The organism is Mesorhizobium sp. M0052 (assembly GCF_040323255.1).
Taxonomy (GTDB): Bacteria; Pseudomonadota; Alphaproteobacteria; order Rhizobiales; family Rhizobiaceae; genus Mesorhizobium.
Genome location: NZ_JAMYUS010000031.1, coordinates 1 through 56,549 on the forward strand (window position 1 = coordinate 1; position 56,549 = coordinate 56,549).

Here is a 56,549-nt window from a genome sequence, read left to right on the forward strand (position 1 = left end):
CAGGGAATCGGTGACGTTGAACATCACCAGCCTGCCATGACCGCCCTCTCTCAGCGAATTTGCAGAACTCTCAGCACACTACCCGTGCAGATGCGGCTTCATCGTGCTGTCGGGGCAGCTGTCGCCGATCTTGGTCCATGAGGTGTTGTTGAGCACCAGGTCGCAGCGGGCCATATGGCTCTTGTCTGAAACCGTCAGGCAGGTGACCTGGCCGACCTGGTAGGACTTGCCATTGGCCAGGCACTGCTGGTCGGCAAGTGCCGCTGCAGGGGAGGCCATGGCAAATGCCAGGCCGATTGGACAAAGGAGGAATCGTAGTGCCATGGAACCCCAGCCGCCATGCTGATCTCTGACTGAATGGCGCGATTGTGGCGACATCAGGGTTTCGGCTGATATCAAGCCGGCAGCAGCGCCAGATCGATCGCCACCGGCACGTGGTCGGAAGGCTTTTCCCAGGCGCGCACATGCTTTTCGATCGAGGCCGAGGAAAAGCGGTTGGCCGCTTCGGGTGACAACAGCAGATGGTCGATGCGGATGCCGTTGTTCTTCTGCCAGGCGCCGGCCTGGTAATCCCAGAAGGTGTAGACGTCGGCGGCATCGGTGACGGCGCGCACCGCCTCGGTAAAGCCGAGATTCTTCAGTCGCCGGAAGGCCTGCCGGGTCTGCGGCTGGAACAGCGCATCGCCAAGCCAGTTCTCGGGGAAGCGCGCATCGACCGGCTCGGGGATGACATTGTAGTCGCCGGCCAGCACCAGCGCCTCCTCCAGAAGCAGCCGCTGCTCGGCCCAGCGATGCAGCCGCTCCATCCAGGCCAGCTTGTAAGGAAATTTCTTCTCGTCATCGATGGGATTGCCGTTGGGCAGATAGAGCGAGGCGACGCGCAGCGCGCCCTGGTCGGTCGAGAACACGCCCTCGATGAAGCGCGCCTGCTCGTCGGCGTCATCACCGGGCAGGCCTCTGATAACCTCGTCGAACGGAAGTTTCGACAGTAGGGCGACGCCGTTAAAGCCCTTCTGGCCATGGGTTTCCACGTTGTAGCCAAGCGCCTCGATCTCGGCGCGCGGGAACTGCTCGTCGACCGACTTGATCTCCTGCAGGCAGACGATGTCGGGCTGGCTTTCGCTCAGCCAGTGGGTGAGGTTGCCGATGCGGGCGCGAATGCCGTTTATGTTCCAGGTAACGATTTTCATGGGCGGCCTCAGGGATGTTCGGGCGAAAGACGTTCGACAAGCCCGATCGTATTGCCTGCCGGGTCCTTTAGAAAGGCCATCCACTCGCTTTCCCCCGCCGTTCCGAACGTGCCTTCGATGTCGTTGTGGACGAGCGCCGGCGGTGCGGTGAAGGGAACGCCGGACGCTTTCGCCTCGGCGTGGAAGGCTTCGAGCCCGGCAATATCGAGATAGACGGTGCCGGCCGGAACGCCATCGGTGAACAGCAACCTGATATCACCGGCCATGATGAAGGCGATGCCCGGCGGATCGTAGCGGGCGTGAACGTTGAGGCCGAGCACATCGCGCCAGAAGGCCAGCGTCACGTCGAGATCGCGCCCGGCCGACAGTGCGACCTGACGGACCGCGCCGACGCCGGACATCTGCCTAGATGGAGAAACTGGTGCCGCAGCCGCAGGAGGCGACTGCATTGGGGTTGCGGATCTGGAACGATTGGCCCATCAGATCGTCGACGAAGTCGATCACCGAGCCGCCCATATAGACCAGCGACAAATCGTCGATCAGCACGGTGGCGCCGTCCTTTTCGATGGCGACGTCGTCGTCGTTGCGCGTATTGACCAGGTCGAACTTGTAGGAAAAGCCGGAGCAGCCGCCGCCCTCTACGGAGACGCGCAGCGCCGTCTTGCCGGCCTCGCCAGAGACGATTTTCGCGATCCGCTTGGCGGCGGACTCGGTCATCTCGACTTTCATGGCAGTCTTGGCATCAGCGCCCATGGGCGTCACCTTGCTTTCAGTTTCACATGATAGGTATGAAGCGGGAAGGGGCAAGTCAACTGCGGCGGCATCAGCCATGACAAATGAGCTTGGCGACATTGGGTTCGGCTATCGGCCGCGCGCGGCCTATGCCAGCGACCCAGCCAGGTCGCGCGGGCGGCTCTATGACGAGGTCGAGAGCCCGACTCGCACGCCATTCCAGCGCGACCGCGACCGTATCATTCATTCGACTGCCTTCCGCCGCCTGAAGCACAAGACGCAGGTGTTCGTCGCCCATGAAGGAGATCACTACCGCACCCGGCTGACGCATTCGATCGAGGTGGCGCAGATTGCGCGGGCTCTGGCGCGAGCGCTGCGCGGCGACGAGGATCTGGCCGAGGCGGTCGCCTTGGTGCACGATTTCGGTCACACGCCGTTCGGCCATACCGGCGAGGACGCGCTGAACGAGCGGATGGCCCAATGGGGCGGCTTCGACCACAATGCGCAGTCGCTGCGCGTGGTGACGCGGCTGGAGCGGCGCTATGCCGAGTTCGACGGGCTGAACCTGACCTGGGAAACGCTGGAAGGCCTGGTGAAGCACAATGGCCCGCTGACCGACGCCAAGGGAAAAGGGCTCAAAGGCCCGGTGCCGCAGGCGATCCGCGACTATTCCGAGTTGCACGACCTCGAACTCGACCATTTCGCCGGCATCGAGGCGCAATGTGCTGCGATCGCCGACGATATCGCCTACAACACCCATGACATCGACGACGGCCTGCGCTCCGGCTTCCTGACCTTGGACATGCTGGAAACGGTGGCGCTGCCGGGATCGATCCTGGCAAGCGTGCGCGCGCGCTATCCGGGCCTGGACGATGTGCGCACCGGCCATGAGCTGATGCGCCGGCAGATCACGATGATGGTCGAGGACGTCATTGTTTCCACCACCGCCAATCTGGAGCGCATCAAGCCTGACAGCGCCGAAGCGGTGCGGGCGGCGGGCGAGACGATGGTGACCTTTTCCGCAGACATGGCGGCAACCGAGAAGGATTTGAAGACCTTTCTTTACAAGCATCTCTACCGGCATGACGAGGTGATGCGCGTTCGCATTGAGGCCGAGCAGATCGTGCGCGACCTGTTCGATGTCTATTTCGCCGATCCGCGCGCCATGCCGGACGGCTGGCGGGAGGGGCTCGACCGGGCGGAGGACCGCATCAAGGCGCGCAGCGTCGCCGATTTCCTGGCGGGGATGACGGATACCTACGCCTTGAAGGAACACCGCCGTCTGTTTGACCATACGCCCGATTTAAGCTAGGGCGGGCGCGATTTGCCGGCCAATGAGCCGGTTCCCCTGCACAGTCCGCCAGAGCAAGACCCATGAACATCTTCGCCGATTTCAGCGCGCGAATCACAAAAGCCGTCGAAGCGCTTGATTTGAAAGACAGTAATGGCGTTTCGCCCGACCTGTCGCGCATCGCCGTCGAGCCGCCGCGCGACGCCAGCCATGGCGATCTCGCCACCAATGCGGCGATGGTACTGGCCAAGCCGACAGGGCACAACCCGCGGGCGCTGGCCGAGCGGCTGGTGGAAGTGCTGCGCAGCGACGCCGATGTTGCCGAAGCCGACGTCGCCGGTCCCGGCTTCGTCAATCTCCGGCTCAAGGACGCTTTCTGGCAGGCACATCTGACCGCGGTGCTCGGCGAGGGGCAAAACTACGGCCGCTCGACCATTGGTGGCGGCAAGAAGACCAATGTCGAATATGTCTCGGCCAATCCGACCGGGCCGATGCATGTCGGCCATTGCCGGGGCGCGGTTGTCGGCGACACGCTCGCCAATCTGATGGCCTTCGCCGGCTATGACGTCACCAAGGAATACATCATCAACGACGCCGGCGCGCAGATCGACGTGCTCGGGCGTTCGGCCTTCCTGCGCTACCGCGAAGCGCTGGGCGACGACATTGGCGAGATACCGGCCGGTCTCTATCCCGGCGACTATCTTGTGCCGGTCGGTCAGGCGCTGGCTGCCGAATTTGGCCGCAAGCTCTTGCAGATGCCCGACGATCAGTCGCTGGCAATCGTCAAGGACCGCACGATCGACGCCATGATGGTGATGATCCGCGAGGATCTGGCGTTGCTCAATGTGCATCACGACGTTTTCTTCTCCGAGCGCACGCTGCATGCCGACAATGCCAAAAAAATCCGCTCGGCGATCAACGATCTGACGCTGAAGGGCCATATCTACAAGGGCAAGCTGCCGCCGCCCAAGGGCGAGAAGCCGGACGACTGGGAAGACCGCGAGCAGACGCTGTTCCGCTCGACGGCGGTCGGCGACGACATGGACAGGGCGCTGGTCAAGTCCGACGGCTCGTTCACCTATTTCGCCGCCGACGTCGCCTATCTCAAGGACAAGGTCGACCGCGGTTTCGTCGGCCTGATCTATGTGCTGGGCGCCGACCATGGCGGCTACGTCAAGCGGCTGGAAGCGCTGGCGCGGGCGATTGCAGGCGATGATCTGAAGCTGCAACTCACGGTGCTCCTGTGCAATCTGGTGAAGCTGTTTCGCGATGGCGAACCGGTTCGGATGTCGAAGCGGTCGGGCGACTTCGTGACCTTGCGCGAAGCGGTGGAGGAGGTGGGCCGCGATGCGATCCGCTTCATGATGCTCTACCGCAAGAGCGACGCGCCGCTCGACTTCGATTTCGCCAAGGTCACCGAACAGTCCAAGGACAATCCCGTGTTCTACGTGCAGTACGCTTCGGCGCGCTGTCATTCGGTGTTCCGGCAGGCGAGCGAGCAACTGGGCGAGGCCAATTTCGACCGCAACAGCCTGGCCGCGGCCTCGGCGTCGCTCACCGATGAGGGCGAGATCGGCCTGATCCGGAAGCTGGCTGAATATCCCCGGCTGGTCGAATCCGCGGCCCTTGCGCTGGAGCCGCACCGGCTGGCATTCTACCTCTACGATCTGGCTTCCAGCTTCCATGGACACTGGAATCGGGGCACCGAGAATGCCGACTTACGTTTTGTTAAGGTTAACGACCGACAATTGACTCATGCCAGACTAGGGCTGGTGCAGGCTGTTTCGGATGTTTTGACCTCCGGCCTGACGCTGATTGGGGCTGATGCGCCCACTGAGATGCGTTAGGTTTAACTAAAACACCTGTCACCATTTGCCCACATTGCGCTGGTAAGGGCCAACCCTACGCGACGTCCATGGCGTCCGAATGAGTGCGAGTTCGGGAACAATAATGGCAGACAGAACCCAGCTGAGAGTAGCCGACAACAACGACATCGCCGAAGATGATCCGTTCGCTGAACTGACCAGGATCATGGGTTTCGATCCGCGCCAGCCGGTCAAGCCGCAGGCGCCAGCCGTCGAGACGGCTGCGGACGAGGGCGATTTCGACATCGACCTCGAGAAGGAGTTGATGGGCGAATTCGGCGATGAAATCGGTTCCATGGAGGCCAGCCAGCCAGCTCCCGAGGTTCACCAGCCTGCCGCTGAGCCCTACGAACCTGCTGCCGAGATTCGCGAGCCGGCTTTCGAAACCACCGATGCCGCGATGGACGATGCGCTGGCTGCTTCGCTGGAATATGATTTCGTCTTCGACGATGCCGCCGATCTGGATTTCGGCGCTGCCCCGCAGGCTGCGGCTGCTCCCGTTGAACCCTCGGTTGCCGAACCTTGGTTTGCCGAGCCCGCATTCGACGAAGCTGCATTCGATGACGATTTCGACAATGCCGTGGCCAGTTCACTGGAAAACGTATCGCCGCTCGAAGACGACCTGCCGATGGATGACGAGCTTGCCGCTTCGCTCGAGCAGGGGTTGCTGCTCGATGACGATGCGACCGTCGCCCATGCCGCAGATGTCGCGCAGGTTGCTGCTGCGCCTGCCGACGATCTCGCGTTCGACGATGATTTCGACAATGCCGTCTCGATGTCGCTGGAAGACGAGCTGACGCTGGACGGTCCTGCGCCGGCGCAGGACCAGTATGCCGCGCCAGTAGCCGAGGCGCCGATCCATACCTTCGACGCCGTCGGCTCCGCCGACCACGCTGTTGCCGACGAGGATTTTGCGGGTCATTTCGATGACGCGATGGCCGATGTCGACATGGACTTTGCGGCCCAGGATTTTGCAGCCCAGGATTTTGCGGCCGAGCATTTCGAGCCTCAGGCTTTCGAGGCTCAGCCTGTTGAGGCCGAGGATCCGGAAGAGCGCGATCTGGATGTCAGCGATCTGCAGGCCAGCGCGCCGGTTGAGATGGATGCGCCGGAAGTGGACGAGACGCCGGCCTGGACCGTGGAGGCCAGCCCCTCTCATGAGACTGCGCACGAAGCATTCGACGATTTCGATCTGAGCATCGATGATGCGCTTGCCGATCACGAGCCGGTGGCCGAGACCGCACCCGCTCCGGTTCAGCCAACTCCGGTCGCACCAGCCTATGTGGCGCCTACCAATATGGCGACCCCGGCCGCTCCGGTCGCTGACGAACGGACGTTGGAAGATGAACTCAACGCGCTGCTTGGCGCCATGACCACACCACGCCCGGCGCCAGTCGCCCCGATTCCGGTGGTCACCGAGCCCACCAGGGCTGCCGCCATCGAGCCCACCAGGACTTATGAGCCGGTTGCCCCGGTGCAGCGGTCCGTCGCGACGCCGGTCGCTCCGGTCGATAATCTCGACTGGGACCTAGACGAACACGCGCCTGCTCCTCAGGAGGCCCAGGCGGACGATGCCGATTTCGACGATCTGCTTGCCGGCGAACTTGAAGGCCATGTGCCCGAGATCGAGTTCGATGATCACGCCTTCGACGCGGCGCTGGCCAAGGGCATCGATCTCGGTCATGACGATACGGCAGCACCGGTCGCTGGCGACTGGCGCTCGACGCCGCCGGAGCCGGCGCGTTCGTGGAGCCGCGTGACTCCCACCCCGGCCCAGCCTTCCTTTGCAGCGCAGCCGAAACCTTCTTTTGCAGCGCAGCCGCAAGCTGCTTTTGCAGAAAAGCCGTCCATGCCGCCGGCGGCAGCGCCAAGCTATCGCGACCAGCCGGTTGCCGCTGCTGCCTATGTGGCGCCGACGCCATCGCGCCAGGCGCCGCCTCAGGCCTATGACGAGATGCCGGATGTCGAGACGGTCGATGTGCCGGAGCGTGTGGTGGCGATTGCCGACGACCTCGACATTCCAGAACTCAGCTTCGAGCAAGACGAGCCGGCCGCCTATGACGACATCGACGCCGAATTCGCCGGCATGCTCAACGACATGAACGCGGTGGAAGTGGCGCCGCCCACTGCCGCACGCAGTGCCGGCTATGATGACGATTCCTACAGTTCCAGCTTCAGTTCGGGCCACGAGCTCGACCAGCGCGCCTATGCGGCGCGGCCAGCCGAAGTGCTTGCAGCCACGCAAGCTCACCACGCCGATGCCGCCGGCGGCTTCGACATGGACGATCTGCCCGGCAGCCAGCCGGTTTCGCAGGCCGACGATTTCGCGGTCGACGAACTCGACTACGATCCGGATCTGGACGAGGCAATGGCGGTGCCGGGCCTCGCCGAGCAGGAAGCCGCACGGCCGCGCAGGAGCGGGCTGCTGGTCGCGGGGGTCGTTGCTGCGGTTGCGATTGCCGGCGGCCTTGGCGCCTTCGCCTTGTCGTTCGGCGGCAAGGGCGGCAGCGATGCGCCGGTCATTGTCAAAGCCGACAACAGGCCGATCAAGGTCAAGCCCGAAAATCCGGGCGGCGCCGTGGTGCCGAACCAGGACAACAAGGTTTATGATGCGGTCGCCAAGGGCACCAAGCCGGCCGAGCCGGTTCAGGAGAAGCTGGTCACCAACACCGAAGAGCCGGTCGATGTGAAGGCGCAGGAGCCTGAAAGCCGCGTCGTCGATCTGTCGCCCGACGATACTGCCCCAGGCCCCGACGCTGCCGGCAACCCCGAAGCTGCCGTCAACCCCGACGCTGCCGGCAACCCCGACGCGGCTGTCGCGCCGGCGCCAAAATCCGAGGACCGCATTGCGCAGGTGCTGCAGGAAGCCGAGAAGAACCCCGATACGGTCGCCGTTGCCCCGCGCAAGGTGCGGACCATGGTGGTCAAGCCCGACGGCTCGTTGGTGGCACGCGAGGACTCGACGCCGGCCGCGCCGCAGGTTGCGGCGACTGAGCCGCTTGACCCGGCGCCGCAGCACGTCGCCCCTTCGGCCGATGCCGAGCAGACCGGCACCGTGGCGCCTGCCGATCAGGCAAATAGCGACCAGGCAAGTGCCGAGACCGCCAAGCCGGTCAAGCCGGTGAAGCCGGCGGCTGCGCCGAAGGCTGAGACCGAGTCCGCCAACACGCCGCAGACGGTTGCCGTGGCGCCGCAGCGCCCGTCCGACCAGCCGGTCGACGTGGTCGGCGAGGTCAAGCCCGACCAGGTTGCCTCCATCCCGGCGACGGCTTCGACATCGGGCGGTTCGTGGTCGATGCAGATCGCTTCGCAGCCGACGGTCGAAAGCGCCCAGGCCAACTACGCCGACCTGCAGCGCCGCTATGGAAATGTGCTCGCCGGTCGCACCGCCAACATCGTCAAGGCGGAGATCGCCGGCAAGGGCACCTTCTACCGTGTCCGGGTGCCTGCGCAATCGCGCAACGATGCGATCAATCTGTGCACCAGCTACAAGGCTGCCGGCGGCAACTGCTTCGTGTCGCGGTAAGGCCGGATCCAATTATCAGAGCCGGTGCGTTCCCAAGGGTCGCGCCGGCTTTTTCATGTGGATGGGCGAGAGGTTGAGGCGCTTGCCGTCCGGGGAGATTCCCTTTGGCGGCGCGAAGCCCTAAACTGGTGGGATGACCGAATCAAAATCCATGATCCTCGGCTGTGCCGGGAAATCGCTGACCCGCGAAGAAATCCGTTTCTATCGCAATGAATGCCCGTGGGGCTTCATCCTGTTTGCCCGCAACATCGGCGAGACCGAGCAAATCCGCGATCTGGTCGCCGAAATGCGTGACTGTATCGGGCGCCCCGATGCACTGGTGTTCATCGACCAGGAGGGTGGCCGGGTGCAGCGCCTGCGGCCGCCGCTGGCGCCCAACTATCCCGCCGGCGGCGCGCTCGGCGCATTGTGGCGCAAGGACCATGATGCCGGCACCCGCGCTGCCTGGCTGATGGCGCGGCTGCACGCGTTCGACCTGTTGCGCTTCGGTATCTCGGCCGATTGCCTGCCGGTGCTGGACGTGCCGATCGAGGGCGCCAGCGACGTCATCGGCGCGCGCGCCTATGGCAAGGAGCCGCGCCCGGTCATCGAACTCGGCCGGGCGGCAGCGGAAGGGCTGATGTCGGGCGGCGTGCTGCCGGTCATGAAGCACATTCCGGGCCATGGGCGCGCCTTTGCCGACACGCATTTCGAACTGCCTGTGGTCGATGCCTCGCTGAGCGACCTGCAGCGGCATGATTTCGCCCCTTTCCGCGAGCTTAGCCATCTGCCGATGGCGATGACGGCGCATGTCGTCTACAGCGCCATCGATCCGAAGAACCCAGCGACCACCTCAGGCAAGGTCATCGACGAGATCATCCGCCGCGAGATCGGCTTCGACGGGCTGTTGATGAGCGACGACACCTCGATGAAGGCACTTTCTGGGGATTTCCCGACAAAGGCGGCCTCGATCCTTGCGGCGGGCTGCGATCTGGTCCTTCACTGCAATGGCGTTTTTGAGGAGATGGCAGGCATCGCATCGCGAACCACGGGACTTGAAGGGACGTCGCTGGAGCGCGCCAAGCGGGCGCTGACCTATATAAGGGATCGCGACCGGGCCGACGAAACCGAGATACGCGCCGAGTTTGCCACCTATTTCGATGCGGTGGCCTAGAGACGGATGATTTCAGGTCTGTTCGACCTGAAATCTGAATCCGTCTCTAAATTAGATAGAGAGAGCATGATGTCGTCCGAAAACCGCTTCACACTTTTCGGCATCATGCTCTAACCAGAGGTAAAGGAACAAGTGGCGGAAACATTGGACAGCAAGGCTGCGAAGGCCGCACCGATGGACCGTCTGTGGGCCGAGAACGACGATTCACGGGTCACCGGCGACCCGTCGCTTGTCGTCGACGTCGCCGGGTTCGAAGGTCCGCTCGATCTCTTGCTGCATCTCGCCCGCAACCAAAAGGTCGATCTGTCGCGGATTTCCATCTTGGCGCTGGTCGAGCAGTATCTGACCTTCGTCGAGACGGCGAGGGCGCTAAGGCTTGAGCTTGCCGCCGACTACCTGGTGATGGCGGCGTGGCTGGCCTTCCTCAAGTCGAAGCTCCTCATCCCCAAGCAGCCCGGCGAAGAAGGCGAAAGCGGCGAGGAACTGGCCGCGGTGCTGCAGTTCCGGCTGAAGCGTCTGGAGGCCATGCGCGACGCCTCGGCAAGGCTGGTCAACCGCAACCGGCTCGGCCGCGACGTGTTTGCACGCGGCATGCCTGAGATGGTCATCGTCGAGAAGCGTAACGCCTATTCGGCCTCGCTCTACGATTTGCTCACCGCCTATGCGCAGCAGCGCCAGAAACAGGCGATCACCAATGTGACAATTGCCCGGCGTGGCGTGTGGTCGCTCAAGGATGCGCGCGATATCCTGACCCGGCTGATCGGCTCGCTGCGCGACTGGACGGCGCTGGACAGCTATCTGATCAATTACCTGACCAGCCCGGACGAACGGCGTACCGCGATTGCCAGCTCGTTTGCGGCGTCGCTGGAACTGGTGCGCGAAGGCAGCATCGAGATGCGACAGGACCAGGTGTTCGCGCCGCTCTATCTGCGCGGCCGCGCGCAACCAATCAAGGCAGTCGAGGTGGCATCATGAGCGAACGCGCCAACGCTTCGGTCATTCCGTTCAAGGTCGAAGAAGAGACCGAGGAGGGCATTATCGCCCAGGACCCGACTGATACCCTGCTTCTGAATCCTGGCGAACGGCTGCATATGGTCGAAGCCATACGCATGGCCGAGGCGATCGTGTTCGCCAGCGCCGAGCCGGTCAGCGAAAAGCAGCTCGCAGCCAGATTGCCCGATGGCATCAGCATTGCCGCTGCCATGGCTGAGCTGCAGCAGATCTATGCGCGGCGCGGCGTCAATCTGGTTCGGGTCGGCGATGCCTGGGCGTTCCGTACCGCCGGCGATCTCGCCTTCCTGATGAGCCGCGACACGGTGCAGCAGCGCAAGCTGTCGCGCGCCGCGCTCGAAGTGCTGGCGATCATCGCCTACCACCAGCCGGTGACGCGCGCCGAGATCGAGGACATCAGAGGCGTCGAGACCTCGAAGGGCACGCTGGATACGCTGCTCGAAACGGAATGGGTGCGCATGCGCGGCCGCCGCCGTACGCCCGGCCGTCCCGTCACCTACGGCACGACAGACACTTTCCTCGACCATTTCGCACTGGAGGAGATCCGCGATCTTCCCGGGATGGACGAACTGAAGGGGGCAGGGCTGCTCTCCGGCCGCATGCCGTCGAATTTCGCCATCCCGTTGCCGCCGGCCGATCCGGACGCGCTGACCGAGGACGAGGATGCGTTGACCGACATCGATCTCGAGGAACTCGGCCTGCTGACGCCGCGCGTCACGGAAGATTGACCGCAAGCCGCTGTCAAAAAGCTGCATTGCTGCGGTAGATGCGCCGATTGGTAGCGGGCAGCTTTGCCGAAAATGCGTGACATAAGCCGCGCCTTCATAAACTTTGTCGCTGTTGTGTTTGAATCCCAACGCGAAAACGCATAGATCATCGCCAGGGAAAACATTCGAGAGAGAGTTACAATGGGTTCATTTTCGATTTGGCACTGGATGATCGTGCTGGTGATCGTGCTGCTGGTGTTCGGCCGCGGCAAGATACCCGAGCTGATGGGCGACATGGCCAAGGGCATCAAGAGCTTCAAGAAGGGCATGGCCGACGACGATACCGCCGAAGACAAGCGCACCGTCGAGCACCGCCCGGATGAGACCGTTTCGGCAGTGAAGGAAAAGGCCAGCAAGAGCTGAGCCGAAGGTTGTTGCTTTTGTGCAAGTCGTTGTCCCAAAACCGCTTCGCACTTTTGGGCGACAAGCACTAGTCGGAACTGATTGCCATGTTTGAAGTCGGCTGGACCGAAATGCTGGTGATCGCGATCGTCATGATCGTGGTCGTCGGACCCAAGGATTTGCCCAATATGCTGCGCACCTTCGGCCGCACGACGGCGAAGCTGCGTGCCATGGCCTCCGACTTCCAGAAGCAGTTCAACGAGGCGTTGAAGGAAGCCGAGCTCGACGACGTCAAGAAGTCTGTCGATACGCTGCGCGGCCTCAATCCGGCGGCCGAGATTCGCAAGCAGCTCAATCCGTTCGAACAGGCGGCAGCCGAGGTTCGCTCCGGCGTCGATGCGGTGATGAAGCCAAAGCCCGCCGTCGACCCCTCAACGCCCGCGGCAGAAACACCACAGCCGGCTGAGCCGCTCAAGAACGGCGCGACGGTGATGCCGGGTCTCAACGGACCGGAAACAGCGCCGGCGGCGCCGATCCTTCCGGCGATGACCGATCAGGCGGTGGTGACACCGGCTGCAGCAACAGCAGCGCCACGAAACGCGCGCGCCAAGAAGGCCGCGGCATCAAAGGCCCCGGCAACCAAAACAGCGGCAGCCAAGGCAGCACCGGCAAAGCCGGCGCCTGCGGCGAAGGTTGCGGCCAAGCCGTCAGCGGCGCCCGCCAAGGCTGCACCTGGAAAAGCCGCCACCAAGCCCGCTGCTGCACCGAAGGCAGTCACAAAGGCTGAGCCGAAGCCTGCGCCGGCCAAGAATCCCGCGCCCAAGAAGACGGCGGGGGCCGCCAAGTGAGCATTACGGACAGCGAAAAGGACGAGATCGAGAAGTCGTCGGCTCCGCTGATGGAGCATCTGATCGAACTGCGCCGGCGGCTGATCTGGTCGATCGGCGGTTTCTTCGTCGCCTTCCTCGTCTGCTTCTTCTTTGCCAAGAAGCTGTTCAATCTTTTGGTCGTTCCGTTCAAGTGGGCCACGCAGTGGGCCGGGCTCGATCCGCACAAGGTCGAGCTGATCTATACGGCGCCGCAGGAATTCTTCTTCACCCAGGTCAAGCTCGCCATGTTCGGCGGCATGGTCATCGCCTTTCCGCTGATCGCCACGCAGATCTACAAATTCATCGCGCCAGGCCTCTACAAGAACGAACGCAACGCCTTCCTGCCGTTCCTTATCGCATCGCCGATCCTGTTCCTGATGGGAGCGTCGCTGGTCTATTTCTTCTTCACGCCGATGGTGATGTGGTTCTTCCTCGCCATGCAGCAGGCCGGCACCGACGACCAGGTGCAGATTTCGCTGCTGCCGAAAGTGTCGGAATATCTCAGCCTGATCATGACGCTGATCTTCTCCTTCGGCCTGGTGTTCCAGCTGCCGGTGGTGACCAGCCTGATGACGCGGGTCGGCATGCTGTCGTCAAAGGCGCTGGCCGAGAAGCGCAAATGGGCGATCGTCATCGCCTTCGTCGTCGCGGCGGTGCTGACGCCGCCCGATCCGATGAGCCAGATCGGTTTGGCGATCCCGACCATCCTGCTCTACGAGGTGTCGATCTGGGCGGCCCGGTTGATCGAGCGCGACCAGGTCAAGCAGAAGCTGGCGCGCGAGAAGCAGGAAGCCGCCGAAGCCGTGGCCGAAAAGGCGGCGGACGCGTCCTCAAAGCAGGCTCCTTCATAGGCCGTCGCGTTCGGGTATCCGCGTTAGCGGAAAAACGCGACAGCCGCCATCTTGCATCGATGAAGGATGCGGTTTACGCCCTCAGGCCTTAGCTCGAGGACGACCAACCATGCTTGATATCAAATGGATTCGCGACAACCCGAAGGCCCTTGTCGAAGCGCTGGCCAAGCGCTCGTGGTCGGCTGACGAGGCGCAGTCCACGGTCGATGAGCTGATCAAGAAGGACGAAGCGCGGCGCGAGCACGTCACCGAGCTGCAGACCAAGCAGGAACGCCGCAACGCCGCCTCGAAGGAGATCGGCAACGCCATGCGTTCGGGCGACACGGCACTTGCCGAAAAGCTCAAGGCCGAAGTCGGCGATATCAAGACCTTCATCCAGAATGGCGAGGCGCGCGAGCGCGAGCTCGACAAGACGCTGAACGATGCGCTGGCGGTGCTGCCGAATGTGCCGCTCGACGACGTGCCGGTCGGCAAGGACGAGCACGACAATGTCGTCAAGCATATCGTCGGCGAGGTGCCGACCCGGCCGAACTGGGTGAAGGAGCATTTCGAGATCGGCGAAGCGCTCGGCATGATGGATTTCGAGCGGGCGGCAAAGCTGTCGGGATCACGCTTCACCGTGCTGAAGAGCGGGCTGGCGCGGATGGAGCGCGCCATCGGCCAGTTCATGCTCGATCTGCACACGACCGAGCATGGCTATGAAGAAGTCATCCCGCCACTGATGGTGCGCGACGAAGTGCTTTTCGGGACCAACCAGCTGCCGAAATTCGAGGACGACCTGTTCTTCGTGCAGCATGGCGATGGCCGGCTCGGGTTGATTCCAACCGCCGAGGTCCCGCTCACCAACCTGGTGCGCGAAGAAATCACGGCCCATGAAAAGCTGCCGCTGCGCTATACGGCGCTGACGCCGTGCTTCCGCTCGGAAGCGGGCTCCGCCGGCCGCGACACGCGCGGCATGTTGCGCCAGCACCAGTTCTACAAGGTCGAGCTGGTCTCGGTCACCGACCAGGAGTCTTCGCTCGCCGAGCACGAGCGGATGACGCAGTGCGCCGAAGAGGTGCTGAAGCGACTGGAGCTGCCGTTCCGCACCATGGTCCTGTGCACGGGCGACATGGGGTTTGGCGCGCGCAAGACCTACGACATCGAGGTCTGGCTGCCTGGACAGAACGCCTATCGCGAGATCTCGTCCTGTTCAGTGTGCGGCGACTTCCAGGCCAGGCGCATGGATGCCCGCTACAAGGACAGGGACGGCAACGGCAACCGCTTTGTGCACACGCTGAACGGTTCGGGCACCGCTGTCGGCCGTGCGCTGATTGCCGTCATCGAAAACTACCAGAATGAGGATGGCAGCGTAACCATTCCTGAAGTGCTGCGGCCTTATATGGGCGGTCTGGCGAAGATCGAATCGAAGTAATGCGCATCCTTCTGACCAATGATGACGGCATTCATGCCGAGGGCCTGGCGTCGCTCGAACGCATCGCCCGCACGCTGTCGGACGATGTCTGGGTCGTGGCGCCGGAGCAGGACCAGTCCGGCTACGCGCACTCGCTGTCGATCTCGGAGCCGCTCCGGCTGCGCAAGATCGGCGAGAAACACTACGCTGTGCGCGGCACGCCGACCGACTGCGTCATCATGGGCGTCAAGAAGATCCTGCCTGGCGCGCCGGACCTGATCCTGTCCGGTGTCAATTCCGGCGCCAACATCGCTGACGACGTCACCTATTCCGGCACCGTCGCCGGCGCCATGGAAGGCGCGCTGCTCGGCATCCGCTCGATCGCACTCAGCCAGGGTTATTCCTATGTCGGCGAGGACCGCGTCGTTCCCTATGAGACCACCGAGGCGCTGGCGCCGGCGTTGCTGAAAAAGCTCGTCGCCATGCCGCTGCCGGACGGCGTGCTGCTCAACGTCAACTTTCCCAACTGCCTCCCTGACGAGGTTGCCGGCACCGTCGTGACGTCGCAGGGCAAGCTGGTGCACAGCCTTTGGGTCGACGAGCGCCGCGACGGGCGCGGCCTGCCTTATTACTGGCTGCGCTTCGGCCGCGAGCCGGTCGAGGGCAAGCAGGGCACCGATCTCCATGCTCTGCGCAACCGGCTCGTGTCTGTGACGCCGCTGCAGCTTGACCTCACCGCGCATGAAATCCGTGACCAACTGACCAAGGCGCTGTCTGAATAAGGTGTTCGCATGAAGAAGGTTCTGGCATGAACTTGCCGCTCGACGATCGCGAGGGTTTTGCCGCTTTCCTGCTGCGCATGCGCGGCCAAGGCGCGGTGCCGAAGGCGCTGATCGCAGCCTTCGAGGCGACGCCGCGGCGCGGCTTCCTCAACGGCCAGTTCCATTCCATCGCCTGGTCGGACGGCATGCTGCCGATCGAATGCGGCGAGGCGATCGAGGGCGCCGATCTGCAGGCGGCGGTGATTGCGGCCCTGGCAATAGAGCCCGGCAACCGGGTGCTGGAGATCGGCACCGGCTCGGGCTACACGGCAGCGGTGATGTCGCGGCTCGCGGCGCGCATCGTCAGCGTCGACCGCTACAAAACGCTGGCCGAGCAGGCCAGGCAACGCTTCGAGGCGCTCGGCATCGGCAATGTCATCGTGCGCCAGGCCGACGGTTCCAACGGGCTTGCCAATGAAGCGCCGTTCGACCGCATCGTAGCCTGGGCGGCTTTCGACAGCCTGCCGCGCTTCCTGCTCGACCAATTGTCGAGCGGCGGCATCGTCATTGCCCCGATCGGGCCGGAGGAGGGCGAGCAGGTGCTGGCCAAGCTGACCAAGGTCGGCAGCCGCTTCGAGCGCGAGGATATCGGCACCGTGCGCCTGCAGCCGATCCTGCGCAGCGTCGCGGCGGTTATTTAGGTGCACTGATATTCATGTGAGGCCGGCCTGCAAATGGCAGGTTCCTGCGCTTCCGGTGCTCACATGTTTGAGTACGCTCCGCTCCGGCCTTCGCCGGCCGAAGCCGTCATAAATGCCTCCGCTCTATGAAGGCTACGGCCGGCGTAGGCCGGTTCTCAGAACCTGTCATTTTCGACTCGGCCTGACCTGAATCTCAACGCACCTTCGGCGCGTTCGAAAATGTTTTAAGAAAATTTGCGTCTGATTCTATGGGGTTAACCCGCCAGTAACATTAACGCGCTTTAATCATGACCAGTGTGTACCGGGTCTGTGCGGGTTAGTGCGATGCAATTCAGTGTTTTGAAGGCAAACGGGCGTACTCTGTCGCGGGGCTGCGCTGTCCTCATGCTAGCCGGAGTGGCGGCGGGGTGTAGCTCCCAAGTCTCGCGGTTCAATGGTGTCGACGACGTCTTCACCTCCTCGACCAACAATCAGCGCGCCATCATCGACAAGCAGAGCACCGCTCAGCCCTATCCGGGCGATGTGGCGGCCGAGCCGATCGCTGCGGCACCTGTCGATGGCAGCCATAACCAGTCGGTCAGCCGCTCCAGCCTGGAGCCAGTCACCGTCCAGCAGCTGCCGCCGCCGAGCGCGCCCAAAGCTGCTCCGATGCGCACCGCTTCCGCGCCGGCGCTTGCACCGGCACCGCATGTCGACAGAACGACTACCGGCACCGTCCAGCCGGCGAGGCCGTTCAAGAATGCCGGTGACTCCGATCCGAAACCAGTTGCGGCTGGTACACCGCATGCGACCGAGATCGTGGTCAGCGACGGCGAGACCATTTCCGGCATCGCTCATCGCTATCATGTGCCGGCCGACGTGATCGTGAAGGTCAACGGCTTGAGCGCCACCAAGGGGCTGAAGACCGGCCAGAAACTGGTCATCCCGGCCTATGCCTATTCAAGCAAGGGGACGGAGCCGAAACTTGCCGACGGCAAGCCGGCAAACAGCCCCAAGGCGCCGGCGCCGGAGAAGGTCGCCGTACTGCCGCAGCAGCCGAAACTCAAGGACGGCAAGTCCGCCGCGCAGGTTGACGCTTCGGCAGCGAACAAGCCGAAGACCGACAAGCCGGCGCAGACGGCCTCGGCCGCGCCAAAGGCCGCGGGCACCTACACGGTCCAGTCGGGCGACACCATGTCCTCCATCGCCAGGAAGACCGGCGTTGGCGTCGTGGCGCTGAAGCAGGCGAACGGCATGCAGGACGGCCTGCTCAAGATCGGCCAGACGCTGAAGGTTCCGGCAGGTGGCACCGCAACGGTCGCCAGCGCCAAGCCGGCCAAAGTTGATCCGGTGACGACCGCGACCACCCAACCGGCGGCAAAGCCGACGGAGACACTCGCCACCTACACGCCGCCGAAGAAGGACGCCAAGGTTATCCAGCAGGCCGAGGACGACGATGCTGTTGCGCCCGATGCCACCGGCATCGGCAAGATGCGTTGGCCGGTGCGTGGCCGCGTCATCTCCAATTTTGGTGGCGGCAAGGATGGCGTCGACATCGCCGTGCCTGAGGGGACGCCGGTCAAGGCGGCCGAGAACGGCGTGGTCATCTATGCCGGCGACGGCCTCAAGGAATTCGGCAATACGGTGCTGGTGCGCCACGAAAACGGGCTGGTCACCGTCTATGGCCACGCCAGTTCGATCGAGGTGCAGCGCGGCCAGAAGGTCAAGCGCGGCCAGGAGATCGCGCTGTCGGGCATGAGCGGCACCACCGACTCGCCGAAACTGCACTTCGAAGTGCGCAAGAACTCGGCCCCGGTCGATCCCTCAGGTTATCTCGAATAGTCGGGAATAGAACAATAAACGTTTTGCAGGCCGTCTGACCTCCAGTCCGGCCCGCCGGCTCAGCCCGCTCCGCAAGGGGCGGGCTTTTTCAGTGACCTGACGCAAATCAATCAGTCGTTCAGCGGCTTGCCGAGCCGGCCGGCCAGATCCTGGGTGAACTGCCAGGCGACGCGGCCCGAGCGGCTGCCGCGTGTCGTTGCCCATTCCAGGGCGTCGGCGCGCAACGTCTCCGGGTCGATCTTCAGTCCATGATGGCTGGCATAGCCGTTGACCATATCGAGATATTCGTCCTGCGAACATTTGTGGAAGCCGAGCCACAGGCCGAAACGGTCCGACAGCGAAACCTTTTCCTCGACCGCCTCGGACGGGTTGATGGCGGTCGAGCGCTCATTGTCGATCATGTCGCGCGGCAACAGGTGCCGGCGGTTCGACGTGGCGTAGAAGATGACATTGGCCGGGCGGCCCTCGACGCCGCCTTCAAGGGCTGCCTTCAGCGACTTGTAGGAGGTGTCGTCATGGTCGAAGGAGAGGTCGTCGCAAAACAGGATGAAGCGAAACGGCGCCGCCTTCAGCAGGCCCATCAGCCTGGGCAGCGTGTCGATATCCTCGCGATGGATCTCGATCAGCTTGAGCGGCAGGTCGGATTTGGCCTGGGCGTTGATCTGCGCATGCACGGCCTTGACCAGCGAGGATTTGCCCATGCCGCGCGCACCCCACAACAACACATTGTTGGCGGCATGGCCGGCGGCGAAGCGTTCCGTGTTTTCGACCAGAATGTCGCGCACGCGGTCGACGCCGCGGATCAGGCCGATGTCGACGCGGTTGACCTTGCGCACCGGCTCGAGATAGCCGGGGTCGGCCTGCCAGACGAAGCAATCGGCAACCGCAAGATCGGTTTGCGGCACCGGCGGCGGGGCGAGGCGGGTGACCGCCTCGATCAGGCGGTCGAGCTTTTGGTTCAGGGCCTCGATGGTGCTGTCGGTCATGTCTCGTCTTTTATGTTTCCGCACGAACGTGCGTAGGGGCCGAAATCGTCTTGATCCGGGCGAGATAGAAACTGGTTCCAAGCTTTTGTTTGGGCATGATCTTTTGCGAAAACCACGCCCGTATTCCGGGAGCATGCTCTAACACGGGTCAACCGGCCGGAAAAGCAGCTGAAAGCCCGGCCGCGCAGTTGCATTGGTAACTTTACCCACTATATTCCGGCCAAATTTGGCGAGGCCGCCCTACGGCCTTCTTCGTAACCAGGAGTTCTTGATGTTCGTCACACCGGCATACGCCCAAGCTACCGGAACTCCGCTTGGTCCGTTCGGGGATATCGGCATGATACTCCCGTTCGTTCTGATCTTCGTGATCATGTATTTCCTCATCATCCGGCCGCAGCGCGCCCAGTTGAAGAAGCGCCAGGAGATGATCTCGGCCGTGCGCCGTGGCGACACGGTCATCACCGGCGGCGGCTTCGTCGGCAAGGTGACCAAGGTGATCGACGACAATGAGCTTGAGATCGACCTTGGCGGCGGCACCAAGGTGACGGCGCTGCGCTCGACGATCGCCGATGTTCGGGTCAAGGGCGAGCCGGTGGCCAACCAGAACGCCAAGAAGTAAGCCAGTTTCCCAAGCGGAGCGATCCGCGGGCAGAGCTCTGACAAAGACGGCGTATGGTCCATTTTTCGCGCCTGAAAATGATCCTGATCTGGCTTGCTATGGCCACAATGCTCGTCGACGCGCCCAGTCTTCACGCTGCCGGCGCGGACGTGCTGCTTCGATTGGACGCGACCGATGTGATCGATCGCCGGTTGGAGGCGACGCGTGACGAAATCAGGACGCTGCTGCGCGATGCAAGGATCGGCTATACTGGTCTTGCTAAGTCGGGTCGGGCCGTTCAGGTGCATATCACCGACGCCGCTCAGGTCGGCGCGGCCAAGATGGCATTGGAGGCGGTGACTGATCCTGTCCTTGGCAGCGCTGGTCCGGTCCAGGAAGTGATCCTGGATGATACCGGAGCAGCGTTGCTCAAGTTCACGGTAACAGACACAGGTATCAAGTATCGGATGTCGATCGCGCTTGCGCAGTCGATCGTGGTCATTAAGAATCGCCTGCGTGATCTTGGTGTAGCCGACCCAGTAGTGCGGCCAGAGGGCGAAGACGGTATGCTGGTCCGGACCTCGGGCGTTGCGGATTTGCAAAGGCTGAGGAGAATTCTCACCCGAACCGGAATGCTGACTTTTCAGTGGGTTGATGAGTCGATGCCGGTCGCTGATGCGATCAATGGCCGGACGCCCGCTGGCTCGGTGGTGGTTTATTCGAAGGACGATCCACCGGTTCCCTATCTGGTTGAGAGCCGAACGATCGTTTCCAGTGACGACATTGTCAATGCTCAGGCGACTTCCAACTCCGTCACAAATGAGCCGGCGGTTTCGTTCACCTTCGATTCCAGGGCAACGGCACGCGTTGCGCAGGCGACCTCGCAGAATGTCGGCAAGCTATTTGCGATGATCCTCGACAACCAAGTGCTTTCGGTGCCAGTCGTCCGCGAGCCAATTCTTAACGGCCGCGGCCAGATATCGGGCAACCTTACAAAGGAGAACGCCGATGATCTGGCCTTGCTTTTGCGTTCCGGACCGATGCCTGCACAGTTGAAAATAGTCGAGTAGCGCACGATAGCGCCCGGCGGTGATCAGAATTAGAATGGAACCGACAGAGGCGATTGACGCCGAAACCGCTGCCGGCGGCAGCGCCAAATTGACCTCAGCGCGCTCGACAATCGGCGAAGTGCGGGTTAAGGGCGAGCCGGTGGCAAATAAGAACGCCAAGAAATAACCGAATTGTCGGCGGAACGATCCGCCAGTACGCCCTGACGGACAACGCCATATGCTGTATTTTTCGCGCCTGAAGATGATCCTGATCTGGATCGCCGTGGCCGTCACATTCATCCTTGCCGCGCCAAATCTCTTCCCGGCCAGCACATTGGCGCAATTGCCGAACTGGGTGCCGAAGCGGCAGATGACGCTTGGTCTCGATCTGCAGGGCGGTTCGCACATCCTCTTGCAGATGGACCAGAACGACCTGGTCAAGGCGCAGCTGGAAACGACGCGCGACGAGATCCGCACGCTGCTGCGCGATGCCAAGGTGGGCTATACCGGCCTTGGCGGCACCGGCAGGACCGTACAAGTGCGCATCACCGATCCAACCCAGATCGATGCCGCCAAGGCGGCGCTTAAGCCGCTGACCGATCCGGTCGCCGCCGGCCTGTTCACCGGTGGCTCCATCCAGGAGATGTCCCTGGATGATTCCGAAGCCGGGCTGCTCAAATTCACCGTCACCGACGCCGGCATCAAATACCGCACCTCGGCCGCATTGGCGCAGTCGATCGAAGTCGTCGAGCGTCGCGTCAACGAACTCGGCACCACCGAGCCGATCGTGCAGCGGCAGGGCGACGACCGTGTACTCGTCCAGGTGCCGGGCCTGCAGGATCCGCAAAGGCTGAAGGAGATCATCGGCCAGACCGCCAAGATGACCTTCCAGATGGTCGATACCTCGATGTCGGTGCAGGATGCGCTGAACGGCCGCCCGCCGGCAGGCTCCTCGGTGCTTTATTCGCAGGACGATCCGCCGGTTCCGTATCTGGTGGAAAATCGCGTCATCGTGTCCGGTGAAGATCTTGCCAAGGCGACGGCAACCTATGATTCCCGAAACAACGAGCCGGTGGTTTCGTTCGTCTTCAACTCGCGCGGTGCGACACGATTCGGCCAGGCGACGCAGCAGAATGTCGGCAAGCCGTTCGCCATCATCCTCGACAATCAGGTGATTTCGGCGCCGGTGATCCGCGAACCGATCCTCGGCGGCAGCGGCCAGATCTCAGGCAATTTCACCGCCGAAAGCGCCAACGATCTCGCCGTGCTGCTGCGCGCCGGCGCGCTGCCGGCAAAGCTGACCGTGATCGAAGAACGCACCGTCGGCCCAGGCCTCGGCCAGGATTCGATCCATGCCGGCAAGGTCGCCGGCATCATCGGCTCCATTCTCGTCGTCGCCTTCATGTTCGTCGCCTACGGACTTCTCGGCTTCCTCGCCAACATTGCGCTCGCCGTGCACGTGGCGATGATCGTCGGGGTCTTGTCGCTGCTTGGCGCGACACTGACCTTGCCCGGCATTGCCGGTATCGTGCTGACCATCGGCATGGCGGTCGATTCCAACGTGCTGATCTATGAGCGTATCCGAGAGGAGCGACGGGCCGGCCGTTCGGTCATCCAGTCGATCGACACAGGCTTCACCAAGGCGTTGGCGACCATCGTGGATTCCAACGTGACGTCGCTGATTGCCACGGTCGTGCTGTTCTATCTCGGCACCGGACCGGTCAAGGGCTTCGCCATCACCTATGCCATCGGCATTTTGACCACGGTGTTCACCGCCTTCACCTTCACCCGTCTGCTGGTGTCGATCTGGCTGCGCCGTGCGCGTCCGAAGGAATTGCCGCGTGCGCCGGTGACCTTCGTTCCGGCCGGCACGAAAATCCCGTTCATGGGCATCCGCCGCTGGACGTTCGCACTGTCCAGCCTGCTGTCGATCGCGTCGGTTATCGGATTCCTGACCATCGACATCAACTACGGCATCGACTTCAAGGGCGGCTCGATCATCGAGGTGCAGTCCAAGCAAGGCGACGCCGATATTGGCGATATCAGAAGCCGGCTGTCGGAGCTCAATATCGGTGAAGTGCAGGTCCAGCAATTCGGCGCGCCGAATGACGTGCTGATCCGCGTTGGCACCCAGGATGGCGGTGAGAACGCCGAGCAGACCGTCATCGACAAGGTGCGCGGCGAGCTGCAGGACAATTACGATTTCCGCCGCGTCGAGGTGGTGGGTCCCACCGTTTCGGGCGAACTGGCCAAGCAAGGCACGATTGCGATGATCATCGCGCTGATCGGCATCCTGGTCTATGTCTGGTTCCGCTTCGAATGGCAGTTCGCGGTCGGCGCAATCGTGGCGACGGTGCACGATGTGGTGATGACGCTGGGCTTCTTCGTCATCACCGGGCTCGAGTTCAACCAGTCTTCGCTGGCGGCGATCCTGACCATTATCGGCTATTCGCTCAACGACACGATCGTCGTCTATGACCGTGTTCGAGAAGATTTGCGAAAATACAAACGAATGCCGCTCCCACAATTGTTGAACAACGCCATCAACGAGACGCTGTCGAGAACGACGCTAACTTCGGTGACGACCATCCTGGCGCTGCTGGCGCTCGTGTTGTTCGGCGGCGAGGTGATCCGCTCGTTCACCATGGCGATGCTGTTCGGCGTCGTCTTCGGCACCTATTCGTCGATCTTCATCGCAGCGCCCTTGCTGATCCTGTTCAGGCTCAGGCCGCAGGGAGCGAGCGCCGATGAGGAGAAGCCGGTTGGTGGCGGCAAGGCCATGGCGACCTGACGGCTGCGCTGGTGGCAAAAGGCATCGTCATCCGCGAGGCGCATTTCCCCGGACGGGCGCCGATCGAAGCCTACGGCAATGGCGGCTTCCGTTTCGCCGACATGTCGCATCGCGGCTCGCTTCTGTGCCTGCCCTCCGGCATCCATGGCTGGGAGCCGGCCGATCCGCTGGCCCTGACGGCGGCGGATTTCGACCTGCTGCTGGCCGAAGCCGACAAGGTCGAGATCCTGCTGGTCGGCACAGGCAAGGATTTGCGGCCCTTGCCGGCAGCACTTCGGGCGGCGCTGAAGGCGGCTGGCATTGGCTCCGACCCGATGTCGACGGGGGCAGCGGTGCGGACCTACAATGTGCTGCTTGCCGAAGACCGCGCCGTGGCTGCGGCGCTCATCGCCGTCGACTGACGTGACCGATACAGCTGACATCGTCATGGAGGCGGTGCGCGCCGGCGACCATGACCGCTATGTCAGCGCACTCTATGCACCGGCCGACAAGCGCGCGGCGCTGTTTTCGCTTTACGCCTTCAATGCCGAGATCGCGTCTGTCCGCGACCGCATCCACGAGGCATTGCCGGGCGAAGTGAGGCTGCAATGGTGGCGCGATGTCATCGCTGCTGAAGCCGCAGCCACAGGCAACCCGCTCGCCGATGCGCTGAAGGCGACGATTTCTGCCCATGGCCTGCCCAAAACTGCCTTCGACAACTTGCTCGAGGCCCGCATCTTCGACCTCTATGACGATCCGATGCCGTCGCGCACCGATCTCGAGGGCTATTGCGGCGAGACGGCGGCCGCGCTGATCCAGCTGGCGGCGATGGTGCTCGATCCCAATCAGGCGCCGCGCTTTGCCGAACTGGCGGGCAGGGCCGGCTGCGCCCAGGCGATGACCGGCCTGTTGCTGCTGTTGCCGCTGCATCGCCGACGCGGGCAATGCTTCGTGCCGGCGGATATCCTTGCAGCGGCCGGCTCGTCGCCGGAGGAGTTCGTAAGCGGCGACGGCGGCCCCGGCGCTCAGCGCGCGGTGGCTGCGATGATTGCATTGGCGCAGGAGCATCTCCGCGCTTTCGAGCAAGGGGCGTCCGCACTTCCGGAAACGCTGCGTCCGGCGTTCCTGCCGCTGGCGCTGACCAACGCCTATCTCGGCAAGATGGCGAGTGGTCGTCGCTCGCCGCTTGGCGGCGCAGCCCGGCTTTCGGCTCTGCGCCGGCATTGGCTGTTGCTCAGGCGCGCAACGGGGGGATGGCCAGCGAGTTGACGTAAACGTCAATCGCGTTAGGGCCCTGAGACTTGGCTATTCAGCAGCTTCCGCTGTTTGCGCCGGCAGCCCTAGCCACTCCCGACAATCTGCCCGCGCGCGTGAGGTGATCGCGTGGCGCTTGGCCACCGTCTTGTCCTTGCCGCGCAGGCGTTTGCCTTCGGTCTTCGGTGCTTCCACCGGCGGGAACAGGCCGAAATTGACGTTCATCGGCTGGAACGAGCGTTTGCCCGGCTCGTCGTCGGAGACGATGTGGCCGCCGGTGATGTGGTTGAGCAGCGCGCCGAAGGCGGTGGTGAGCGGTGGCAGCGACGGGGTGTGGCCGAGCCGCTCGGCGGCGGCGAAGCGGCCGGCGAGCAGGCCGATCGCCGCGCTCTCGACATAGCCCTCGCAGCCGGTGATCTGGCCGGCAAAGCGCAGGCCCGGCCGCGACTTCAGCTGCAGCGAGGCGTCGAGCAAGGTCGGCGAATTGATGTAGGTGTTGCGGTGCAGGCCGCCGAGACGGGCGAACTCGGCGTTTTCCAGACCCGGAATGGTGCGGAACACGCGCACCTGCTCGGCATGCTTCAGCTTGGTCTGGAAACCGACCATGTTGTAGAGCGTGCCCAGCGCATTGTCCTGACGCAGCTGCACCACGGCATAGGCTTTTACCGTCGGATTGTGGGCATTGGTCAGCCCCATCGGCTTCATCGGCCCGTAGCGCAGCGTCTCGACGCCGCGCTCGGCCATGATCTCGATCGGCAAGCAGCCGTCGAAATAGGGCGTGCCTTCCCACTGCTTGAATTCGGTCTTCTGGCCGTCGACCAGCGCCTGTACGAAGGCGAGATACTGGTCCTTGTCCATCGGGCAGTTGATGTAGTCCTTGCCGGTGCCGCCGGGCCCAACCTTGTCGTAGCGCGACTGGAACCAGCAAATGTCCATGTCGATCGTGTCGAAATGGATGATCGGGGCAATCGCGTCGAAGAAGGCCAGCGCATCGGCGCCGGTTGCCTCGACGATCGACTGGGCGAGCGACGGCGCGGTCAGCGGTCCCGTGGCGATGATCGCCTGGTCCCACTCCGCCGGCGGCAGGCCCGGCACTTCCTCGCGCTCGATGGTGATCAGCGGGTGCGCTTCAAGCTTTTTCGTCACCGCGTCGGAGAAACCGTCGCGATCCACGGCCAGCGCGCCGCCTGCCGGCACCTGGTTGGCGTCGCCGGCACTCATGATCAGCGAGCCGGCCAGCCGCATTTCGGCATGCAGCAGGCCGACGGCGTTGTTCTCGGCATCGTCGGAGCGGAAGGAATTGGAACAGACAAGTTCGGCAAGCCCATCGGTCTTGTGCGCATCGGTGCCGCGCACCGGGCGCATCTCATGCAAAATGACGGGAACACCGGCTTGTGCTGCCTGCCAGGCGGCTTCGGAGCCGGCGAGGCCGCCGCCGACGATGTGGATAGGATTTTTGCTCATGAGCGCCGGAATAATCGCTTGGCGCGCCGTTTGCAATTGGCCGGTGCGAGCGTGGGTCATTGTCGTGCAACGACGGAGCTCGACTTTCTTATGTCCGCAGCGACGGTCTGATGGCGGCGTAAAGCGCCTCGATCGACTGCATGCGCAATTGAAAAGCCTGCCCAAAAACAACAACACCCGCCGCGTGAGGAGGTGCGGCGGGTGTCGTTTTTGGGGCCGATCCTCGGGAGGAGGTGGGGATCGGCCGTATTCGCCATCGCCGGGGAGGAGGTCGGCTTTGACGAAATTCTTTTCGCCGGATCGAGGGAGGCGAAATCCCTGGAAGACGAACTGCGTTCACTTTGAAGACGAACTAGCGTTCGCTTCGGAAAGACGAACTGCGTTCGCTTTGGAAACAGCGCCCGCCGCGGGAGGAGGTGCGGCGGGCGCCGTTTTGGTGGTCAACCCTCGGGAGGAGGTGAAGGCTGACCGTATCCGTCAGGGTCGGGGAGGAGGTCGACCCTGGCGAAATTCTGGCTAGATCGTCGCTCTGCGGGCGATGATCTTGATCTCGTCACGGACGATGCCGAGATCATGGAGCTGACGGTTCGAAAGGCGACCCAGCTCGGTAACGGTGTCGCGGTAAACGCGCCAGTTACGATAGTTGCGGATCAGGTTCATTGTCGTTCTCTTTTTCAAAACTGGTTCGGACCATTTGCGATCCGAAGAGGATTAGACCGCCTTGCGGGCGACGTAGTGGATGTCGCTGCGGCTGATGCCGAGGTCGGTCAGTTCACGGTTCGACAGGCGGCTCAGCTCGGAGACGGTGTCCCGGTAGCGGCGCCAGTTGCGGTAGTTGCGGATCAGGTTCATGGTAGTGCTCGTTTCGTCTTTCTTCGGATCATTCCGTTTGTGTACGAACAGTAAATAGGCTGGGTAATATCGATTTAAAAGTGCTGTTGGCGCATGGCAGCAATGCAAATTGTGCAATGCAACATTAACGCGCGTTCACGGCTTCGTCATGAAGAAACCCGAATCGGAAAATGACGTTGCGTCAACGATTTGAGCGGATCGGCTGTCAGAAAGACCAAGCTGGGGGAGAAGCGGCATGGCGAGTTATTCGTCACGGGCGAGGGCCGATATCGGGCGGTGGCTGCAGGCCGGCCTGATCGACGCGAAGACGGCCGATGCGCTTAAGTGCGACATCGACGCAAACGAGCGCAAATCGCTGAGCTTCGGCACTATATTGGCCATGATGGCAGCGCTGCTGTTCGGCGCCGCGATCCTGCTCTTCGTCGCCGCCAACTGGGACGTCATCCCGCGGCTGGTGCGGGTCGCGGCGCTGTTTGCCGTCATTCTCGCCGGCTATGTAGGCGGCGCGGTGTTGAAGATGCGCGACCATGCGGCGATCGGCGAGGCGCTGTGGATCGTGGCCGCCGCGGCCTTCGGCGGATCGGTCGCGCTGATCGGCCAGATGTACCATCTCACGGGTGACGAAGCCTCGGCCATCGTCACCTGGGGCATCGGCACCGCATTTGCCGCGGTGGCGTTGCGCTCGAACCCGCTGACGGTCGCTGCCGTCGGCATATCCGTTGCCTGGCTGTTCGTGCGCGCGTTCGACTTTTATGACCGCCCCGTATTTCCGGATTTCTTCGTCATCATGGCGCCGGTGCTTTTTGTCGTCTCGTTGTGGACGCGCAGCCAGCCGGCACGCCACCTGATCATTCTCTCGGTCATTTTCTATATCGCGGTGCGCGGCCTGGACCAGAACACGCTCGCCCTGGCTATTCCTCTCGTCGTGGTGTCGGCGCTGCTGTTTGCGGTTTCGATCTTCGCCGCCGGGCCGGCCGACCGGATCTTGCAACTCGGCGGGCGGCTGCCTTTGCACGCCTTGACCGGCTTTCTCACCGGGCTGGCGATGATCCAGATCGAACTGGGCGATGATAACGCCTTCAGCAACGGCTTTGCCGTCGCCTCGGTTATCGCGCTGGCCGGGATTGCGGCGGCGATCGTTCTGGGCGGGCGCGAGAGCAGGGGGCTGCGCTGGGTTGCTTATGCCGGCTTTGCCTTCGAACTTGCCATTATCTACGTCGTGACCTTGCAGACGATGCTCGGCACGGCCGGCTTCTTCCTGGCTGCCGCGGTGCTTTTCGGCACCCTGGCTCTCGTCATCATCCGTGTGGAAAAACGCATGAAGGCCCCGGAAGGAGCGGCAGCATAATGTCTGGAAAGAAACTTGTCATCTCGGCGCTGGTCCTGGCGCTCGTCCAGATCGGCTTCCTGAGCTGGATCATCGCCGGCCGCGCGGCGATCCTGCGCAACCGCAAGGAGGTCTTGCTGAAAGTCGAGCCGGTCGATCCGCGCGATCTGCTGCGCGGCGACTATATTATCCTCGGCTATGAAATATCGCGCTTGCCGGTGAAGCTGATCGCCAACATCCCGGCCGGCCAGCTCGTGAGCGAGAACACGCCGATCGTGGTCCGGCTGAAGCCGGGCGCCGACGGCTATTGGCATGCGACCACGGCCTGGTTCGGCAGGGCTCCGACGCCGGCGACCGCCGACCGACCGCTTCTACCTACCTGAGGGCCAGGGCATGGCGATCCAGAACGACATGCGGGTGCGGCCATTCGGCGTGCGCATCGCGCTCGCCGCCAGTGGCGAGGCGCAGATCAAGGGGCTGATGGACGGCGACAAGACATTGTTTGAGGAACCGCTCTACTAGAAGACATTACCCAGGGCATGGATTTCGGCAACGATCGATCGCTCCGCCCTCATGCAAACCAGACGGGCGAAGACAATGCCGATTACGGTGACGACGCGCGAAGATATCAATCTCGATGCCGTTTTGCGCGTCGCCTGGAGAAACGACACGGTCGAAATCGGCGACAAGGCCTTGCAACGCATTGCCGAATGCCGCGCCTCGTTCCTGAAACTCATTGAGTCCGATCCGCCGCCGGTCATCTACGGCGTCACCACCGCGATGGGCGAGCTGGCAAGCCGCAAGCTCGAACTTGACGAGCGCGACCGCCATGCGCGCATCAAGGCTTTTGCCGCCGCCACATCGTTCGGTGAGCCATTGCCTGAGCGCGTCGTAAGGGCGATCGTGTTGGCGCGGCTGACCAACTTTATCGAAGGCAATGCCGCGACCACGCCGCGCATCGCACGGGCGGTCGCGGCGATGCTCGACGGCGGCCCGATGCCGGTGGTGCCGTCGCAGGGGCAGGGCGGCGCCGGCGAGATCCTGGCGCTCTATCCGCTGTTTGCTGCGCTTACCGCCAGCCTTGAGCTTGAGGTGAAGGAGCGCGGTTCGCTGATCAACGGCTCGCCCTGCGCGGCGGCACTGGTGGCGGACGCAGCACTTGCCGCGCGTCGTCGCCTCGCCATGGCGCACAAGGTGTTCGCGCTGTCGATCGAAGCGTTTCGTGCGCCGCTCGAGCATTATGATGCAGCGCTCGACGGGCTCTGGGGCGACGAACACGAAGCGGCCGCCTTGCAAGGGTTGCGGCAGTTTCTGGTCGGCGCCGGGGATGGACGGCGCAATTATCAGGCGCCGGTCAGCTACCGCATCGTGCCGCGCGTGCTCGGCCATGCGCATCGGGCGCTGGCCGGCGCCGAGCAGGCGGCGACCGTATCGCTGGCCTCGATCTCGGACAATCCAGTCTATATCCCGCCCGACGCGGCGCACCCGCTGGGGCGCTGCATCTCCACCGGCGGCTATCACAATGCCATGGCGACGCCGGCGCTCGACGATCTGGCGGCGATCTGGGCCGATCTCTGCCTGCTCTGCGACCGCCACGCCTCAAAGCTGCTGAACGGCAAGGTGTCGCTGCTGCCCGACTTGTTGATGACCGGGCGGCATTGGGCCGACAGCGACGGGCACGGCAATGTCGGCTATGTGCCGATGGCGATCACCGGCTATCTCGAACAGGCCAAACTCGCGGCGCAGCGCACCTTCATTCCGGGCACGGAATCGGCCGGCGCCGGCCAGGACGACGTCGCCACCACCGCATTCTTCGCCTGGACCAAGGAAGCGACGGCCGGCCGCTGCCTCGATGCGGCAATGGCGATGCTGGTGATGATCGCCTCGCAGGCCCTGTACGTGACTGAACGCGCCGCGCCGCCGGCATTGCAGGATTTTGTCGCGGATATCAGGAAGATCGTGCCGCCGGTCGACGCCGACCGGGTGCTGGGGCCGGAGCTGGCGAAATTGGCGGAGTGGTTTACCGGTCAAGTGTTTGAAGTGTAGGCCGTCGCCGCCAGTCCTCCTACGCCACGGCTTCGGAGGACACCCTTCGCTCTATCAAGCTCCTGGGTGGCCTGCCACCCGAAGCTCGATAGAGCGAAGGGTGGTGCGGATGAAGGGACTCGAACCCCCACGCCTTTCGGCACTGGAACCTAAATCCAGGGCGTCTACCAGTTCCGCCACATCCGCATTTGTCGGCAATCCCATGTAGCCATCATTCTGTCAATGTCGGGGCGAAAATGTCTGCCGTTGGGGCGGTCATTCGCTGCAACGCGAAGATGGTTGAAAATTGGCCTCGCCTGTGACAAAAGGCGTGTCAAATGTGACGGGACGCGCCGATCCGCTTCTGCAGAATGTGATAAGAAGTAGGAAAAACAAGAACTTATTCACATCTTGGAACGCAGTTTGGAAGAATTTGAGCCGTAATTTCGGTCAAATCGCCAGGTTCCGTACCAAAAGCCATTCCCGGCAAGATTGTACCGGCAGGCTGTGAACGGCAAGACGCCGTGGCAGCCTCTTTGGTGAAGATAAAGGTTTTACGATGCAGGTCACCGAAACGCTCAACTCCGGTCTCAAGCGCGAGATCAAGATCACCGTGCCGGCCGGTGATATGGAAGCCAAGCTGATGGCGCGGCTGTCCGACGCCAGGAACAAGGTCCGCATCAACGGCTTCCGTCCCGGCAAGGTGCCTGTGCAGCATTTGCGCAAGGTCTACGGCAAGTCGTTCATGGCCGAAGTGGTCAATGAGATCCTCAACGATTCGACCCGTTCGATCATCACGGGGCGCGGCGAAAAGGCCGCCATGCAACCTGAAGTGATCATGACGGAAGATGAGAAAGAGGCCGAGAAGATCCTGGCCGGCGGCGCCGACTTCGAATTCCGCCTCAACTACGAGGTCATCCCGGCGATCGAGATCAAGGATTTCTCCGACATCAAGGTGACGCGCCAGGTATTCGAAGTGCCGGACAGCGAGATCGACGAGCAGGTCCAGCGCGTTGCCGAATCGGCGCGCAGCTTCGAGCCGAAGACCGGCAAGGCCGCCGAAGGCGACCGCGTTTTGATCGACTATCTCGGGAAGATCGACGGCGAGGCCTTTTCCGGCGGCGCCGGCACCGACCAGCCGCTGGTTCTGGGGTCCAAGGAATTCATTCCGGGCTTCGAGGACCAACTGATCGGCGCCAAGGCCGGCGACGAGAAGCAGGTCACGGTCACTTTCCCGGAAAACTACCAGGCCGCGCATCTGGCCGGCAAGGAAGCCACCTTCGACGTCACCGTCAAGGAAGTGTCCAAGCCCGGCGCGCTGGAAATCAACGACGAGATGGCCAAGAACCTCGGCCTGGAATCGCTGGAGCGCCTGCGCGACGTGGTGCGCGGCCAGATCGAGAACCAGTTCGGCTCGATGACGCGCCAGAAGGTCAAGCGTCAGCTGCTCGACCAGCTTGACGCGGCCTATTCGTTCGAGGCGCCGTCGAAGCTCGTCGATGCCGAGTTCAACAACATCTGGACCCAGGTCAACCGCGATCTCGAAGCCGCCGGCCGTACCTTCGCCGACGAGGAGACGACGGAAGAAGAGGCACGCGCCGAATATCTGCGGCTTGCCGAGCGCCGCGTGCGTCTCGGCCTGGTTTTGGCCGAGATCGGCGAGAAGGCCGGCGTCACCGTTTCCGACGAGGAACTGCAGCGCGGCCTGTTCGAGCAGGTGCGCCGCTACCCGGCCAACCAGCAGCAGGAAGCCTTCGAGTTCTATCGCAGCAATCCGGAAGCCCTGAACACGCTGCGCGCGCCGATGTTCGAGGAGAAGGTCGTCGACCATCTGCTCAGCCAGATCTCGGTCACCGACGTCAAGGTCAGCAAGGAAGAGCTGATGGCTGACGACGAAGAGGGCGATACCGCCAAGGCCAAGCCGGCGAAGAAGGCCGCTGCCAAAAAGGTTGACAAGGCTGAAAAGGCCGACGACGCGGAAGAGCCGAAGAAGAAGGCAGCCCCGAAGAAGAAGGCCGCCAAGGACGCCGAATAAGCGCCTGACGACAAGATCAGAAAAGGCCGCCCTCGAGGCGGCCTTTTTCGTTGTGGCGGATGTGCCTTGAGCCACCGCAGCCCACCTGAACCTTTGTACGGTCGACCTGTTCTACCTACCGGCCAGATTCTGTGGTACACAAGTGCCGCAATTCCATCTGGGGAGGAGCGGAGAATCTATTCTGCCGTGCAGGGCGCATGCTGGTGCTACCGGCATGTGCAGACCGTCTCAGGCAAATTTGACGATCAGGGAGGAATGCCATGCGCTTGGTTGCGTTTTTCGCCGTCGTTTCCGTTGCAACTTTCATCGCCAATCCATCGCGGGCACAGGACGCCGCGGCGGGCGAGAAGGTCTTCACCAAATGCAAGGTCTGCCACGTCGCAGACCAAGACACCAACAAGATAGGCCCTTCGTTGCATGGCGTTATCGGCCGGACGGCCGGCACGCATCCGGATTTCAAATATTCCGAAGCCATGATCGCGGCCGGCACATCCGGCGTCAAATGGGATGAGCCGACACTGACGACGTATCTTCACGACCCCAAGGCAATGGTCAAAGGGACGAAGATGGCGTTTCCCGGCCTCAAGAAGGACGAGGACGTCGCCAACGTCATCGCCTATCTGAAGCAATTTTCCCCGTAACCTGGCTCTTCGGCCGGCCAGAGCGTTTCACCGTCTCACGGAAACGGCGATCCGCTCGATCTCTTTGTTCTTACGCAATTCCGGACGGAAAACCGCATACGCTTTTTCTGGAATTGCTCTAGGCTGCCCGGTTTCCATCGATGGTCGTCTCAAATGTCGGTCAAGGAAAGCCTCAAGGATACCGGCGTCCGCCTCTCGGAAGCGACGGCCAGTGATTTCTTTGCGCTCTTGAAGCCTCGGGTCATGGCCCTTGCCGTCTTTACCGCCTTCGTCGGTCTGATGGTGGCGCCCGGCGCGATGAACCCGGTCATCGCCGTGATCGCCATAGGTGCGATTGCGGTTGGAGCGGGAGCGGCCGGCGCGCTCAACATGTGGTACGACGCCGACATCGACGCGCTGATGTCGCGCACGTCAAAGCGGCCGGTTCCGTCGGGCCGCGTCACGGCCGGCGAAGCGCTCGGCTTCGGCCTGGTGCTTTCCGCACTTTCGGTCATGACGCTCGGCGTGCTGGTGGGCTGGCTTGCCGCGTCACTGCTGGCCTTCACAATCTTTTTCTACGTCGTCATCTATACGATGTGGCTGAAGCGCTCGACGCCGCAGAACATCGTCATCGGCGGCGCAGCGGGTGCCCTTCCTCCGATTGTCGGCTGGGCGGCGGCCACCGGCGCCATCGGCATTGAAAGCCTGATCCTGTTCCTGATCATTTTCCTGTGGACGCCGCCGCATTTCTGGGCGCTCGCACTGTTCAAGGCCGGCGACTATGCCGCTGCCGGCATCCCGATGATGCCGAACGTGGCCGGCCAGGCCTCGACCAGAAGGCAGATCTTCGCCTATTCACTGCTTCTGGCACCGATCGGAGTGCTGCCCTGGGCGTTCGGATTTACGAGCGGGGTCTATGGGATTGTTTCGGCTGCATTGGGCGCGGGTTTCATCTGGCATGCCTGGAACGCCCTGGTCATCCTCGACAAGGAGATGAAGCCGGCCAAGGCGCTGTTTGCCTATTCGATCTTCTATCTTTTCGCGATCTTTGCCGTGCTGCTTGCCGATACCATCGCGATGCGCGCGTTCATGTCAGCCGGAGGGTGACGGCATGACGCTGTGTTCGGAAACTTCGCCTTCCGGGAGCCTTTTGTAAGAACGGGCGACAAGCTCCAGTCAATGGAGTATATTGATTGCGGTGCAGGTCGCGGTTCGCGTGGCCAGTCATGCAGAACGGCAGCACCGTGATACCGCGACCTTGCCGGACCTGGTCTGGAGGAACGGGCATGACAAGTTTTCACGTGATTGCAGGCGCCAGCGAAACGCTGGAACACACCAAAATCCGAAAAATCAGTGTTTCCGATCTTTTCGATGCGCTCAAGCGCGGTGTTGACGATTTTATGGTCAAACCGTCGCACATCGTCTTTCTCTGCCTGATCTATCCGCTTGTCGGCGTGGTGCTCGCTGCCTGGACTTCGGGTGCCAATGCGTTGCCGATGTTGTTTCCGCTGGTGTCCGGCTTTGCGCTTATCGGTCCATTCGCGGCGATCGGCCTTTACGAGATCAGCCGCAGACGAGAAGCCGGGCTCGACACCTCCTGGACGCACGCGTTCGAGGTCAGGAATTCTCCGGCCCTGCCAGCCATCGCCGCAGTCGGGATCATGCTGGTTGCAATCTTCATCGCCTGGCTTTTGGCGGCGCAGGTGTTCTACGAATATCTCTTCGGCCCGGCTCCGCCTGTATCGATTTCGGGCTTCATCAATGAAATATTTGCCACCGGACGCGGCTGGTCTCTGATTGTCCTGGGGCACGCCATCGGCTTCGTCTTCGCCGCGGTGGTGTTGTGCACGACGGTTGTCGCCTTCCCATTGCTGCTCGACCGCGACGTCGGCGCCTACGAAGCCATCCACACATCGGTGCGAGCGGTGCTGGCGAACCCGATCCCCATGGCTGTCTGGGGACTGATTGTCGCCGTCGCCCTGATCATAGGCTCGCTGCCGGTGTTTGCCGGGCTGGCGGTCGTGCTGCCGATCCTGGGTCACGCCACCTGGCATGTCTACCGCAAGGTTGTGGAGCCGCCATCGTCCCCGACGCGGGTCGGCCTCTGACCCTGCAGATCAGCTGATGGGAAGCTTCATCTCCGGTCTTTGACCGGAGATGAAGCTGTGCGTCAGGGCCCCGGTCCGAAGAAGGACAACCGGGTGAGAAGCGTGTAGTCCGCTTCGAAGAGCATCATCGCCACGAACACCAATATCAGAAGCGGCGGCAGGATGATCGCATAGGTCAGGGCCAGCCGCTCCCAGGCCATGTGCATGAACACGGCGACGATCAGCCCGGCCTTGAGGATCATGAAGATCAGGATCAGAGACCATCTGAGATAGCCGTGGATGCCGAGATAATCGACCATGTAGGAGCAGGCGCTGAGGATGAACAGCCATGCCCAGACCACCAGATAGAGCTTGATCGGATGTTCCTGATGAACCTCCGCGACGCCGGTCGATGGCCCTTCATGCGCATGATCAGAGTGCAGCGCGTGTTGCCCGAGGCCGTTTGCGGTTGCTTCAGCCATGTCAGCCTCTCACCAAAGATAGAAGAATGCGAAAATGAACACCCAGACCAGGTCGACGAAATGCCAGTAGAGCCCCATGATTTCGACGTTCTCGTAGCGACCCCTGCGGCTGGTGAAGAAGCCGGGACGACCGACGTCGTAGTCTCCACGCCAGACCTTTCGCGCCACGATGATGAGGAAGATCACCCCGATCGTCACATGCGTGCCGTGGAAGCCGGTGATCATGAAGAAAGTCGAGCCGAATTGTGCCGCGCCCCAGGGATTGCCCCACGGCCGTACCCCTTCGGTAATCAGCTTGGTCCATTCGAAGGCTTGCATGCCGACGAAGGTGGCTCCTAGCGCTGCCGTCAGAAGCATGAGGATTGCGGTTTTGCGGCGGTCGCGGCGATAGCCGAAATTGACCGCCATGGCCATCGTTCCGCTGCTCGATATCAGCACGAAGGTCATGATGGCAATCAGGATCAGTGGAATGTCCGAACCGCCGATGCGAAGCGCAAAGACCTCGCTCGGATTGGGCCACGGCACACGTGTGGAGACGCGCGCGGTCATGTAGGAGAGCAGGAAGCAGCCGAAGATGAAGGTGTCGCTGAGCAGGAAGATCCACATCATGGCCTTGCCCCAAGACACGTTCTTGAACGCGCGCTGATCCGAGGACCAATCGGCGGCGATGCCTTGCCAGCCTGCGGGCCGCGTCTCCGTTTGGCCGGTATGCGTCAGTGTCGTTTCTGCCATGCTCCTCGACCTCCTAGGTCAGCAACTGCCGGCAAATATCGATGAACGTCGCGGCCCAGCCGGCTAAAAGAGCGAAGATGGCGAGCCAGACGAAAAGCAGGAAATGCCAGTACATGGCGCATAATTCGACGCTGAGGCGAAGCCGTTCCGGCCGTGCCCCGTTCCAGGCGCCGGCGGTTGTCCTGCCCAGGCCCACCAGCCCTCCCACTATATGCAGGCCGTGCATCCCGGTTATCAGGTAGAAAAAACTGTTGGCCGGATTGGAGGCCAGAAAATAGCCATCGGCGGTCAGGTCCCGCCATGCCATGAGCTGCCCGATGAGGAAGGCGATCGCGGTGAGCCCAGCCGCGGCAAGGCCGAGCCTGACCGTGTCCATCCGGCGCTTGCGCGCCGCGATCGAGGCGCATTGCAGCGCAACGCTGCTCAGCACCAGCATGCCGGTGTTGAGCCAGAGCAGGCGTGGGATGGGCAGCGGCTGCCAGTCCGACAGCGCCATACGCATGAAGTAGGCGCTGGTGAACAGCGCAAACAGGCAGCCGACGACGGCGAGGAAGACACCGAGGCCGATCTTGGCGGTGGGCAGGCTCGATCGGTCGAAGGCGACAAAATCTCCTGCCACACCTTGCTCGAGCCATGGTTTCGCCATCAGCCGCTGATGCGAGAGCCACCAGCCGGCAAAACCGGCGATCACGAGCAGGAAGACCAGGGTGACGCTCATGCCGGCTCCCTGGAGGGGCCGAACGTGCCCGGCATGTTTTGCGGAATGAAGTCCTCCTTCGCGCCCGGCACGCTGTAGTCATAGGCCCATCGATAGACGATCGGCAGATCCTTGCCGAAATTGCCATGCGCCGGTGGCGTCTGCGGTGTTTGCCATTCGAGTGTCGTGGCTCGCCATGGATTGCCACCGGCCTCGCGCCCATGGCGGATGCTCCAGATAAGATTGAACAGGAACACGATCTGGGCGAAGCCGACGATGAACGCCATGATGCTGATGAACGAGTTGAGGTGATGCGCCGACTCCGTCATGACCGTCACGTCGGTCAGTTCGGCATAGCGCCGCGGCACGCCCATCAGGCCGATGTAATGCATGGGAAAGAAGATCAGGTAGGCGCCGAGGAAAGTGACCCAGAAATGGAACCGGCCGAGCGTCTCGTTCAGCATCCGGCCGGTGACCTTCGGGTACCAGTGGTAGATCGCGCCGAAGATGACGACGATCGGAGCAACACCCATGACCATATGGAAGTGAGCGACGACGAACATCGTGTCCGACAGCGGGACGTCGACGACGACGTTGCCGAGAAACAGCCCGGTCAACCCGCCATTGACGAAGGTGACGATGAAAGCCATGGCAAACAGCATCGGTATGGTGAGATGGATGTCGCCCCGCCACAGCGTCAGCACCCAATTGTAGACCTTGATCGCCGTCGGGATGGCGATGATCAGTGTCGTGGTGGCGAAGAAGAAGCCGAAATAGGGGTGCATGCCGCTGACATACATGTGGTGCGCCCAGACCACGAAGCTCAGCGCGCCGATGCCAACGATGGCCCAGACCATCATCCGGTAGCCAAAAATGTTCTTGCGCGCATGCGTGCTGATCAGATCGGAGACGATGCCGAAGGCCGGCAGCGCCACGATGTAGACTTCCGGGTGGCCGAAGAACCAGAACAGATGCTGGAACAGGATCGGGCTGCCGCCATTGTGCTGTAGCTGTTCCCCCATCTCGACAACCGCGGGCATGAAGAAGGAGGTTCCAAGCGCGCGGTCAAGCAGCATCATCACGCAGGCGACGAACAGCGCCGGAAAGGCGAGCAGCGCCATGACGGTGGCGGTGAAGATGCCCCAGACGGTCAGCGGCAGGCGCATCATCGTCATGCCGCGCGTGCGGGCCTGCAGCACCGTCACGACATAGTTCAGACCGCCCATGGTGAAGCCGATGATGAACAGGATCAGCGAAACGAGCATCAGGATGATGCCCAATTCCTGGCCGCCAGGTGTGCCGGTCATGATGGCTTGCGGCGGATAGAGCGTCCACCCGGCGCCGGTCGGTCCGCCGGGCGCAAAGAAGCTCGACACCAGCACCAGCACGGCAAGGAGGTAGATCCAGTAGCTCAGCATGTTGACATAGGGAAAGACCATGTCGCGGGCGCCGACCATCAGCGGGATCAGGTAGTTGCCGAAGCCGCCGAGGAAGAGTGCCGTGAGCAGGTAGATCACCATGATCATGCCGTGCATGGTGATGAACTGGTAGTAGGCCTCGGGGGTGATGAAATCGAACGTGCCGGGGAAGCCGAGCTGCAGCCGCATCAGCCAGGACAGCACCAGCGCGACCAGGCCGATGGCCGTTGCGGTCGCCGAATACTGGATGGCGATGACCTTGGCGTCCTGCGAGAAGACATACTTCGTCCACCAGCTGTGCGGATGGTAAAGCTCCATTTCCGCGACTTCGGCGGGCGGGACGGCATCTGCAGGCGTGATATCGACCATAGGCGGAGCACCTCCGTGCCCTTCAGCGGGACCCGACAGTTTCGAGTTTTGCCGCAACTTCTAGAGCTGACGCCGTCGCGTTGCCCGGCGCCTGTTCCACCGAGCCCGTCTGCTGCGGCGCCGACAACTGCGCGAACGTCTGCTGCTGGTCGAGCCAGGCCACATAGTCCTGCTCGGTATCGACCATGACGATGCCATGCATCATCGGGTGCCCCTGGCCGCACAGTTCGGCGCACAGAACCTGGAAGGTCCCGGTCTTGGTGGGGGTGAACCAGAAATAGGTGACCGAGCCCGGTATCATGTCCATCTTGGCGCGGAATTCCGGAACGTAGAAATCGTGCAACACATCGATCGAGCGCAGCAGCATCTTGACCGGCTTGCCGACCGGCAGATGCAGGTCGGCCGCTTCGACCACGACGTCGTCCTGGCCGCTGGGATCCTTGGCGATCACGCCCAGCGGATTTTCAGCGGTGACGTCGCGGGTGTCGGATGTGCCGAGTTTGCCGTCCTTGCCGGGCAAGCGGAAGCTCCACTGCCATTGCTGGCCGACGACTTCGACCACGGTTGCGTCGCTTGGAACGTTGACGAACCGGCTCCAGACAAACAGGCCGGGAACCAGCATGGCGGTAACACCCACTCCGGTGACGATCGTCAGCCACCATTCGAGCCGCTTGTTCTCCGGTTCGTAGGCCGCCTGGTTGCCTTCGCGGTGACGGAAGCGGAAAACGCAATAGGCCATGAATAGGACGACTGCGGCGAAGACGACGCCGGTAATCCAAAAGGTGATGATGATGGTGTTGTCGATATAGTCCCAATTCGAGGCAATCGGAGTCCACCACCATGGGCTCAGGAAGTGGAACAACACCGAGCCCACGACGATCAAAACGAGTACAACCACTATGGGCATGTCCCGTTCCTCCAGGTATTTCAGGGGGCGCGAAGCCGTCCCGGGAAAATACCAAGTGCATCATGCGTGATTTGCGATCGAAATTCTAGAGCCGGTTGTGGAAGGAGCGAAAAATTGCTTCTGCGGCGCCCGGACCTTGCTTCGTTGGTGACGCCGGAGCGACACCTGACCCCCCAAATCAGGGAGGGCAGGGGCTGGTTTGATTCGGCTTGCCTTGTTCCAGCGGGATCAAAGCGCCTTGATGATGATGCAGCCGGCCAAAAGCAGCACGACGCCGGCGAGCCGCATGCCGGAGACAAGCCGCTGCGGCAGGCGGAACCAGCCGAAGGTGTCGACGAAGATGCCGGCGACCTGCTGGCCGGCCACCGTCAGGCTGACGGCAGCTGCCGCTCCGATGACGGGGATGGCGGTGAACACGGTCGTGACATAGGTGGCGCCGGCAAAACCTCCGAGCCAGCCCCACCAGGGCATCGACGACAAGCCGGCGAGGCGAGGGCGGGGCGTCTTCGTCAGGGCAAGCGCGATCAGAAGCACCGCGGCCATGGCCAGCATCGCCACCAGGAACGAGATGGTGCCGACCGCAAACGGCGCGCCGCCAAGGTCGTGCCGAAGCAAGGCGTTTACAGCGCCTTGCACCGGAAGCACGGCGCCTGCCAGCAGCGCCAGTCCGATCCACCCTGGTCTTGAGGATGCGGTATTGTCGGCCGCGCCCTTCTGTCCCAGAACGATGAGGGCAGCCCCGGCAAGCAAGACGAGCATGCCGAAGGCAGGCCCGGCTCGCAGTCCGGCTTCGGGGATCCCGAGCCAGCCGAACGTGTCGAGGGCGAAGGATGCAAGCATCTGCCCAGCGATGAAGAGCCCGACGGACACGACGGCGCCAAGGCGAGGGAACAGAAGAATGGTCGAAACAACGTAGAAGGCCGAAGCCATGCCGCCGATCGCATGCCACCATTCGGCTTGCCGAACGGCAAGCAGAGCCGGTGTCGTTCCGGTGAGGGCCGTGATCGACAACAGCACGATGGCGCCGACCGCGAGCTGAAGCGTGGTCGCGGCAAAGGGTGAGCCGACCGCCTTTGAAAGTTGGGCATTGGCGCCGGCTTGCACCGCAAGCAGGCCACCGGCGACAAGCGCCAGAGGGACGAAGAGGATTTCCACGATCGTATTCCTTGAATGCGGGGTGCGGCGGCTAGGGCATGATCCCAAAAAGTGGGTGCCGGTTTTTGGAAAAGATCATGCTCCAACAAAGGGTTAGGTCATGATGAGATTTCAACCAAATCTCATCATGATCTAAGCGGCAGCCGATGCTTCGGGCAGGGCGGGAACGGCAATGCCTCTGACAACTGCGGAGCGTCGGCCTATGGCGGCATACCAACGCGCCAGGTCTGGCGCGTCATCGAGGCTGAGGCCGAGCCTGGTGACGGCCGCGTTGATCCATGGCCATGTCATCACATCGGCGATGCCGTAGCTTTTGCCGACAATGTGCTCATGGTGCTTTAGCCGGCTATCGAGAACTCGGAAGACACGTCCGGTTTCGCGCTCAAAACGCTCGATCACGTAAGGGATTTTTTCCGGCGCGAAAATTTTGTAATTCCACAATTGGCCAAGCGTCGGGCCGACATGGGCCGCCTGGAACAAGGTCCAGGTCAGCGTATCGTCCGCTTCCTGCGCGCCCACCGGCTGAAGCTTGCCCGACCGTCGCGCCAGGTAGTGTAGGATGGCGCCGGATTCGAAGACCGTGCGGCCGGCGTCCCGGTCGACGATCACCGGGATCTTGTTGTTGGGATTGAGCGCCAGGAAATCAGGCTTGGTCTGGTCGCCCCTTTCGATGTCGACCAAGCGGACCGAGTAGGGCAGGCCGACCTCTTCCAGCATGATCGAGGCCTTGTGCCCGTTGGGTGTCTGACAGGTGTAGAGTTCTATCGGCGTCATGGCTCTTCTCCGCGACTTTTGTCGTCGGACTCCATATGGCGTGCGTGCATGCGCAGATCGACATGCCGATTCGCCCGCTTGCTCTGCGTTTTTGCACAGCGAAGCGTCATTTTGACTCGCAGAGCGCAGCGCTTTCTTTTATCTTTCTGCAAGAATGCACAGCTCACGCGATATCGACTGGGAAGATCTGCGCATGGTGCTGGCCGTCGCCGATGGCGCTTCGCTGGCGGCGGCGGCTCGGATCCTGGGCGTGAACCACACGACTGTGCTGCGGCGCGTCAACGCCTTCGAGGCGCGGCTGGGTATCCGCCTTTTCGATCGGCTGCCGACTGGCTATGCCCTCACCGCGGGCGGCGAGGAACTGCTGGGCGCGGCACGCACAATGGCCGAGACGGTCAATGAACTGGCGCGCAAACTGTCGGGGCAGGATCTCAGGTTCGAAGGCAGGTTGCGGGTCACCACCACCGATACGCTGATGGCATCGGTGCTGCCGCCGATCCTGGCGGCGTTTCATAAGCTCCATCCCGGCATACGGGTCGAGGCGATGACGCAGAATTCCATCGCCAACCTGACGCAAAGGGATGCAGACGTGGCGATCAGGCCGGTATCGCAACCGCAGGAAATCCTGGTCGGCCGGCGCATTTCGGGCGTCGCCTTCGCCGCCTACGCGACACGTTCCTATGCCGAAACGCTACCCCCGGAGCCGAGACTGGGTGCGCTGCGCTGGATCGCGCCCGACGACAGCCTGGCCAACACCGGCGTCGCCCGCTGGATGCGGTCGTCGCTGCCCGATGTCGAGATCGCCATGCGCGCCGATTCCCTGGTGACGATGTCGCATGCGGCGGGCGCCGGAATCGGGGTTGCGGCGCTGCCCTGTTATCTCGGCGACAGCCTGCCCGGGCTTGTAAGGGTCGGAGGGCTGATCGAGGAGATCGGCTCGGCGCTGTGGGTGCTGGTGCACGACGATTTGCGCCGCACGGCGCGCGTCCACGCCTTCACCAAATTCGTCTCCGGCGAATTGCAGCAGCGGCGCGACCTTCTTGAGGGCAGGCTCGGCGCCGGAGCTTGAGACGCACGCCAGCTGACGCTGGGGCTCAACTCCGCAACAGGTTCCCAAGCTCGGCAACCGTCATCACGCGCCCGAACACCTTGCCTATGATGTCGAGGGTTGCATTGTGCGATGCCTCGTCCAGTCCGCCATTGGCGTCGCTGATGAAAGCCACCTTGTAGTCGCGCATGAAGGCGCTCCGCGCGGTGGATTCGCAGCAGATGCTGGTCACGGTGCCGATGATGATCACCGTGTCGACCCGGCCTGCGCCACGGATGTTGCGCAACACGGTCTCGAGCTGCGTGTTGTGGAAGGCATCGTAGCGGTGCTTCTTGATGACGACATCCCCAGGCAAGGGCGCAAGCGCGGCGACGATTTCGGCGCCGGCGCTGCCTTCCCGCATGCCTTTGGTTTTCAGCTTCGGCTGATAGCCGGTTTCCAGCGGCGAGATATCGAAATGGTCGCTGAGCACATGCTGGGTGTAGATAACCGGGACGCCTTGCGCGCGGCAAAGCTCGACCACCTGCCGCATCGCCGGAATGCGATGGCGGGCCATGGCCACTTCCATGACGGCGCCCTCATCGACAAAGTCGCTTTGCATGTCGATGACCAGGAGGGCTGCGCGTTGCTTGTCGAACGGCCATGGTTCGTCGCCGGGCTGGGCATTGCGTGTTTCCTGTTTCCGACGTTGATCAGGTGAGCAGCAGGCTCTTCATCGAGACATCGCAATTCCTGCCGATGACGATGTGATCGTGGATGGATGGAGAGATCAAGGTCGTGGCAATCTCGCAGCGAGCTCCGGGATTGGTTTGGGCGACTTGACGCGTCCTCGCTTGGCCTACGGGTCGATGACCGCGATCGCATCGATCTCTATCAGGTAGCCGGGAGACATCACCGCTATCCCGACCACCACGTTTGCTGGCTTGTGATCGCCGAACAGCTCGATCTGGGCCGCTTCGATGATCGGCACGTGTTCGTCGCGTTTGTAATCGACGATGTAGATCGTGATCTTGCAGACTTGCTCGGGCCGAGCGCCGGCGGCAGCAAGCGCTCGGCCGAGATTCCCGAACGCCAGGCGCGCCTGGACTGCGAAATCACCATGGCCAACGAGCTTGCCGTGTATGTCTTCTGGCTGCTGGCCCGAGACGAACACCAGCTTGCTTCCTGTCGCAACGACGACCTGGGAGTACATTTCCGGAATCGGCAGATCATTTGGATTTATGCATTCGAGCGTCATTGAATAGATCTCCTGCAATGGCTGACGGGAACTGGCTGCTTCGTATTCGCGAGTCTACGACATTGTCGCCGAAGCGGGCGCTTCCGTCGCAATATCACTTCTACACCGCAAGCGTGGGCGTTTGAGCCAAGCCGGAATGTTGCTGATTGGCTCGCGAGCGGTGGCGTTTGGGATGACGGCACCGGCGCCCATCAGGCTCAGATCAGCAGCAGGCCCTTCATCGAGGCGTTGCCTTTCTTGCCGATGATGATGTGGTCGTGGACGGCGATGCCGAGCGGCTTGGCGCTGTCGATGATCTGCTTGGTCATTTCGATGTCCGCACGCGATGGTGTCGGATCACCTGATGGGTGATTATGCAACTTCCTCTCGCTGTAAGCTATCTTGTTGGAAGATATTGTAAAAATCCCTATATCCAAGAACGTGAGGGCCGGCTTCTGGGAGCGGTATTGGATGCTCCTCCGTGACAAACCACGCTCACTCGCCGCCGTTCATGCTGAATCGCTTTGACGCACGGCACGCCACTGTATTCTTTTGATCCCACGTCTCCAGTTCCTCAACTGGGTACAACACGGCTTTGCCAAGCTTGACGTACGCCGGTCCAATCCTCTTGGCTCGCCAATTTCGCAGCGTTCCAAGAGAGATGGTGCCGCGATAGCGTTCCGAGACTTCCTCAACTGTCAAAAACTTCCTGTTGTCCATCAAGCTCTCCAAATGTCCGACGTCGGGAACATGGGAGCAGGCTCAAGCACGCTCCCAAACCCTTGGTCATGCAGTTGCGCGGCCATGAGTAGGTGTGTGCATCGGAAATAAAAGCCGCTCAGTGAGGGAGTAGAAGCAGGGGATATGTCTGGATAGAAATCGGATCAACTGCCAACAAAGTATGCAAGGTCGGTCGACCCGGGCCAACCGGAAAATGAGGAGTGCGATCTCCGGTACCATCGCTTCGACCCGTTAGTGATTGGGTTGACGTCGGAAACGAATTGGATGAGGCGACGCTTGTCGGCAAGTTTGAGCCAGCCAAGAAGGCTGAGCGGGGCGAGCGCAAGAAACGCGAGCCGAACTACTCTCGAAATCTGATCCCATGTCGCAAATAGGAGTGACGGGATAGTCAGAGGATGAACGGTCGGTGACCACGGCACGAGTTGGAAGCCGAGGCCGTCGTCGATCATCGCGAAGCGGCCCGATGACAGTATCAGTTGCCGCCCCGCTAGGAAAAAAGGCCGGCGCCCTCGCTGGGAGGTTGCCCGAATGGCGCCGGCCAGACGGTCCTTTTCAGGTCCGCCGCTCTCCAGACATAGCTGAGTCTTTCCGTTGCGTCAGATGGTGCCGGACTACGCTTTGGCTTTCCGCTTGGCAGGTGCCTTCTTGGCTGGTGCGACGGGTTCAGCCTTGCGGCCAAGCCCGATGGACTTCGCCAATTGCGAGCGCTGAGCGGCGTAGTTCGGAGCTGTCATAGGGTAGTCGTGCGGCAAGTTCCATTTGGCGCGATAGGCGTCCGGTGTCAGGCCGAAGTCCGTGCTAAGATGCCGCTTCAGTGATTTGAACTTTTTGCCGTCTTCGAGGCAGATAATGAAGTCCGGCGTCACCGACTTCTTCGGGTTGACCGCGGGAGTTTGCGGCTCAGCGACCGGTGGGATGGGCGTGCCAAGTCCGGACAGCGAAGCATGAACCGATGCTATCACGTCCGGCAAGCCAGAAACCGGCAATGGATTGTTGCTGACATATGCTGAGACAATGTCGGCCGTTAACTCAGCCAGTTCGGCAGAGCGGGTATCGGATTCGTTGGTCATTGGTGGTCCTTTTGCCTGATTTATCCCCTCTCTATTGGCTGATGATCAACGACGCAACCGTCGTCCCAAGCCTGATCTATCGAACTGCAGCGGAGCCAACGCAAAATTCGCAAGGTCTTTGGGACAACCCTTTGATGTTATTTCCGAAGTAGTTGCTACCGTAGAACGAAAGACGCTCGTCGAGCGAAGTTGCCTGCCCAGCATCCGGTTTGGCTGGGGTTCCTGGAAGCTTTTCGAACTTTCTGGGTCACGCCTCAGCCCGAATTGCTGGCACTTGTGAAGGACGTCGGGGCGCATGTATTTGCTCTGGGGCAGGCTTGATCGACGTATGTCGGATTTCGTCCCGGGGATGAACTGGCCCCGCTTCATCGCCCCTTCGAGACTCTTTGGGAGAGCCGTCAGGGTGAAACTTCCGAGCTGCGAGACTTGGACGCCGGCATGTTAGCCAAGCGTCGCCGCTCTAAGCCTGGGCAACGTCTGCCCCCGCGGCGCCTTGGCATCCCGCGCCAGAGTCTTCGTCGCTACAGCCACTCGATCTTCAGGATCTGGTGCAGTTCAAGCCGTTCAGCGATGAGGTGCCGGTGGCGCCATGGATGCGGTCGAAGAACCCCACGCCGGTTATGCGCGCGGCTGTCGGCTTCGCCTTCGCCTCAAAGGTCGGCATCTCCAAGGCTTGGTCCAGAGGCGTGGGGAACGAGACTAGCAGCCTCTCCATGTCCGCGCCGCTGCATCCCCAAACACGTTGGCCGGCCGCCGGTTGGCCATGTCGCGCGACGTTACCGACTTGGGCGGCAATGAAGATTGTTCCGGCGATGCCTGTTGGGCGCAGCACCGATTTTCCGTCGCTAAAGCGGTTCAATGGGCAGGTTGACATTCTCGTTTCGGGCTCCTTCCGGATAGACAATCTCGGCTGATCTCAGCCACTTATCCATTCTAGTGATGTAGTGGGTGATGCTCTCGCTCGATTTCAACGCCTGAATAACGACAAGAAGCTCAAGATATACCATGTTAAGTTTTGCTTTCCTTGGTTTTCAATTGTGATCGACATGTGAGGCCACGCTCTGTCGATTGCTTTTTCGCTCAAGTGTTTCCGATGATCCGAAACATGCGCGGCCTTCTTATCCGCGACGTATTTAATGACCTCCCTCCGCCGCACCGGTGTTCCATGTACCGCGATCGCGAGACCTTTCAGATATTCCGAGAGGGAGACGTCGGCGTCGTCCCGAAATCGCCAAGGGGTCCCAGTCAAAGGAGGTTGCCCCTTTAGCGAGAACACAGCAGCGATATTCGGGAGCCGATCCCCGGCCCAACGGTAGTTACCGCACGTCAAAAGCACGGCGGGGTGAATAGGGTCGAAATCCAGCATCCGCGCGAGAACTCTCAGGCCCGAACTCGGGATCAAGAGGCGTCCCGCGTTGAACAAGTCTCTCTCCGATAGCAACGCCGCAGAATGGTACTGCGACCGCGGATTTCAGCGGGCAGTTCCGCCACATTTGTGGTCATCTCCCTGGTCACGAACCGAAAATCCTCCACAGTTATCCGGGCAAGATCAAACTCCGTTTCAGAGAGAAGGCGATCCGGCGATTTTAACCGAAAGTGCGGCTTGACCAAATATGAGAACAGTAGCGCTTTGGCTGGCTTGTCCATTAGCAATCCTCAAGGACCAAGCATGCAGCATACACGTCTCTGGTCGGGCTTATGGGTCGAAAAGTTCGGCGAAATCGCCATTTTCTAGCGACGGTTGTCGAGGTTCGGCCATGTGGGTGCCACCCGGCCCTCCGGCGGGTGGCCAGGGGCAATCGCTAAGGCCGACACTGTGCACTGATCGGGGCGAGCGGCTTACCGCGCCTTCAAGGGTAACTGCTTGGAAGGCGGATCGACAAGCTGCTCGCCCGGCGTGAGTCGCCTACATCCAAGCCTGCAGCCATTTGAGGCCGAACGCACCGGGCGCGAGTATCCCTGTCGCCCAGAGGATCGCCGAGGAGACGTTGGCGATCTGGAATGTCAGGACGCGCATTTCGCAGATACCTGCAACCAGCGGAACGGATGCCCGCAACGGACCGGAGAAGCGGCCGATAAACACCCCAAGCCCACCCCAGCGTTCGAAGAATCTATGGCCACGCGGAAGCAGATCTGGGTAACGCTTCAGCGGCCAATAGTGCGAAACCCGGTCTCCCAGCCGCGTGCCAACCCAGAAAGACAGCCAATCGCCAAGTGCCGCGCCGACGATAGCGGCGAGCCACAACGGCCAGAACGCGATCCCACTTTCGCCGATCAGAAAACCGATGCCAACGAGGATCACGGTCGCGGGAAGTAAGAGCGAGATGAAGGCCAGCGATTCGCCGAAGGCCAGCATGGTCACGAGCGGAATGCCCCATGCCTCATGCGCCCGCATAAAAGCGATGGTCGCTTGCGTGATCTCGTCGAGCCTCATTCGTTGGTTTCCTGCTTCACCCCTACCAAGGCGACAAATCCCGATATTTAGAACCAACCCCGCCACTTGAACCAACCAACGGAATGATAGCGCTGAAAGCGATCATGGCCAGTCCATAGGGGTAGCCGAAGGCCCAGTCGTATTCGGGCATGGTCTTGAAGTTCATGCCGTAGATGCCCGCGATTAGGGTCGGCGGAATGCCAACGATCGAGACGATGGTGAGGATTTTGAAGATGTCGTTCTGGGAGATGCCGATCAGCCCGACCATGGCATCGAGCAGGAACTGCACCTTATCGGAGAGATGGACCTCATAATCGTCCAGCGAAGCCACGTCTTGCTTCAGGCCGTTCATTCGCGACGCTACCTTCTCGTCACCCCAGTCCCCGGCCATCGCGGACGCGAAATCGATGGCGCGCCCCAGGGCAAGCAAGGCATCGCGCTTTTCCGAGAGATAGTCACCCAGCCGGCCGACATGGCGCAACTGGGCGCGAATAACCTTGTTTGAGCGGATCGCCTTACGGCCCTGGCTGTCCGGCACATGGAAGGCGGCGGCAGAAAGGGTGCGCAGGTCCGTCGACTTCGTCGCCCGGCGAGGCGCGCGGCACCGTCGAGACCTGCAGCGGCTCCAGCGTCTCGCTGCCTTGGCGCCTGATCTCGAATTCGAGGCTGGCGTCCTCCGACGGAAGCGGTCGCGAGCTGTGAAAGCCCAGCAGCACTAGGAAAACGTGGCGCCGGCTGGTCTCTCGCATCCTTGACCGCGCCGGCAGCGGAGTGGCAGCAGTCACAAAGACCCTGATTGTCACCCTGAAACAGCTGAATGAGTAACTTATCTCGGCTTGTCGCAACCATAGTGTGGTTGACCCGGCACGCGCTCCGGATTTATTTTGGGAATTATCCGATCGTGACGTCGATTTCCATGCTGGAGGCCGCTATGCGGATAGGCACTTCTTTCTTGGTGCTGGCGACTGTGCTGGCGTCTTCAAATTCGTTTGCCGACCCTGTCCAAACGTCAGAAGACATCGTCAAGTTTTTCGGCAATGCGACTGATCTGGGCCCGTCGCGTGGAATATGCATCGGCACTGAAGACGAATGCAAGAGCAAAGCGGACGCGTCAGTGCCAACCGGCCTCGACATGTTGATCAATTTCAGCCTCGATTCTGCTGAGTTGCAGCCGGAGGCGCGAACAAAACTCGGCGAATTTGCCAAGGCGCTGAAAGACAACCGTCTAAGGGCGCATAACTTCATCGTCGAAGGCCACACCGACGCCTCGGGCTCGGCTATCTACAATCAAGGACTTTCGGAACGACGGGCGCAATCAGTGACGGCATTCCTCCTATCGAACGGAATCGAACCGTCACGCATCAGGGCAATTGGCGAGGGCAAAAGCCATCCGAGAGTCGCCGATCCCTACGACCCGGTCAACCGGCGGGTCGAGATGCGGATAAACTTGCCATAGTCATATTGGACTGCCGGGGGGGTTCGTCGCGTTGACATTCTCGCGGGACGTTCTGAGTTCAATGGTGCTCGAATGGCACTTAGGCCAACTCTAGAAAATGCCGCCTTCCGAATTTCGCCACCAATGTCGGGCTCTGCTCCGTCTGCGCGGCGCCTGACCTGCGGGTGATGGTCTGCCAACGCGCTTAACCGCGCGGCGGCCAGCGTTGATTGCTCACCCTTGACCGTCAAGAAGGGCTCGCAATTCATCGAGTTTGGTGTTTACGAACCAGCCGTAGTAATTCTCCACCGGCAGCTTTCGTCCGGATCCCTTTGCCGCAGCTTCGCGAAGTTCGGCTGCGCGACGTTGCGGCTGGCCGACATTGTAGAGCGTTGCTGTAATGCCCGGATTCCCGGAAATATCGAACCCCTCCTCGGCATACGCGTCGATCGCCTCCCGCAGGATGGCGGTCGTGTAGATCACGCTGCGCTTCGGATCCATGATGTCGCGGTAGATTGCCTGCGGCCGATCGGGTGAGAGCATTTCAAAGCCGCTCACCCGATTGACCAGGTCGGTCACTTCCAGCGCCGCCAGAGGGCTGATCTGGCCAAGCCCGAACGTCTGGCCGGCGAAGAACGGTTGAAAGAACGCCCTTTGAAAGGTCACGTTCTCATAGGCGACATTGCCGACAGTTTTTCCGAGGAACTGTGTGTTCCAGACGTCGGTTCGGCAGCTCCACAGTGCCGAACTCCCTTTGGCAGGGGTGCAGCCGGAAAATTCCGGGCGATTGACAAACGACTGCAGCGAAATGCCTTTGTAGCGGAATTCGAAATCCGCGTTGGCGTATGCCAGGGCCTTGACGTAGTAGGTTTGCGCCGCATCAACGCTGCTGACGTTGTAGGTATGTTCGCCGACAAGCGCGCCGACAACGTGGATCGGATCGATACCATAGGCAGCGGCCGTATCCTTGATCTGTTGCACGAGCTTTTTATCGTTACTCAGCAACGCCAGAATCTTGTGGTACTTGGCGTCGTAAGTTGTCTTGAAGGCGCGCGTCCTATTCGCTGACGCTGCGGGAATCGGCGGCTGCTGCTCGAACCGGTTTCCGGGAGGAACGACGGTGAGGCCCTTCGCGAGGGCTTCGAGGCCCAATCCGTTGGCAAACACCAGGACAAGGGCGGTCAGCGCCATGAGCGCGTGCCTAGTATTTTTCATGTGTCGCCCCCCGATGAGCAGGGGATACACCCACGCTCGCCGCCCGTTCCCGTATGAACCAATCAAGCTCGATCAGCGTGGCACGCCGGTTGTCAACGCATGACCGCGATCGCCGGGCATGATCGCGCCCTGGGTGTGACGTATCGGTCACTATGCTGGTGCTGACGCCAGCAAATCGTTCGCGGGACCGGCATCTCGGCCAACCTGTTGCCTTGCGAATCTTCGAACACGAGTCTCGCGTTGATCGAGCGTACCGCCCTTGGAAGGTTGCTTTTCACCCTAAACGTTATGATCGGTCCCGTCCGTCCAGGCTTAGCGCACCAAGTTCAGTAGTACGAGCTTGTCCGACCTTCCGCTCAAGCAGTCGCATTGGTGTATCTGCCGTCGGTCCTTGCTACGGATCGCTGCAACATAGTGGTCGAATGCACCTTTTCGTTCCCGCTTCGCAGATGCTAAACGTTCGCTATGCTTTACATTGAACTCGCGACCGTCGTCGTCCTGATCTGCATCAACGGCCTGCTTGCAATGTCGGAACTAGCCGTTGTCTCGGCGCGACCGGCTAGGCTCAAAGGTATGGCCGAACGAGGCCTGAAGGGTGCCAATCGTGCGCTGGCGCTTGGTGCCGATCCCGGAAAATTCCTATCGTCTGTCCAAATAGGGATTACATTGGTGGGCGTGCTTTCCGGGGCCTTCTCAGGCGCTACGCTGGGCGAGCGCCTGTCATTTGTCTTGGCCGCTAGCGGCGTGCCCGGCAACATTGCAGACGCCTTGGGTGTCGGTATCGTAGTGGCAGTCATCACCTATGCCTCTCTGATCGTGGGAGAACTTGTTCCCAAGCAGATTGCACTTCGCAATCCGGAGGGCATAGCAATGCGTGTAGCTCCGGCGATGGCCATCGTTGCGAAAATTGGCGCACCGCTGGTGTTCTTACTGGATTTCTCCGGTCGTGGTTTGCTGTGGCTCTTAGGTCAGAAAGGCGAGTCCCAGGAAAAAGTCACCGATGAGGAGATCAAAATGTTGGTTGCCGAAGCCGAGCATCACGGGACCATCGAGGCAGACGAACGCCGGATGATCGCGGGCGTCATGCGTCTGGGAGACCGGGCGGTGCGCGCCGTTATGACACCACGCACCGATGTGGACTGGATCGACATTACCTGGGAAGAAACGAGAGTGCGCAAGGCGATCATCGAGACGGAGCATTCTCTGCTGCCGATTGCCGAAGGTACGGTCGATGCAATGATCGGCGTCGTGCAGATCCGCAAGGTACTGGCGGGCATGCTCAATGGGCAGAAGGTCGATCTCAGGCCTCACCTGCAGAATGCGCCGATCGTGCACGACCAGGCGGACGCGCTTGATGTGCTGACAACACTGAAAGGAGCACAGGTGCCTGTGGCCCTGGTCCACGACGAGTACGGTCATTTCGAGGGCATTGTGACGCCGGCCGACATCCTTGAGGCGATCACAGGCGTGTTCCGTGCCGATCTGGAAGCCGAGGAAGAAACGGCCGCCGTGCAGCGCGAGGATGGGTCATGGCTGCTTGCCGGGTATATGCCCGTTGACGAGATGTGTGATCACCTTGCCATCGAGCTCCCAGAAAATCGCGATTATGAAACAGTTGCCGGTTTCATCCTGTCGCACATGCACCATTTGCCGGCGACAGGCGAAACGGTCGAAGCGGACGGCTGGCGGTTTGAAGTCGTCGATCTTGACGGCAGACGCATCGACAAGGTCATGGCCAGCAAATTACCCAGCGGACGCCGGCTCGCTCGGCATTAAATCAATGATCGCGCAGGATGGCCGCATGTCTCTTGCTGCCGTTCGCGACGATTGATTCACGCCTTGTCGGCAGAAGACGAGCGGTTCGAAGGCGCACATGCCAATTCGACCATGGACCGTGCCGCACGGATCAAAATATGAACGACAACCATCTAGCTGCAAACCGGCAAGAAATGTAGGCGGCTAGCCTCACACACGTATTGGGTGCGTGTTCGCTTGCGCATCACCGGGTATCAAAGCTAATGGAAACCCGGAGAGGACTTGGCTGCTTCAGCAGGTGAAAAGTGCTGCCTTTCTCACGGTTCTATGTCGCGTCGTGCCTGCTCGCAATTATAGCGCTGGTCGCCGTTCTCGAGCTCGGCCTACTTCCGGCACTGCTTTCGGGCCTTCTCGTGTTCAACCTCGTTCATTTCGCCGCACCGATGCTCCATCGAATCGGCGTCTCCAACAGCCTGACGAAAAGCCTTGCGTTGACCTTGGTGGCATTGATTTTCACGCTCCTGATAGCCGCCGCTATCTTTAGCGGCGTGTCGCAATTGACTGGCGGTTCGGAGAACGTCGTGACGCTCCTCAAGAAGATGGCCGAGATCATCGATACCGCGCGTGTCCATCTCCCGACCTGGGCGATGGCCTATTTTCCGTCGAATATCGAGGAACTGGAAGTCTTCGCGGCCCGGTGGCTCCGCGAACATGCCGGCCAGCTTCAACTCGTCGGGCGAGATGTCGGCGTCCTGGTGGTCCACATTATCGTCGGCATGGTGATCGGCGGCTTGATCGCGGTGAACTCGGCGGCGCCATCGGGCGAGCCTGGCCCACTGGCGATCGCGTTGGCGGATCGTGTCAAAATTCTGAGCAAGGCTTTTCGCAACATCGTGTTCTCGCAAATTCGGATTTCGGCGTTGAATACATTTCTAACGGCGATCTATCTCGTCGCTGTTTTGCCGTCCTTCGGAATCGATCTGCCATTCATCAGGACGATGATAGCGCTGACTTTCGTCGCCGGCCTTCTGCCGGTCATCGGCAATCTGATCTCCAACACCGTGATCGTCGTTGTCAGCCTCAGCATCTCCTTCCTTGCAGCGCTCGGCTCGCTTACCTTTCTCATCGTCATTCACAAGCTCGAATACTTCGTGAACGCCAAGATTATTGGAACGCGGATCAACGCGCGTGCCTGGGAGCTTCTTCTGGCGATGGTTTTCATGGAGGCCTGGTTCGGTATGCCGGGTCTTGTCGCCGCGCCGATCTATTATGCCTATCTGAAGGCTGAACTCACGATGCGCGGGCTAATCTAGGATTGGAGCAATGCCCGATCGAACGAAATCGGGTCGCGTCGATGGTTAACAGGCCAGCTAGCATCAGGCTCATTGATTAAGACGGAAGGCGACGGCGGCTGCGATGCAGATTGCCGAGAAGACGGTGTGTGCGTAGCGGTCAAATTGGGCGCGATGCGCCGCTAGTCCTTCAGCTTGGCGAACATGTTCTCGATGTTGTGACGTTGGCGGCATAGGGTGTTGTCGTCGTCGATCGGCTTGTTTCCGCTTTTGACCGGTGGGGTGCATTTTGAGTATCCATCCGGCGTGTCGCGCCTTGTTCGGGTGATGAACGAGTGGTCTTAAGCGTGCTCTTATGAGCGCACTTAGGAGCAGTTGATGGGTCACACCGATATGAGGAAGGGCATGCAGGGCCTGGCTTTGCTGGTGCAGCAGCACCTGAAGCGCGATCCCCACGGTGGTGATCTCTACGTTTTCCGCGGACGCGCCGGATCGCTGGTAAAGACATCTGGCATGACGGGATCGGTATGTCGCTTTATGCCAAGCGGCTCGAGAAGGGCCGCTTCATTTGGCCCCAGGTGAAGGACGGTGCAGTGTCGCTGACGAGCGCTCAGCTGGCGTGTTTGCTCGACGGGATTGACTGGCGCAACCCGCAGTACAGCTGGCGTCCGGTGAGCGCGGGATAGGACACGGATTTCCTCAGCCAAAGCGGCATTTTTTCGGTTGCACCGAGAGACAGTGTGCTGATTCATTTCGGTCATGGAAGCCGCCATTTAGCCCCTGCCGGACGATGTCGAAGCGCTTAAGGCCCTGGTTGTTTCGATGGGCGCCGAACTTGCCGCCGCGAGGGCTAAGGCGTCGGCCAGGGAAGCTCTGATCGGGCACCTCAAGCTGCAGATCGCCAAGCTCAGGCGCGAGCAGTATGGCCCCAGCGCCGAGCGCAGCCGCCGGCTCCTGGACCAACTTGAATTGCAACTCGAGGAACTCGAGGCCACAGCCAGCGAAGTTGACCTTGCCGCCGAAGCGGCGGCGACCAGGACGACCAGTGTCACCGCCTTCGAGCTTCGAGCGCAAACGGCCAGTGAAGAAGCCGTTTCCCGAGCATCTGACACGTGAGCGCATCGTCATCCCCCGCGCCATGTTCGTGTCCGACTTGCGGCGGGACGCGGCTTTCGAAGCTCGGCGAGGACGTGACCGAGACACTGGAGGTGATCCCGCGTCAGTGGAAGGTCATCCAGACGGTGCGCGAGAAGTTCTCGTGCCGGAACTGTGACGATCACCCAGCCGCGTGCGCCGTTCCCTTCGTTCTTGAAGGAACAGATTGATGTGCTCATCCCAATCAAGGGGCGCTGTCCCGTGCTCTTGAACGAACTTTCCAAACTCCTTGCGCAGGTCGGCAAGGTCCAAATCCCAAAGATGCTCACTGTTATCGGGGTTCATCGCGTTCACCAATTCCCATTCTCTCGGAAGTAAGTTGGCTTCGCGGTTGAGCCTTCAAGGTGGCAATGCGAGATAATTTGCTCGATTGCTAATATGCCCTTATCTTAGACAGCGCGGGGGGCCTCATATCTTCCCGCAGGGGCCGGTGCGGTTAAGCCCCACAAGCAAGCCCAACTGCACCGGCCATTCCCCTACGGCTGGGTAGCGGCCTTATCGGAATAGAGAAACCCGCCGCTGAGGGGGGACCATGGCGGCGGGTTCTGCACCTTGAATAGAGCGGCCATATTCCTGAGAAAGCCGCTGCACGACATAAACCCGCAGATGCGGCTCTTGTTCCAGACATTTTTTAAGCACCGGCCTGTCAGGCATATAATCCTATGGCCTTATCAGCGCTTTGCGATACACTTTCCGTTGAATTCTTTAGCACCAAGCGGGTTTCCTGCAGGTCGAGTTCCTTCTCGGCTTGTCGTACGGCGTCGTCAAACTGCTTTCGAAAATCACCAGCGATCCGATTGAATGTCTTCATCATTGCCCCCGCCGATCGCATTACTTTTGGAAGCTCCTCTGGTCCGAAAACAACGAGCGCCACCACAAAGATGACCACCAGGTGGGTCATGCCAAGTCCGAACATCGGTAAGTCCTCTCGCGCACATCGCCGGCAGTGACAATCTCTCCGCGGTTTTGCGTCGACCTATCGGGTAGCGGTTCGATCGACACCGCCGAGCCTGCCATCAGACCGCCTCGCGTGGGCCATTCCAGTATGCGCCGCGCGATTGTCGTCCATACTTCGCGCCATGTGGCACCACCCGTCAACCCGAATATCAAGCCATGCTCACAGCAAGCGGACACCACGCCGGAGCGGATGGCACACGGCCCAGAATCTTTGAAGCGGGCGCCTACTCCTTTTCTGACGAACTCGGCGGATTACGGGTCATTTCAGTCTCGGGAGCAGGAACGAGGGGCGCCCCCATCGTGGTCACCGGGGAACTTGAATCGGTTGATCCCGTAGCCCTGACCATAGGGACCATC

53 protein-coding genes, 1 tRNA gene and 4 pseudogenes (1 of these 58 running past the window's edge) are annotated in these 56,549 nt (G+C 61.6%); 32 read left to right on the forward strand and 26 right to left on the reverse strand.

The window, feature by feature from the left end; all coding sequences use genetic code 11:
• Window positions 1–78: 78 nt before the first annotated feature.
• The 4 genes from NKJ77_RS29170 to erpA form a co-directional block, all read right to left on the reverse strand.
• The gene (locus tag NKJ77_RS29170; protein ID WP_352536174.1) at window positions 79–279 is read right to left on the reverse strand and encodes a hypothetical protein; all 201 of its coding nucleotides are present in this window, start codon (window positions 277–279) and stop codon (window positions 79–81) included.
• 116 nt (window positions 280–395) lie between these two features.
• Window positions 396–1,190 carry an exodeoxyribonuclease III gene (xth, locus tag NKJ77_RS29175; protein ID WP_023667698.1) on the reverse strand — a complete coding sequence of 265 codons (795 nt, stop codon included), beginning with the start codon at window positions 1,188–1,190 and terminating at the stop codon, window positions 396–398.
• Between the two features lie 8 nt (window positions 1,191–1,198).
• Window positions 1,199–1,591: a VOC family protein gene (locus NKJ77_RS29180; protein ID WP_023830605.1), complete on the reverse strand. Its 393-nt coding sequence runs from the start codon at window positions 1,589–1,591 to the stop codon at window positions 1,199–1,201.
• Window positions 1,592–1,595: 4 nt separating this feature from the next.
• Window positions 1,596–1,943 carry an iron-sulfur cluster insertion protein ErpA gene (gene erpA / locus NKJ77_RS29185; protein WP_031194769.1) on the reverse strand — a complete coding sequence of 116 codons (348 nt, stop codon included), beginning with the start codon at window positions 1,941–1,943 and terminating at the stop codon, window positions 1,596–1,598.
• Between the two features lie 76 nt (window positions 1,944–2,019).
• Here erpA and NKJ77_RS29190 point away from each other — a divergent pair, with 76 nt between their 5' ends.
• From NKJ77_RS29190 to NKJ77_RS29250, 13 genes are all read left to right on the forward strand, one after another.
• Window positions 2,020–3,234: a deoxyguanosinetriphosphate triphosphohydrolase gene (locus NKJ77_RS29190; RefSeq protein WP_023729964.1), complete on the forward strand. Its 1,215-nt coding sequence runs from the start codon at window positions 2,020–2,022 to the stop codon at window positions 3,232–3,234.
• Window positions 3,235–3,296: 62 nt separating this feature from the next.
• Window positions 3,297–5,060, forward strand: a complete 1,764-nt coding sequence (argS, locus tag NKJ77_RS29195) for an arginine--tRNA ligase (protein ID WP_023744778.1) — start codon at window positions 3,297–3,299, stop codon at window positions 5,058–5,060.
• Between the two features lie 103 nt (window positions 5,061–5,163).
• A complete protein-coding gene (locus NKJ77_RS29200; protein WP_352536175.1) occupies window positions 5,164–8,604 on the forward strand; it encodes an SPOR domain-containing protein in 3,441 nt (1,146 codons plus the stop codon).
• Between the two features lie 133 nt (window positions 8,605–8,737).
• On the forward strand, window positions 8,738–9,757 hold the full coding sequence (gene nagZ, locus NKJ77_RS29205) for a beta-N-acetylhexosaminidase (RefSeq protein ID WP_023830608.1): 1,020 nt from the start codon (window positions 8,738–8,740) through the stop codon (window positions 9,755–9,757).
• Window positions 9,758–9,931: 174 nt separating this feature from the next.
• Entirely contained in the window at window positions 9,932–10,732 is an 801-nt protein-coding gene (locus NKJ77_RS29210) for a segregation and condensation protein A (RefSeq protein WP_023667690.1), read from the forward strand.
• Window positions 10,729–11,496 (forward strand): SMC-Scp complex subunit ScpB, encoded by a 768-nt coding sequence (scpB, locus tag NKJ77_RS29215; RefSeq protein WP_023830609.1) that lies wholly within the window; start codon window positions 10,729–10,731, stop codon window positions 11,494–11,496. Before NKJ77_RS29210 ends, scpB begins: the two co-directional genes overlap by 4 nt.
• A 180-nt stretch (window positions 11,497–11,676) precedes the next feature.
• The gene (locus NKJ77_RS29220) at window positions 11,677–11,898 is read left to right on the forward strand and encodes a twin-arginine translocase TatA/TatE family subunit (RefSeq protein ID WP_023681650.1); all 222 of its coding nucleotides are present in this window, start codon (window positions 11,677–11,679) and stop codon (window positions 11,896–11,898) included.
• Window positions 11,899–11,984: 86 nt separating this feature from the next.
• Window positions 11,985–12,725 carry a Sec-independent protein translocase protein TatB gene (gene tatB / locus NKJ77_RS29225; protein ID WP_023830610.1) on the forward strand — a complete coding sequence of 247 codons (741 nt, stop codon included), beginning with the start codon at window positions 11,985–11,987 and terminating at the stop codon, window positions 12,723–12,725.
• A complete protein-coding gene (gene tatC, locus NKJ77_RS29230; RefSeq protein ID WP_023688219.1) occupies window positions 12,722–13,597 on the forward strand; it encodes a twin-arginine translocase subunit TatC in 876 nt (291 codons plus the stop codon). Before tatB (NKJ77_RS29225) ends, tatC begins: the two co-directional genes overlap by 4 nt.
• A gap of 109 nt (window positions 13,598–13,706) precedes the next feature.
• Window positions 13,707–15,011, forward strand: a complete 1,305-nt coding sequence (serS, locus tag NKJ77_RS29235; protein WP_023706002.1) for a serine--tRNA ligase — start codon at window positions 13,707–13,709, stop codon at window positions 15,009–15,011.
• Complete coding sequence (gene surE / locus NKJ77_RS29240; RefSeq protein ID WP_023710683.1) at window positions 15,011–15,772, forward strand: 5'/3'-nucleotidase SurE; 762 nt, start codon at window positions 15,011–15,013, stop codon at window positions 15,770–15,772. The genes serS and surE overlap by 1 nt, the downstream gene beginning before the upstream one ends.
• A gap of 26 nt (window positions 15,773–15,798) precedes the next feature.
• Complete coding sequence (locus tag NKJ77_RS29245; RefSeq protein WP_352536176.1) at window positions 15,799–16,452, forward strand: protein-L-isoaspartate(D-aspartate) O-methyltransferase; 654 nt, start codon at window positions 15,799–15,801, stop codon at window positions 16,450–16,452.
• A 324-nt stretch (window positions 16,453–16,776) separates the two neighbouring features.
• The gene (locus NKJ77_RS29250) at window positions 16,777–18,273 is read left to right on the forward strand and encodes a peptidoglycan DD-metalloendopeptidase family protein (protein WP_352536177.1); all 1,497 of its coding nucleotides are present in this window, start codon (window positions 16,777–16,779) and stop codon (window positions 18,271–18,273) included.
• Between the two features lie 110 nt (window positions 18,274–18,383).
• On the opposite strand, the gene NKJ77_RS29255 is transcribed toward NKJ77_RS29250, so the two are convergent.
• Entirely contained in the window at window positions 18,384–19,259 is an 876-nt protein-coding gene (locus NKJ77_RS29255) for an ATP-binding protein (protein ID WP_352536178.1), read from the reverse strand.
• Window positions 19,260–19,530: 271 nt separating this feature from the next.
• Between NKJ77_RS29255 and yajC the strand changes: the two genes are divergently transcribed.
• The 5 genes from yajC to NKJ77_RS29280 all read left to right on the forward strand — a co-directional run bounded on the left by yajC (window position 19,531) and on the right by NKJ77_RS29280 (window position 24,945).
• Complete coding sequence (gene yajC, locus NKJ77_RS29260) at window positions 19,531–19,878, forward strand: preprotein translocase subunit YajC (protein WP_023667680.1); 348 nt, start codon at window positions 19,531–19,533, stop codon at window positions 19,876–19,878.
• A 53-nt stretch (window positions 19,879–19,931) separates the two neighbouring features.
• Window positions 19,932–20,927, forward strand: a complete 996-nt coding sequence (locus NKJ77_RS29265) for a SecDF P1 head subdomain-containing protein (RefSeq protein WP_023697614.1) — start codon at window positions 19,932–19,934, stop codon at window positions 20,925–20,927.
• Between the two features lie 217 nt (window positions 20,928–21,144).
• A complete protein-coding gene (gene secDF / locus NKJ77_RS29270) occupies window positions 21,145–23,697 on the forward strand; it encodes a protein translocase subunit SecDF (protein ID WP_023667677.1) in 2,553 nt (850 codons plus the stop codon).
• 11 nt (window positions 23,698–23,708) lie between these two features.
• Window positions 23,709–24,098, forward strand: a complete 390-nt coding sequence (locus tag NKJ77_RS29275; RefSeq protein WP_023667676.1) for an Mth938-like domain-containing protein — start codon at window positions 23,709–23,711, stop codon at window positions 24,096–24,098.
• Between the two features lie 25 nt (window positions 24,099–24,123).
• Complete coding sequence (locus NKJ77_RS29280) at window positions 24,124–24,945, forward strand: phytoene/squalene synthase family protein (RefSeq protein ID WP_502902130.1); 822 nt, start codon at window positions 24,124–24,126, stop codon at window positions 24,943–24,945.
• Window positions 24,946–24,981: 36 nt separating this feature from the next.
• Here the strand turns inward: NKJ77_RS29280 and trmFO are convergent, their stop codons facing one another.
• The 3 genes from trmFO to NKJ77_RS29295 all read right to left on the reverse strand — a co-directional run bounded on the left by trmFO (window position 24,982) and on the right by NKJ77_RS29295 (window position 27,246).
• Window positions 24,982–26,394, reverse strand: a complete 1,413-nt coding sequence (gene trmFO, locus NKJ77_RS29285; RefSeq protein ID WP_352536180.1) for a methylenetetrahydrofolate--tRNA-(uracil(54)-C(5))-methyltransferase (FADH(2)-oxidizing) TrmFO — start codon at window positions 26,392–26,394, stop codon at window positions 24,982–24,984.
• Between the two features lie 516 nt (window positions 26,395–26,910).
• Window positions 26,911–27,054, reverse strand: coding sequence for a DUF1127 domain-containing protein (locus tag NKJ77_RS29290; protein WP_023667673.1), 144 nt, complete (start codon window positions 27,052–27,054; stop codon window positions 26,911–26,913).
• 51 nt (window positions 27,055–27,105) lie between these two features.
• Complete coding sequence (locus tag NKJ77_RS29295; RefSeq protein ID WP_006335194.1) at window positions 27,106–27,246, reverse strand: DUF1127 domain-containing protein; 141 nt, start codon at window positions 27,244–27,246, stop codon at window positions 27,106–27,108.
• Window positions 27,247–27,481: 235 nt separating this feature from the next.
• Between NKJ77_RS29295 and NKJ77_RS29300 the strand changes: the two genes are divergently transcribed.
• From NKJ77_RS29300 to NKJ77_RS29310, 3 genes and pseudogenes are all read left to right on the forward strand, one after another.
• Complete coding sequence (locus tag NKJ77_RS29300) at window positions 27,482–28,594, forward strand: DUF2157 domain-containing protein (RefSeq protein ID WP_352536181.1); 1,113 nt, start codon at window positions 27,482–27,484, stop codon at window positions 28,592–28,594.
• Window positions 28,591–29,095 (forward strand): annotated as a pseudogene (locus NKJ77_RS29305) (GDYXXLXY domain-containing protein). The gene NKJ77_RS29300 and the pseudogene NKJ77_RS29305 overlap by 4 nt, the downstream one beginning before the upstream one ends.
• Window positions 29,096–29,170: 75 nt before the next feature.
• Complete coding sequence (locus NKJ77_RS29310) at window positions 29,171–30,619, forward strand: aromatic amino acid lyase (RefSeq protein WP_031194777.1); 1,449 nt, start codon at window positions 29,171–29,173, stop codon at window positions 30,617–30,619.
• A gap of 101 nt (window positions 30,620–30,720) precedes the next feature.
• Here NKJ77_RS29310 and NKJ77_RS29315 read toward each other — a convergent pair.
• Window positions 30,721–30,805 (reverse strand) — tRNA-Leu (locus tag NKJ77_RS29315).
• A gap of 352 nt (window positions 30,806–31,157) precedes the next feature.
• Between NKJ77_RS29315 and tig the strand changes: the two genes are divergently transcribed.
• From tig to NKJ77_RS29335, 4 genes are all read left to right on the forward strand, one after another.
• Window positions 31,158–32,633, forward strand: a complete 1,476-nt coding sequence (gene tig / locus NKJ77_RS29320; RefSeq protein WP_023830621.1) for a trigger factor — start codon at window positions 31,158–31,160, stop codon at window positions 32,631–32,633.
• A gap of 260 nt (window positions 32,634–32,893) precedes the next feature.
• The gene (locus tag NKJ77_RS29325) at window positions 32,894–33,274 is read left to right on the forward strand and encodes a c-type cytochrome (protein ID WP_023667668.1); all 381 of its coding nucleotides are present in this window, start codon (window positions 32,894–32,896) and stop codon (window positions 33,272–33,274) included.
• Window positions 33,275–33,427: 153 nt separating this feature from the next.
• Window positions 33,428–34,360, forward strand: coding sequence for a heme o synthase (locus NKJ77_RS29330; RefSeq protein WP_023830622.1), 933 nt, complete (start codon window positions 33,428–33,430; stop codon window positions 34,358–34,360).
• 179 nt (window positions 34,361–34,539) lie between these two features.
• Entirely contained in the window at window positions 34,540–35,361 is an 822-nt protein-coding gene (locus NKJ77_RS29335; RefSeq protein WP_023667666.1) for a DUF2189 domain-containing protein, read from the forward strand.
• 62 nt (window positions 35,362–35,423) lie between these two features.
• Here NKJ77_RS29335 and NKJ77_RS29340 read toward each other — a convergent pair whose 3' ends face one another.
• The 7 genes from NKJ77_RS29340 to NKJ77_RS29370 all read right to left on the reverse strand — a co-directional run bounded on the left by NKJ77_RS29340 (window position 35,424) and on the right by NKJ77_RS29370 (window position 41,874).
• On the reverse strand, window positions 35,424–35,822 hold the full coding sequence (locus NKJ77_RS29340) for a cytochrome C oxidase subunit IV family protein (protein WP_023667665.1): 399 nt from the start codon (window positions 35,820–35,822) through the stop codon (window positions 35,424–35,426).
• 9 nt (window positions 35,823–35,831) lie between these two features.
• Window positions 35,832–36,554, reverse strand: a complete 723-nt coding sequence (locus NKJ77_RS29345) for a heme-copper oxidase subunit III family protein (RefSeq protein ID WP_023667664.1) — start codon at window positions 36,552–36,554, stop codon at window positions 35,832–35,834.
• Between the two features lie 13 nt (window positions 36,555–36,567).
• Complete coding sequence (locus NKJ77_RS29350) at window positions 36,568–37,272, reverse strand: cytochrome c oxidase subunit 3 (protein ID WP_023830623.1); 705 nt, start codon at window positions 37,270–37,272, stop codon at window positions 36,568–36,570.
• Window positions 37,269–39,038 (reverse strand): cytochrome c oxidase subunit I, encoded by a 1,770-nt coding sequence (gene ctaD, locus NKJ77_RS29355; protein WP_023744787.1) that lies wholly within the window; start codon window positions 39,036–39,038, stop codon window positions 37,269–37,271. Before ctaD ends, NKJ77_RS29350 begins: the two co-directional genes overlap by 4 nt.
• A gap of 22 nt (window positions 39,039–39,060) precedes the next feature.
• Window positions 39,061–39,945, reverse strand: coding sequence for a cytochrome c oxidase subunit II (locus NKJ77_RS29360; protein ID WP_023667661.1), 885 nt, complete (start codon window positions 39,943–39,945; stop codon window positions 39,061–39,063).
• 228 nt (window positions 39,946–40,173) lie between these two features.
• Window positions 40,174–41,100 (reverse strand): DMT family transporter, encoded by a 927-nt coding sequence (locus NKJ77_RS29365; RefSeq protein WP_023667660.1) that lies wholly within the window; start codon window positions 41,098–41,100, stop codon window positions 40,174–40,176.
• Between the two features lie 132 nt (window positions 41,101–41,232).
• On the reverse strand, window positions 41,233–41,874 hold the full coding sequence (locus tag NKJ77_RS29370) for a glutathione S-transferase family protein (protein ID WP_031194779.1): 642 nt from the start codon (window positions 41,872–41,874) through the stop codon (window positions 41,233–41,235).
• A 154-nt stretch (window positions 41,875–42,028) separates the two neighbouring features.
• Between NKJ77_RS29370 and NKJ77_RS29375 the strand changes: the two genes are divergently transcribed.
• A complete protein-coding gene (locus NKJ77_RS29375; RefSeq protein ID WP_023667658.1) occupies window positions 42,029–42,943 on the forward strand; it encodes a LysR family transcriptional regulator in 915 nt (304 codons plus the stop codon).
• Between the two features lie 25 nt (window positions 42,944–42,968).
• Here NKJ77_RS29375 and NKJ77_RS29380 read toward each other — a convergent pair whose 3' ends face one another.
• The 8 genes and pseudogenes from NKJ77_RS29380 to NKJ77_RS29415 form a co-directional block, all read right to left on the reverse strand.
• Window positions 42,969–43,535, reverse strand: a complete 567-nt coding sequence (locus tag NKJ77_RS29380; protein WP_348625623.1) for an isochorismatase family protein — start codon at window positions 43,533–43,535, stop codon at window positions 42,969–42,971.
• A gap of 225 nt (window positions 43,536–43,760) precedes the next feature.
• On the reverse strand, window positions 43,761–44,159 hold the full coding sequence (locus tag NKJ77_RS29385) for a RidA family protein (protein ID WP_023681625.1): 399 nt from the start codon (window positions 44,157–44,159) through the stop codon (window positions 43,761–43,763).
• A 197-nt stretch (window positions 44,160–44,356) separates the two neighbouring features.
• A pseudogene (locus NKJ77_RS29390) lies at window positions 44,357–44,518 on the reverse strand (JAB domain-containing protein); the annotation flags it as partial.
• Between the two features lie 115 nt (window positions 44,519–44,633).
• Complete coding sequence (locus NKJ77_RS29395; RefSeq protein ID WP_352536182.1) at window positions 44,634–44,858, reverse strand: helix-turn-helix domain-containing protein; 225 nt, start codon at window positions 44,856–44,858, stop codon at window positions 44,634–44,636.
• Between the two features lie 632 nt (window positions 44,859–45,490).
• Window positions 45,491–45,949: a Ros/MucR family transcriptional regulator gene (locus tag NKJ77_RS29400; RefSeq protein ID WP_352536183.1), complete on the reverse strand. Its 459-nt coding sequence runs from the start codon at window positions 45,947–45,949 to the stop codon at window positions 45,491–45,493.
• Window positions 45,950–46,487: 538 nt separating this feature from the next.
• Entirely contained in the window at window positions 46,488–46,823 is a 336-nt protein-coding gene (locus NKJ77_RS29405) for a hypothetical protein (RefSeq protein ID WP_352536184.1), read from the reverse strand.
• Between the two features lie 1,032 nt (window positions 46,824–47,855).
• Window positions 47,856–48,383, reverse strand: coding sequence for a DedA family protein (locus tag NKJ77_RS29410; protein ID WP_023672568.1), 528 nt, complete (start codon window positions 48,381–48,383; stop codon window positions 47,856–47,858).
• 22 nt (window positions 48,384–48,405) lie between these two features.
• Window positions 48,406–48,921, reverse strand: a complete 516-nt coding sequence (locus NKJ77_RS29415; RefSeq protein ID WP_023807116.1) for a CorA family divalent cation transporter — start codon at window positions 48,919–48,921, stop codon at window positions 48,406–48,408.
• Between the two features lie 393 nt (window positions 48,922–49,314).
• Here NKJ77_RS29415 and NKJ77_RS29420 point away from each other — a divergent pair, with 393 nt between their 5' ends.
• Window positions 49,315–49,839, forward strand: a complete 525-nt coding sequence (locus NKJ77_RS29420; RefSeq protein WP_023682876.1) for an OmpA family protein — start codon at window positions 49,315–49,317, stop codon at window positions 49,837–49,839.
• Between the two features lie 213 nt (window positions 49,840–50,052).
• Here the strand turns inward: NKJ77_RS29420 and NKJ77_RS29425 are convergent, their stop codons facing one another.
• Window positions 50,053–51,009 carry a DUF1402 family protein gene (locus tag NKJ77_RS29425; protein WP_352536185.1) on the reverse strand — a complete coding sequence of 319 codons (957 nt, stop codon included), beginning with the start codon at window positions 51,007–51,009 and terminating at the stop codon, window positions 50,053–50,055.
• A gap of 489 nt (window positions 51,010–51,498) precedes the next feature.
• Between NKJ77_RS29425 and NKJ77_RS29430 the strand changes: the two genes are divergently transcribed.
• The 4 genes and pseudogenes from NKJ77_RS29430 to NKJ77_RS29445 form a co-directional block, all read left to right on the forward strand.
• Window positions 51,499–52,809 (forward strand): hemolysin family protein, encoded by a 1,311-nt coding sequence (locus NKJ77_RS29430; protein ID WP_352536186.1) that lies wholly within the window; start codon window positions 51,499–51,501, stop codon window positions 52,807–52,809.
• A gap of 284 nt (window positions 52,810–53,093) precedes the next feature.
• Window positions 53,094–54,101, forward strand: a complete 1,008-nt coding sequence (locus NKJ77_RS29435; RefSeq protein WP_023706688.1) for an AI-2E family transporter — start codon at window positions 53,094–53,096, stop codon at window positions 54,099–54,101.
• Window positions 54,102–54,485: 384 nt separating this feature from the next.
• Window positions 54,486–54,766 (forward strand): annotated as a pseudogene (gene tnpB, locus NKJ77_RS29440) (IS66 family insertion sequence element accessory protein TnpB).
• Between the two features lie 136 nt (window positions 54,767–54,902).
• Window positions 54,903–55,379, forward strand: a pseudogene (locus NKJ77_RS29445) (transposase domain-containing protein); the annotation flags it as partial.
• A 502-nt stretch (window positions 55,380–55,881) separates the two neighbouring features.
• Here the strand turns inward: NKJ77_RS29445 and tatB (NKJ77_RS29450) are convergent.
• Window positions 55,882–56,151: a Sec-independent protein translocase protein TatB gene (gene tatB / locus NKJ77_RS29450; protein WP_352536187.1), complete on the reverse strand. Its 270-nt coding sequence runs from the start codon at window positions 56,149–56,151 to the stop codon at window positions 55,882–55,884.
• Window positions 56,152–56,348: 197 nt separating this feature from the next.
• On the opposite strand from tatB (NKJ77_RS29450), the gene NKJ77_RS29455 reads away from it, so the two are divergent.
• Window positions 56,349–56,549, forward strand: the 5' portion of a protein-coding gene (locus NKJ77_RS29455) for a hypothetical protein (RefSeq protein WP_352536188.1). It continues 120 nt past the right edge of the window; 201 of the gene's 321 nt are visible here — the first part of the coding sequence; its start codon is at window positions 56,349–56,351; its stop codon lies off the right edge, out of view.

Bases quoted from the DNA above. Each gene is read 5' to 3' on its own strand.
- NKJ77_RS29170 (WP_352536174.1), bottom strand. From the start codon at position 279: ATGGCCTCCCCTGCAGCGGCACTTGCCGACCAGCAGTGCCTGGCCAAT.
- xth (WP_023667698.1), bottom strand. From the start codon at position 1,190: ATGAAAATCGTTACCTGGAACATAAACGGCATTCGCGCCCGCATCGGC.
- NKJ77_RS29180 (WP_023830605.1), bottom strand. From the start codon at position 1,591: ATGTCCGGCGTCGGCGCGGTCCGTCAGGTCGCACTGTCGGCCGGGCGC.
- erpA (WP_031194769.1), bottom strand. From the start codon at position 1,943: ATGGGCGCTGATGCCAAGACTGCCATGAAAGTCGAGATGACCGAGTCC.
- NKJ77_RS29190 (WP_023729964.1), top strand. From the start codon at position 2,020: ATGACAAATGAGCTTGGCGACATTGGGTTCGGCTATCGGCCGCGCGCG.
- argS (WP_023744778.1), top strand. From the start codon at position 3,297: ATGAACATCTTCGCCGATTTCAGCGCGCGAATCACAAAAGCCGTCGAA.
- NKJ77_RS29200 (WP_352536175.1), top strand. From the start codon at position 5,164: ATGGCAGACAGAACCCAGCTGAGAGTAGCCGACAACAACGACATCGCC.
- nagZ (WP_023830608.1), top strand. From the start codon at position 8,738: ATGACCGAATCAAAATCCATGATCCTCGGCTGTGCCGGGAAATCGCTG.
- NKJ77_RS29210 (WP_023667690.1), top strand. From the start codon at position 9,932: ATGGACCGTCTGTGGGCCGAGAACGACGATTCACGGGTCACCGGCGAC.
- scpB (WP_023830609.1), top strand. From the start codon at position 10,729: ATGAGCGAACGCGCCAACGCTTCGGTCATTCCGTTCAAGGTCGAAGAA.
- NKJ77_RS29220 (WP_023681650.1), top strand. From the start codon at position 11,677: ATGGGTTCATTTTCGATTTGGCACTGGATGATCGTGCTGGTGATCGTG.
- tatB (WP_023830610.1), top strand. From the start codon at position 11,985: ATGTTTGAAGTCGGCTGGACCGAAATGCTGGTGATCGCGATCGTCATG.
- serS (WP_023706002.1), top strand. From the start codon at position 13,707: ATGCTTGATATCAAATGGATTCGCGACAACCCGAAGGCCCTTGTCGAA.
- surE (WP_023710683.1), top strand. From the start codon at position 15,011: ATGCGCATCCTTCTGACCAATGATGACGGCATTCATGCCGAGGGCCTG.
- NKJ77_RS29245 (WP_352536176.1), top strand. From the start codon at position 15,799: ATGAACTTGCCGCTCGACGATCGCGAGGGTTTTGCCGCTTTCCTGCTG.
- NKJ77_RS29250 (WP_352536177.1), top strand. From the start codon at position 16,777: ATGCAATTCAGTGTTTTGAAGGCAAACGGGCGTACTCTGTCGCGGGGC.
- NKJ77_RS29255 (WP_352536178.1), bottom strand. From the start codon at position 19,259: ATGACCGACAGCACCATCGAGGCCCTGAACCAAAAGCTCGACCGCCTG.
- yajC (WP_023667680.1), top strand. From the start codon at position 19,531: ATGTTCGTCACACCGGCATACGCCCAAGCTACCGGAACTCCGCTTGGT.
- NKJ77_RS29265 (WP_023697614.1), top strand. From the start codon at position 19,932: ATGGTCCATTTTTCGCGCCTGAAAATGATCCTGATCTGGCTTGCTATG.
- secDF (WP_023667677.1), top strand. From the start codon at position 21,145: ATGCTGTATTTTTCGCGCCTGAAGATGATCCTGATCTGGATCGCCGTG.
- NKJ77_RS29280 (WP_502902130.1), top strand. From the start codon at position 24,124: ATGGAGGCGGTGCGCGCCGGCGACCATGACCGCTATGTCAGCGCACTC.
- trmFO (WP_352536180.1), bottom strand. From the start codon at position 26,394: ATGAGCAAAAATCCTATCCACATCGTCGGCGGCGGCCTCGCCGGCTCC.
- NKJ77_RS29290 (WP_023667673.1), bottom strand. From the start codon at position 27,054: ATGAACCTGATCCGCAACTATCGTAACTGGCGCGTTTACCGCGACACC.
- NKJ77_RS29295 (WP_006335194.1), bottom strand. From the start codon at position 27,246: ATGAACCTGATCCGCAACTACCGCAACTGGCGCCGCTACCGGGACACC.
- NKJ77_RS29300 (WP_352536181.1), top strand. From the start codon at position 27,482: ATGGCGAGTTATTCGTCACGGGCGAGGGCCGATATCGGGCGGTGGCTG.
- NKJ77_RS29310 (WP_031194777.1), top strand. From the start codon at position 29,171: ATGCCGATTACGGTGACGACGCGCGAAGATATCAATCTCGATGCCGTT.
- tig (WP_023830621.1), top strand. From the start codon at position 31,158: ATGCAGGTCACCGAAACGCTCAACTCCGGTCTCAAGCGCGAGATCAAG.
- NKJ77_RS29325 (WP_023667668.1), top strand. From the start codon at position 32,894: ATGCGCTTGGTTGCGTTTTTCGCCGTCGTTTCCGTTGCAACTTTCATC.
- NKJ77_RS29330 (WP_023830622.1), top strand. From the start codon at position 33,428: ATGTCGGTCAAGGAAAGCCTCAAGGATACCGGCGTCCGCCTCTCGGAA.
- NKJ77_RS29335 (WP_023667666.1), top strand. From the start codon at position 34,540: ATGACAAGTTTTCACGTGATTGCAGGCGCCAGCGAAACGCTGGAACAC.
- NKJ77_RS29340 (WP_023667665.1), bottom strand. From the start codon at position 35,822: ATGGCTGAAGCAACCGCAAACGGCCTCGGGCAACACGCGCTGCACTCT.
- NKJ77_RS29345 (WP_023667664.1), bottom strand. From the start codon at position 36,554: ATGGCAGAAACGACACTGACGCATACCGGCCAAACGGAGACGCGGCCC.
- NKJ77_RS29350 (WP_023830623.1), bottom strand. From the start codon at position 37,272: ATGAGCGTCACCCTGGTCTTCCTGCTCGTGATCGCCGGTTTTGCCGGC.
- ctaD (WP_023744787.1), bottom strand. From the start codon at position 39,038: ATGGTCGATATCACGCCTGCAGATGCCGTCCCGCCCGCCGAAGTCGCG.
- NKJ77_RS29360 (WP_023667661.1), bottom strand. From the start codon at position 39,945: ATGCCCATAGTGGTTGTACTCGTTTTGATCGTCGTGGGCTCGGTGTTG.
- NKJ77_RS29370 (WP_031194779.1), bottom strand. From the start codon at position 41,874: ATGACGCCGATAGAACTCTACACCTGTCAGACACCCAACGGGCACAAG.
- NKJ77_RS29375 (WP_023667658.1), top strand. From the start codon at position 42,029: ATGCACAGCTCACGCGATATCGACTGGGAAGATCTGCGCATGGTGCTG.
- NKJ77_RS29385 (WP_023681625.1), bottom strand. From the start codon at position 44,159: ATGACGCTCGAATGCATAAATCCAAATGATCTGCCGATTCCGGAAATG.
- NKJ77_RS29395 (WP_352536182.1), bottom strand. From the start codon at position 44,858: ATGGACAACAGGAAGTTTTTGACAGTTGAGGAAGTCTCGGAACGCTAT.
- NKJ77_RS29400 (WP_352536183.1), bottom strand. From the start codon at position 45,949: ATGACCAACGAATCCGATACCCGCTCTGCCGAACTGGCTGAGTTAACG.
- NKJ77_RS29405 (WP_352536184.1), bottom strand. From the start codon at position 46,823: ATGTCAACCTGCCCATTGAACCGCTTTAGCGACGGAAAATCGGTGCTG.
- NKJ77_RS29410 (WP_023672568.1), bottom strand. From the start codon at position 48,383: ATGAGGCTCGACGAGATCACGCAAGCGACCATCGCTTTTATGCGGGCG.
- NKJ77_RS29420 (WP_023682876.1), top strand. From the start codon at position 49,315: ATGCGGATAGGCACTTCTTTCTTGGTGCTGGCGACTGTGCTGGCGTCT.
- NKJ77_RS29425 (WP_352536185.1), bottom strand. From the start codon at position 51,009: ATGGCGCTGACCGCCCTTGTCCTGGTGTTTGCCAACGGATTGGGCCTC.
- NKJ77_RS29430 (WP_352536186.1), top strand. From the start codon at position 51,499: ATGCTTTACATTGAACTCGCGACCGTCGTCGTCCTGATCTGCATCAAC.
- tatB (WP_352536187.1), bottom strand. From the start codon at position 56,151: ATGTTCGGACTTGGCATGACCCACCTGGTGGTCATCTTTGTGGTGGCG.